The 57,671-nt window shown below is 46.1% G+C and carries 53 protein-coding genes (2 of these 53 running past the window's edge); 34 read left to right on the forward strand and 19 right to left on the reverse strand.

Annotated elements, in window-relative coordinates; translation table 11 throughout:
- The 13 genes from GUA87_RS12735 to nagA all read left to right on the forward strand — a co-directional run.
- Positions 1-355 carry the final stretch of a methyl-accepting chemotaxis protein gene (locus GUA87_RS12735; protein WP_193716913.1) on the forward strand. 2,429 nt of this gene lie to the left of the window's left edge, so 355 of the gene's 2,784 nt are visible here — the last part of the coding sequence; the start codon falls outside the window, past its left edge; the stop codon is at positions 353-355.
- Positions 356-418: 63 nt separating this feature from the next.
- The gene (locus GUA87_RS12740) at positions 419-1,288 is read left to right on the forward strand and encodes a CheR family methyltransferase (protein ID WP_193716914.1); all 870 of its coding nucleotides are present in this window, start codon (positions 419-421) and stop codon (positions 1,286-1,288) included.
- Positions 1,285-1,935, forward strand: a complete 651-nt coding sequence (locus GUA87_RS12745; protein WP_193716915.1) for a chemoreceptor glutamine deamidase CheD — start codon at positions 1,285-1,287, stop codon at positions 1,933-1,935. Before GUA87_RS12740 ends, GUA87_RS12745 begins: the two co-directional genes overlap by 4 nt.
- Before the next feature lie 11 nt (positions 1,936-1,946).
- Positions 1,947-3,011 carry a protein-glutamate methylesterase/protein-glutamine glutaminase gene (locus GUA87_RS12750; RefSeq protein WP_193716916.1) on the forward strand — a complete coding sequence of 355 codons (1,065 nt, stop codon included), beginning with the start codon at positions 1,947-1,949 and terminating at the stop codon, positions 3,009-3,011.
- A complete protein-coding gene (locus tag GUA87_RS12755; protein ID WP_193716917.1) occupies positions 3,008-4,279 on the forward strand; it encodes a methyl-accepting chemotaxis protein in 1,272 nt (423 codons plus the stop codon). Before GUA87_RS12750 ends, GUA87_RS12755 begins: the two co-directional genes overlap by 4 nt.
- A gap of 12 nt (positions 4,280-4,291) precedes the next feature.
- Positions 4,292-4,597 (forward strand): STAS domain-containing protein, encoded by a 306-nt coding sequence (locus GUA87_RS12760; protein ID WP_193716918.1) that lies wholly within the window; start codon positions 4,292-4,294, stop codon positions 4,595-4,597.
- Between the two features lie 17 nt (positions 4,598-4,614).
- Positions 4,615-5,856 (forward strand): PP2C family protein-serine/threonine phosphatase, encoded by a 1,242-nt coding sequence (locus tag GUA87_RS12765; protein WP_193716919.1) that lies wholly within the window; start codon positions 4,615-4,617, stop codon positions 5,854-5,856.
- Positions 5,837-6,745 (forward strand): ATP-binding protein, encoded by a 909-nt coding sequence (locus GUA87_RS12770; RefSeq protein ID WP_193716920.1) that lies wholly within the window; start codon positions 5,837-5,839, stop codon positions 6,743-6,745. The genes GUA87_RS12765 and GUA87_RS12770 overlap by 20 nt, the downstream gene beginning before the upstream one ends.
- 13 nt (positions 6,746-6,758) lie before the next feature.
- The gene (locus GUA87_RS12775) at positions 6,759-10,493 is read left to right on the forward strand and encodes a response regulator (RefSeq protein WP_193716921.1); all 3,735 of its coding nucleotides are present in this window, start codon (positions 6,759-6,761) and stop codon (positions 10,491-10,493) included.
- 71 nt (positions 10,494-10,564) lie between these two features.
- Positions 10,565-11,389 carry an alpha/beta fold hydrolase gene (locus tag GUA87_RS12780; protein ID WP_193716922.1) on the forward strand — a complete coding sequence of 275 codons (825 nt, stop codon included), beginning with the start codon at positions 10,565-10,567 and terminating at the stop codon, positions 11,387-11,389.
- A 10-nt stretch (positions 11,390-11,399) separates the two neighbouring features.
- Entirely contained in the window at positions 11,400-12,974 is a 1,575-nt protein-coding gene (locus GUA87_RS12785) for a sulfatase-like hydrolase/transferase (protein ID WP_193716923.1), read from the forward strand.
- 2 nt (positions 12,975-12,976) lie between these two features.
- Positions 12,977-13,879 carry a BadF/BadG/BcrA/BcrD ATPase family protein gene (locus tag GUA87_RS12790; protein ID WP_193716924.1) on the forward strand — a complete coding sequence of 301 codons (903 nt, stop codon included), beginning with the start codon at positions 12,977-12,979 and terminating at the stop codon, positions 13,877-13,879.
- A gap of 1 nt (position 13,880) precedes the next feature.
- Positions 13,881-15,011 (forward strand): N-acetylglucosamine-6-phosphate deacetylase, encoded by a 1,131-nt coding sequence (gene nagA / locus GUA87_RS12795; RefSeq protein ID WP_193716925.1) that lies wholly within the window; start codon positions 13,881-13,883, stop codon positions 15,009-15,011.
- A 1-nt stretch (position 15,012) separates the two neighbouring features.
- On the opposite strand, the gene GUA87_RS12800 is transcribed toward nagA, so the two are convergent.
- The 3 genes from GUA87_RS12800 to GUA87_RS12810 all read right to left on the reverse strand — a co-directional run bounded on the left by GUA87_RS12800 (position 15,013) and on the right by GUA87_RS12810 (position 18,612).
- Positions 15,013-15,558, reverse strand: coding sequence for a VOC family protein (locus GUA87_RS12800; RefSeq protein WP_193716926.1), 546 nt, complete (start codon positions 15,556-15,558; stop codon positions 15,013-15,015).
- A gap of 170 nt (positions 15,559-15,728) precedes the next feature.
- Entirely contained in the window at positions 15,729-16,505 is a 777-nt protein-coding gene (locus tag GUA87_RS18245; protein WP_193716927.1) for a LuxR C-terminal-related transcriptional regulator, read from the reverse strand.
- A 148-nt stretch (positions 16,506-16,653) separates the two neighbouring features.
- Positions 16,654-18,612 (reverse strand): BTAD domain-containing putative transcriptional regulator, encoded by a 1,959-nt coding sequence (locus tag GUA87_RS12810; protein ID WP_193716928.1) that lies wholly within the window; start codon positions 18,610-18,612, stop codon positions 16,654-16,656.
- 429 nt (positions 18,613-19,041) lie between these two features.
- Between GUA87_RS12810 and GUA87_RS12815 the strand changes: the two genes are divergently transcribed.
- Positions 19,042-19,368: a hypothetical protein gene (locus GUA87_RS12815; protein ID WP_193716929.1), complete on the forward strand. Its 327-nt coding sequence runs from the start codon at positions 19,042-19,044 to the stop codon at positions 19,366-19,368.
- Here GUA87_RS12815 and GUA87_RS12820 read toward each other — a convergent pair.
- Positions 19,365-20,021 carry a response regulator transcription factor gene (locus GUA87_RS12820; RefSeq protein ID WP_193716930.1) on the reverse strand — a complete coding sequence of 219 codons (657 nt, stop codon included), beginning with the start codon at positions 20,019-20,021 and terminating at the stop codon, positions 19,365-19,367. The genes GUA87_RS12815 and GUA87_RS12820 overlap by 4 nt on opposite strands.
- A 322-nt stretch (positions 20,022-20,343) precedes the next feature.
- On the opposite strand from GUA87_RS12820, the gene GUA87_RS12825 reads away from it, so the two are divergent.
- The 5 genes from GUA87_RS12825 to GUA87_RS12845 all read left to right on the forward strand — a co-directional run bounded on the left by GUA87_RS12825 (position 20,344) and on the right by GUA87_RS12845 (position 26,087).
- On the forward strand, positions 20,344-21,747 hold the full coding sequence (locus GUA87_RS12825) for an MFS transporter (RefSeq protein ID WP_227711858.1): 1,404 nt from the start codon (positions 20,344-20,346) through the stop codon (positions 21,745-21,747).
- A 68-nt stretch (positions 21,748-21,815) separates the two neighbouring features.
- On the forward strand, positions 21,816-22,247 hold the full coding sequence (locus tag GUA87_RS12830) for a MarR family winged helix-turn-helix transcriptional regulator (RefSeq protein ID WP_193716931.1): 432 nt from the start codon (positions 21,816-21,818) through the stop codon (positions 22,245-22,247).
- 131 nt (positions 22,248-22,378) lie between these two features.
- The gene (locus GUA87_RS12835; protein ID WP_193716932.1) at positions 22,379-22,861 is read left to right on the forward strand and encodes a (2Fe-2S)-binding protein; all 483 of its coding nucleotides are present in this window, start codon (positions 22,379-22,381) and stop codon (positions 22,859-22,861) included.
- Positions 22,858-25,233 (forward strand): xanthine dehydrogenase family protein molybdopterin-binding subunit, encoded by a 2,376-nt coding sequence (locus GUA87_RS12840; RefSeq protein ID WP_193716933.1) that lies wholly within the window; start codon positions 22,858-22,860, stop codon positions 25,231-25,233. Before GUA87_RS12835 ends, GUA87_RS12840 begins: the two co-directional genes overlap by 4 nt.
- Complete coding sequence (locus GUA87_RS12845) at positions 25,230-26,087, forward strand: FAD binding domain-containing protein (RefSeq protein ID WP_193716934.1); 858 nt, start codon at positions 25,230-25,232, stop codon at positions 26,085-26,087. The genes GUA87_RS12840 and GUA87_RS12845 overlap by 4 nt, the downstream gene beginning before the upstream one ends.
- A gap of 110 nt (positions 26,088-26,197) precedes the next feature.
- On the opposite strand, the gene GUA87_RS12850 is transcribed toward GUA87_RS12845, so the two are convergent.
- From GUA87_RS12850 to GUA87_RS12870, 5 genes are all read right to left on the reverse strand, one after another.
- Entirely contained in the window at positions 26,198-27,295 is a 1,098-nt protein-coding gene (locus GUA87_RS12850) for an NAD(P)/FAD-dependent oxidoreductase (RefSeq protein ID WP_193716935.1), read from the reverse strand.
- A 20-nt stretch (positions 27,296-27,315) separates the two neighbouring features.
- Complete coding sequence (locus GUA87_RS12855) at positions 27,316-28,578, reverse strand: TRAP transporter large permease (protein ID WP_193716936.1); 1,263 nt, start codon at positions 28,576-28,578, stop codon at positions 27,316-27,318.
- A gap of 2 nt (positions 28,579-28,580) precedes the next feature.
- Complete coding sequence (locus GUA87_RS12860; protein WP_227711859.1) at positions 28,581-29,138, reverse strand: TRAP transporter small permease; 558 nt, start codon at positions 29,136-29,138, stop codon at positions 28,581-28,583.
- A gap of 94 nt (positions 29,139-29,232) precedes the next feature.
- Complete coding sequence (locus GUA87_RS12865) at positions 29,233-30,207, reverse strand: TRAP transporter substrate-binding protein (protein ID WP_193716937.1); 975 nt, start codon at positions 30,205-30,207, stop codon at positions 29,233-29,235.
- 37 nt (positions 30,208-30,244) lie between these two features.
- On the reverse strand, positions 30,245-30,808 hold the full coding sequence (locus GUA87_RS12870; RefSeq protein WP_193716938.1) for a 3-hydroxyanthranilate 3,4-dioxygenase: 564 nt from the start codon (positions 30,806-30,808) through the stop codon (positions 30,245-30,247).
- Between the two features lie 106 nt (positions 30,809-30,914).
- Between GUA87_RS12870 and GUA87_RS12875 the strand changes: the two genes are divergently transcribed.
- A complete protein-coding gene (locus tag GUA87_RS12875; RefSeq protein ID WP_193716939.1) occupies positions 30,915-31,883 on the forward strand; it encodes a LysR family transcriptional regulator in 969 nt (322 codons plus the stop codon).
- 1 nt (position 31,884) lies between these two features.
- Here the strand turns inward: GUA87_RS12875 and GUA87_RS12880 are convergent, their stop codons facing one another.
- On the reverse strand, positions 31,885-32,682 hold the full coding sequence (locus tag GUA87_RS12880; RefSeq protein WP_193716940.1) for an aspartate dehydrogenase: 798 nt from the start codon (positions 32,680-32,682) through the stop codon (positions 31,885-31,887).
- 196 nt (positions 32,683-32,878) lie between these two features.
- Here GUA87_RS12880 and GUA87_RS12885 point away from each other — a divergent pair, with 196 nt between their 5' ends.
- The 3 genes from GUA87_RS12885 (at position 32,879) to GUA87_RS12895 (ending at position 37,744) form a co-directional block, all read left to right on the forward strand.
- A complete protein-coding gene (locus tag GUA87_RS12885; RefSeq protein WP_193716941.1) occupies positions 32,879-35,086 on the forward strand; it encodes a xanthine dehydrogenase family protein molybdopterin-binding subunit in 2,208 nt (735 codons plus the stop codon).
- Positions 35,087-35,090: 4 nt separating this feature from the next.
- The gene (locus GUA87_RS12890; RefSeq protein WP_193716942.1) at positions 35,091-36,044 is read left to right on the forward strand and encodes a dihydrodipicolinate synthase family protein; all 954 of its coding nucleotides are present in this window, start codon (positions 35,091-35,093) and stop codon (positions 36,042-36,044) included.
- Between the two features lie 164 nt (positions 36,045-36,208).
- Positions 36,209-37,744 (forward strand): PAS domain-containing sensor histidine kinase, encoded by a 1,536-nt coding sequence (locus GUA87_RS12895; RefSeq protein WP_193716943.1) that lies wholly within the window; start codon positions 36,209-36,211, stop codon positions 37,742-37,744.
- On the opposite strand, the gene GUA87_RS12900 is transcribed toward GUA87_RS12895, so the two are convergent.
- Positions 37,733-38,683 carry a glycosyltransferase family 9 protein gene (locus GUA87_RS12900; protein WP_193716944.1) on the reverse strand — a complete coding sequence of 317 codons (951 nt, stop codon included), beginning with the start codon at positions 38,681-38,683 and terminating at the stop codon, positions 37,733-37,735. The two genes, GUA87_RS12895 and GUA87_RS12900, sit on opposite strands and share 12 nt — an antisense overlap.
- Positions 38,684-38,869: 186 nt before the next feature.
- On the opposite strand from GUA87_RS12900, the gene GUA87_RS12905 reads away from it, so the two are divergent.
- From GUA87_RS12905 to arsJ, 3 genes are read left to right on the forward strand one after another with little or no spacing between them, the layout of a single operon-like run.
- Positions 38,870-39,211 (forward strand): ArsR/SmtB family transcription factor, encoded by a 342-nt coding sequence (locus GUA87_RS12905; protein ID WP_193716945.1) that lies wholly within the window; start codon positions 38,870-38,872, stop codon positions 39,209-39,211.
- Between the two features lies 1 nt (position 39,212).
- Positions 39,213-40,223: an ArsJ-associated glyceraldehyde-3-phosphate dehydrogenase gene (locus GUA87_RS12910; protein ID WP_193716946.1), complete on the forward strand. Its 1,011-nt coding sequence runs from the start codon at positions 39,213-39,215 to the stop codon at positions 40,221-40,223.
- Positions 40,224-40,233: 10 nt separating this feature from the next.
- Positions 40,234-41,475 (forward strand): organoarsenical effux MFS transporter ArsJ, encoded by a 1,242-nt coding sequence (gene arsJ / locus GUA87_RS12915; protein ID WP_193716947.1) that lies wholly within the window; start codon positions 40,234-40,236, stop codon positions 41,473-41,475.
- Positions 41,476-41,505: 30 nt separating this feature from the next.
- On the opposite strand, the gene GUA87_RS12920 is transcribed toward arsJ, so the two are convergent.
- A complete protein-coding gene (locus tag GUA87_RS12920) occupies positions 41,506-42,081 on the reverse strand; it encodes a TetR/AcrR family transcriptional regulator (RefSeq protein ID WP_193716948.1) in 576 nt (191 codons plus the stop codon).
- 104 nt (positions 42,082-42,185) lie between these two features.
- On the opposite strand from GUA87_RS12920, the gene GUA87_RS12925 reads away from it, so the two are divergent.
- Positions 42,186-42,779 (forward strand): NAD(P)H-dependent oxidoreductase, encoded by a 594-nt coding sequence (locus tag GUA87_RS12925; protein WP_193716949.1) that lies wholly within the window; start codon positions 42,186-42,188, stop codon positions 42,777-42,779.
- Between the two features lie 127 nt (positions 42,780-42,906).
- Positions 42,907-43,641, forward strand: a complete 735-nt coding sequence (locus tag GUA87_RS12930) for a substrate-binding periplasmic protein (protein WP_193716950.1) — start codon at positions 42,907-42,909, stop codon at positions 43,639-43,641.
- A gap of 48 nt (positions 43,642-43,689) precedes the next feature.
- Here GUA87_RS12930 and GUA87_RS12935 read toward each other — a convergent pair whose 3' ends face one another.
- From GUA87_RS12935 to GUA87_RS12945, 3 genes are all read right to left on the reverse strand, one after another.
- On the reverse strand, positions 43,690-45,027 hold the full coding sequence (locus GUA87_RS12935) for a TRAP transporter large permease (RefSeq protein ID WP_193716951.1): 1,338 nt from the start codon (positions 45,025-45,027) through the stop codon (positions 43,690-43,692).
- A gap of 14 nt (positions 45,028-45,041) precedes the next feature.
- Positions 45,042-45,551, reverse strand: coding sequence for a TRAP transporter small permease (locus GUA87_RS12940; protein ID WP_193716952.1), 510 nt, complete (start codon positions 45,549-45,551; stop codon positions 45,042-45,044).
- A gap of 63 nt (positions 45,552-45,614) precedes the next feature.
- A complete protein-coding gene (locus tag GUA87_RS12945) occupies positions 45,615-46,691 on the reverse strand; it encodes a C4-dicarboxylate TRAP transporter substrate-binding protein (protein ID WP_193716953.1) in 1,077 nt (358 codons plus the stop codon).
- 474 nt (positions 46,692-47,165) lie between these two features.
- Here GUA87_RS12945 and GUA87_RS12950 point away from each other — a divergent pair, with 474 nt between their 5' ends.
- Both GUA87_RS12950 and GUA87_RS12955 read left to right on the forward strand, forming a co-directional pair.
- A complete protein-coding gene (locus GUA87_RS12950; RefSeq protein ID WP_321575914.1) occupies positions 47,166-48,020 on the forward strand; it encodes a TauD/TfdA dioxygenase family protein in 855 nt (284 codons plus the stop codon).
- A 79-nt stretch (positions 48,021-48,099) separates the two neighbouring features.
- Positions 48,100-48,858 carry a DUF4197 domain-containing protein gene (locus GUA87_RS12955; RefSeq protein WP_193716954.1) on the forward strand — a complete coding sequence of 253 codons (759 nt, stop codon included), beginning with the start codon at positions 48,100-48,102 and terminating at the stop codon, positions 48,856-48,858.
- A gap of 34 nt (positions 48,859-48,892) precedes the next feature.
- Here the strand turns inward: GUA87_RS12955 and GUA87_RS12960 are convergent, their stop codons facing one another.
- Positions 48,893-51,064, reverse strand: a complete 2,172-nt coding sequence (locus tag GUA87_RS12960; protein WP_193716955.1) for an OsmC domain/YcaO domain-containing protein — start codon at positions 51,062-51,064, stop codon at positions 48,893-48,895.
- Between the two features lie 171 nt (positions 51,065-51,235).
- On the opposite strand from GUA87_RS12960, the gene GUA87_RS12965 reads away from it, so the two are divergent.
- From GUA87_RS12965 to GUA87_RS12975, 3 genes are all read left to right on the forward strand, one after another.
- Positions 51,236-52,363 carry a cupin domain-containing protein gene (locus GUA87_RS12965; RefSeq protein ID WP_193716956.1) on the forward strand — a complete coding sequence of 376 codons (1,128 nt, stop codon included), beginning with the start codon at positions 51,236-51,238 and terminating at the stop codon, positions 52,361-52,363.
- Positions 52,364-52,459: 96 nt separating this feature from the next.
- Complete coding sequence (locus GUA87_RS12970; protein ID WP_193716957.1) at positions 52,460-53,560, forward strand: metal-dependent hydrolase; 1,101 nt, start codon at positions 52,460-52,462, stop codon at positions 53,558-53,560.
- Entirely contained in the window at positions 53,557-54,018 is a 462-nt protein-coding gene (locus GUA87_RS12975; protein WP_193717061.1) for a YaiI/YqxD family protein, read from the forward strand. The genes GUA87_RS12970 and GUA87_RS12975 overlap by 4 nt, the downstream gene beginning before the upstream one ends.
- Positions 54,019-54,029: 11 nt before the next feature.
- Here GUA87_RS12975 and GUA87_RS12980 read toward each other — a convergent pair whose 3' ends face one another.
- Genes GUA87_RS12980 through GUA87_RS12990 form a run of 3 tightly spaced genes read right to left on the reverse strand, consistent with a single transcriptional unit; the run spans position 54,030 to position 57,116 of the window.
- Positions 54,030-55,310, reverse strand: a complete 1,281-nt coding sequence (locus GUA87_RS12980) for an alanine racemase (protein WP_193716958.1) — start codon at positions 55,308-55,310, stop codon at positions 54,030-54,032.
- Positions 55,303-56,733: a D-arabinono-1,4-lactone oxidase gene (locus tag GUA87_RS12985; RefSeq protein ID WP_193716959.1), complete on the reverse strand. Its 1,431-nt coding sequence runs from the start codon at positions 56,731-56,733 to the stop codon at positions 55,303-55,305. Before GUA87_RS12985 ends, GUA87_RS12980 begins: the two co-directional genes overlap by 8 nt.
- A complete protein-coding gene (locus GUA87_RS12990; protein ID WP_193716960.1) occupies positions 56,733-57,116 on the reverse strand; it encodes a c-type cytochrome in 384 nt (127 codons plus the stop codon). The genes GUA87_RS12985 and GUA87_RS12990 overlap by 1 nt, the downstream gene beginning before the upstream one ends.
- 110 nt (positions 57,117-57,226) lie before the next feature.
- Between GUA87_RS12990 and GUA87_RS12995 the strand changes: the two genes are divergently transcribed.
- Positions 57,227-57,671, forward strand: partial view of a TetR/AcrR family transcriptional regulator gene (locus GUA87_RS12995; protein ID WP_193716961.1) — the 5' portion only. Its footprint extends 167 nt past the window's final position; 445 of the gene's 612 nt are visible here — the first part of the coding sequence; its start codon is at positions 57,227-57,229; its stop codon lies beyond the right edge, outside the window.

Genomic DNA, 57,671 nt, shown 5'->3' on the forward strand with positions numbered 1-57,671 from the left:
ACGCTTGAGTGATATCGTTTCCGAAATCGCGGCGGCCAGTGATGAGCAATCAACCAGCATCTCCGAGATTAACCGCTCTGTTTCACAGATGGATGAAATGACACAGCAAAACTCTGCCCTTGTGGAAGAAAATGCAGCCGCATCCAGAACACTACAAGAGCAATCGGAAAGTGTTCGCGAACGCATCTCATTCTTCAAAGTGGATAGCAACGCTGCATCAAGTGTAGTTCGTCCGGCGTTGCAAAATGGTTCTGCTAATACCGCAACATCCGAAGCGCCTGCTTCTCAGCCGAGCATGCCTATGGTTGCAGTCTCCAGCGCCTCGTCTGCCGCAGAAGACTGGAGCGAGTTCTAAGTAGTCCTTCTATTTAACTCCTGCCAGGGCTCAACCCTGGCAGGCGTAAACTGAGAAAGATATATGACGCAGCAAAGCACAATTGCCGAAAGAAAGCGTGAGTTTTCATTCACGCACGAAGAGTTCAAAAAACTCACAAGCCTGGTGTATTCACTTACCGGTATTGTTCTTGGCGATCACAAAAAAGATATGGTTTATGGACGTCTGGCCAGACGGTTACGTGAACTTGGAATGCGTTCTTTCAGTCAGTATTGTGATCTACTGGACTCCAAACGTTCGGATGATGAAACTGGATTTCTGGTAAATGCGATTACGACGAACCTGACAAAATTCTATAGAGAAAGCCACCACTTCGAAAGTTTGGCGGCCCACGCCCAGAAGGTCACTCGGGACAGATCCAGATTATCGGACAAAACCTTTCTGGTCTGGTCCGCCGGATGCTCTTCCGGCGAAGAGCCGTATTCAATTGCAACTTATTTGCTCAGCAAAGTTCCATCTTTATCGAGTTGGAACTTCAAGATACTTGCCACGGACCTTGATACCAACATGCTGAACAAGGGCAAAGCTGGCGTCTACAAAGCTGACGCCATCCAGTCCATTGATGAACCTTTCAAATCAGTTATCTCGGATCATTGCAACATTCGGGGCGACAGTCTCTATATCAAGGAAAAAGTAAAAAATCACATCCACTTCAAGCAGTTAAATCTACTTCATCAATGGCCGATGAAGAAGAAGTATGATGTCATTTTTTGCCGCAATGTCCTGATCTATTTTGATACCCAGACCAAAAACAATCTGGTTTCCAGATACACTGACATGCTGCGGGATGGCGGAATGCTCTGCCTTGGACATTCAGAAAGTTTGCATGAGAAACCAGAAAATCTACACCTGCATGGCCGCACCACATATTTCAAGGGTGAGGTCAGCTCATGAACCACACTCAAACTCGTCCGCCAGAAAAACGGTTTGACCGTAAACTTGACCCATTCCTGACAACGACACGGCGAAAATACTTTGATCCAAAATGGAACCGAACTGTCGTCAGAGTACATCCGGGTGATCATTATATCTGTAAAGGTGAAGATGAAATGATCGTCACGATACTTGGCTCATGCGTCTCTGCATGTATTCGGGATCCAAAGATTGGCGTTGGAGGGATGAACCATTTTATGCTGCCAGAAAGTGATACTGGTAATTGGGGGACAACAAGCGCCAACATGCGCTACGGCAACTATGCCATGGAAACCCTGATCAACGATATTTTGAAGGCAGGCGGACAGAGAGAGCGACTGGAAGTAAAACTTTTCGGCGGGGGAAATGTGACGCCCGGATCTGTCTTAGTTGGCGATAACAACGGCCGATTTGCGCTTAATTATCTGAAATATGAGGGCCTGACACCTCTTGCCTGTGACCTGGGTGGTCCGCATCCGCGGCGTATTCACTATGATCCAATCACAGGCAAAGTTGATCGTCTTTTGCTACGCAGAAAAGATGATCTGAGTCTTCTGAAAGAAGAAAATGAATATCGCAGAAAGCTTCCGAAACAAGCCTCGGGTTCTGGCGAAATTGACCTTTTTTAATGGGGAAACTGATGACTGGAAAAATTAAAGTCCTAATAGTTGACGATTCCGCGTTAATTCGCCAGATGCTGACTAAAATGCTGACATCTGATCCCTCGATCGACGTGGTGGGAACAGCCCCAGATCCACTTACCGCGCGTACAATGATCAAGCAGTTGAACCCCGATGTTCTGACATTGGATATCGAAATGCCTCGTATGGATGGGCTAGAGTTCCTTGAGAAAATAATTGCGCTTCGGCCCATGCCTGTGGTCATGATCTCTTCCCTCACCCAAGAAGGTGCGGAAATTGCCTTGAAAGCGCTCGAAATTGGTGCAGTGGACTACATTGGCAAACCAACAAGCGATTTGCAGGCAGGTCTCACAGAGAAAGCATCTGAGATCATCAGTAAAGTCAAAACGGCTTCACGAGCGAAGGTTCATGCCAAAAGACCAAGCTCACCAAAACCGATTGAAAGTAAGACTTTTCAGCATTTCACAACAACCGAACAAATCGTTTGTATCGGCGCTTCTACCGGTGGCGTGGAAGCAATTCGCGAAGTTATTACTGCCCTACCCGCCAATTTCCCGGCTGTGATGATCACACAACATATGCCAGGCACTTTTACAACCTCATTTGCAAATCGCCTGGATGGGATGAGCAGAATCTCTGTGTGCGAAGCCAAACAGTCCCAAAGGGTATTGCCGGGTCATGTCTATATTGCCCCCGGAGAGCAACATCTTGAACTTGCTCGTTCTGGGGCAAACTACATCTGCAAATTGACAAATGATGCCCCTGTCAGCGGCCATCGCCCTTCTGTTGATGTATTAATGACGTCTGCAGCAAAAGTAGCAGGAAGCAACGTCATCGGGGTGATCTTGACCGGCATGGGGCGTGATGGAGCCGAAGGAATGCTGCACCTAAGAAAAGCTGGCGCATTTACCATTGGGCAAGATGAAGCGAGTTCAGTCGTTTACGGTATGCCTAGAGTGGCCTTCGAAACAGGCGGAATTGAATTGCAAGTTCCCCTTTCTCAAGTTGCCAGCACTCTCATGAAACAACTCGAAAAACGAGACGTAAGGGCCATCAGAATATGACGCTAATTGACGATACACCGACAAATATTCCTTTGGATCCCGTTGAAGTCATCGAGGATACAGCGACAGCGCAGATATCTGAAATAGAGATCTCCGCTGAAGTGGAAGAGAATTTTGAGCCGGAAGTTTTGGAGGAAATTCAACTCACTCCAGAAGAGTATGCAGATGCTAGTGAGCTTCTCGCTCGTTGGCTTAGCATGTCAGATACACAGAAAAAAGCCCTTCAGATTGTGGCAAGCGAAATGAATCTTGTGTCCGATTTGATGGAGACCAACATCACAGAAATCTCCACAAAATTCCAAGGCCTGGCATCAAACACGCAAAAGCAAGGAGAATACTTAGCCGGATTGTTGGAATCAGCGCAAAATATTGAATATGAAGGCAAAAACTTTGATCTAACTGGCATTATTCAAACCGTGGATGATCACCTGACTTCAATGATTTCAAAAATTGTAGATACTTCCAAGCACGGTGTTCAGGTTGTTTATGCCTTGGACGACGTTACCGATGATGTTCAAAAAGTGGAGAAACTTATCGGTGATATTGAAGGCATCAATAAACAAACCAGTCTGCTCGCTCTTAACGCACGTATTGAAGCAGCCCGAGCCGGAGAAGCCGGCAAGGGCTTTGCTGTCGTTGCCCATGAGGTTCAGGATCTTGCCAAGGCCGTCAATGCGCTGGCGGATACGATGAGAAGTGAAATCTCCAATGTGGCGGAAGGCGTTCGTGTCGGACATAAACAAATTCGTGAAGTCGCCAATATTGATCTTTCAGAAAACATCCTGGTAAAAGATACAATCCGAGATTTGATGGACTGTATTGTGAGGCAGAACTCACAGTTTACTGAAGCTCTACAAGCATCAGAGAATGTTTCCACAGACATTACAAAAGACATCTACGGTGTCATAACCAAGTTGCAGTTTCAGGACCGTGCCAAACAGCGCATTGAGAACCTCAACGGTACGCTTGCTGTTATGGAACAAAGCCTCAGCGCTTTCGAAGATCAAACGAAACTTCAGTATGATGGTGATCTTATGGAAATCCCGTCACAGGAAGATTGGTTCAAATCCATTATTGAAGACCTTACGCTTGGTGAGATGCGGGATCGTTTTATGAACGCTGTATTCGGTGAGCAGGAAGTTTCCTCGAAAAGCACTGATATTGCACCCACGACACGGACATCCAATGACACTGATAAAAATGACAATATTTTCTTCGACGAACTGTCTGAAGAATTTGATGACGATGACGACATCGAGTTGTTTTAGGAGATTAAGTTAATGAAAAGTACAACGAGCACAACCAATGGTGGACTGACCATCGCTTTATCCGAGCGTCTCACTTTTGAAGATCACGACGCTTTTAGAGAAATCCTGAATAGCATAAAATCCACCGACCAAAACCAATGCGCACTGGATCTATCTCAGCTTAAAGCCGTCGATTCAGCCGGTCTCGGGATGCTTATGATCGCTTTTGAAACAGCCGAGAAGAATAACATAAAGTTCGCTCTCGTTTCTCCAAATGGTCAAGTGAAGCGACTTCTGGAAATTTCTGAATTCGATAAAGTTATGACTATTAGAAACTGATTAGCCGCGACAGGATCATGAAAGCAGTACAAGATATATCAGGCCAAATACAACGCCACGATCTGGTTAATCAAGACGTTGATTTGTCTAATGCCAAAATAATGGTGGTGGATGATTCCCCTCTTATTCGGGAATTGATTGGCGCCTGTCTTATGACAGATAACTATAAAAACATCACCTTTGCGGAAGACGGTCGCAAAGCACTGGATGCCATTAATGAAGAGAAACCAGATCTTATCATTCTGGATCTTGAAATGCCTGTTATGGATGGTTTTGAGCTCTGCAAAATCTTAAGGGAGCGACCAGATACTGCGGCCATCCCCATCCTGATTCAAAGTGGTCGAGATACCGCTGCAGATATTACCCGCGCCTTTGATTATGGCGCGAGTGATATGGTTGTTAAGCCAATTAAGAAGTTTGAAATTCTCGCAAGGACCAAAGTGCACCTGCAGAAAAATTTCCTGATGGGAAAACTTCTTTCCTATCATGATCGGGTGGCTCAGGAACTAGAGCAGGCAAAGCAGTTGCAATTGGATATCTGCCCTTCCTCAGAGGAATTAAGGGGTATTGAAAAGCAATTCGGTGTCAAAGTCGGCTGGCACTACGAGCCTTCCTCTGAGCTTGGTGGTGATATCGGAGGTATTTTCCCAATTAGTGACAGTAAAGTAGCTTTTTTCATGGCCGATTTTTCAGGTCATGGCGTAGCTGCTGCGCTCAATACGTTCCGGATGCAAACCTGGCTTTCAGGCGAAACTGAACTCTTCACAGAGCCAGATAAGCTACTGAATAAGCTAAATAATTTCTTACACAAGAACCTCCCTCGTGGCTCCTACGCCACTATGTTGTTCTGCTGCCTTGATCAAAACGATCAGTCAATCACATATGCCTCGGCCGGATGCCAACCCCCTCTCCTAATGGAAGCTGGTCCTGAGAAAACGTTTGAACTTTGCAATTCAAGAGGAATGCCCCTTGGGTTAAGGGAAAACTGGACCTATTCCAAAAGTAACATTCCTTTCGAACAGGGCGCAAAGTTTCTCGTGTACAGTGACGCGCTTGTGGAAGTGCATGTAAATGAAGATCAACAGCTTGGGGAAGAAGGGCTGCGTAAAGAAGCAACAGAGTTATGGAAAACCAACCCAACTCCAGCAAAAGGCCTAAATAAATTAGTTCAAAATTTTAAAGGACGCTTATCGGGGGAAGCACCGGATGACCTAACCATAATCTATTTGGAAAACCTCCATGAATTCGCCAGCAATTGAAATTAAAAATATCATATTGCTAAGTAACAGCAGCGATAGGATACAAAGCGTCATTGATATGGGGATGCCCGTATCGCCTTCCGTTATGCCATGGGAACGCGTAGATGGGGATTTTCCCTCCCCTGCTGAAAACCATAGTCTGGCTATCGTTGATTGCACGTCCATCCACGCAGAAAGTGGCCAGGAACTATGTTCAAAAATTGAAGATCTGCAGAACAAGGTGACATCTGTTGTTCTGTTCCATAGTGCCGAAACAAGGAACCGATCAGATTTAAAAATTCTGGAGAGCCTGGAGCAAGATGCGAATGTCGTTTTTGATGTTGATGAGTTGGCGTGTCTGCTAACGACATTTGACTTGAAAGGGTTCGGCACTTGGTCCCATTTCCCTTACGTGGAAGAACAGGCACTTTCTGAAAAAACATGCGTCAATTTCATGTTTAAATCACTGGAAGAGGCGCAGGCGCTATGCCAGTTAATATCGAGCCAGTGTCCAGAACCTCAACTCACATCAATTGGCCTGCTCGAGCTAATGATCAATGCCGTTGAACATGGCAACCTTGAAATATCATATGAAGAGAAAAGTGCCCTTCTTAAAGAAGGAAACTGGCAAAAAGAAGTTCAACGCAGATTGAAAATGCCTCAATACCAGGATCGCATAGCCCTTCTTAGCTTCGTTAGAAAACCTCACAGAATAGAAATTACGATCACAGATGAGGGTAGCGGCTTTAACTCTGCAAAATATTTAAATCCGGAACAAAATACAGGATCCAAAACCGGCGGTGATCAATATCACGGGCGAGGCATCGCAGTGGCAAGTCAGTTGGACTTTGAAAAAATTGAGTATTTTGGCGTTGGCAACAAAGTGAAAGTCAGCATTCTAACAAGTTGAAATTTATAAAGAAATGCCAGAAATTAAAGAGCAGTACAACAAATTCTCGTCCTTGCTGGAATGGCCCGGCAAGATACTGGTGTTACTGCCTTATGGGCTCACCTTAACTATTTTGGCAGCTCTGTATCTCTCTTCTGAAACCTCGTCCCAAGACAAAGCTGCTTTTGATAATAGCTTATACCTTTCTGCGGCGATCTTTATTTGCACAACTGTTTTTTGCGGCTCTCTTGTTGGATTAAACCGCTACTCAAAATACAGCATCTTCTATACGGTCGGATTGTTTTTGACAGGCATAGTGATATTGCAACTGCAATACTTGCTGTTTGCCTACAGTTTTACACAAAATGGCATCACAATCGAAAAAGCCGGGTTACAGTTATTTGTGACGCCTCTTTATCTATCATCTTCCGTTATTACCGCAGTTTTTCTGGAAAACCATTTCGGAAAACACAAAAGTCAGGATTTTTGCAAAGCAGCGCAAATCGCTTTTGGCATTTCAATTTGCTTCTTCGTTTTCCTTCAACATTATATATCGCGGGTCAACATACCGGAAACACTTATTGCAATTGGCTTTACCCTTGCTCTTACGTCCATTCTTGTCTCTTTTGCAGCTTACCTGATCCTTACCCATTTCAAAGATTTTTCCACTCGGGAAATTAGATACTGGTCGGGTTACGCCCTTTTCAGCGGTCTTGTATTGTTGGCAACACCTACATTCTTAACAAGTAATCTCACTTTTTTTTCAGCTGTAGAAATTGAGTTCGTGCGATTGACCTCCTTCACTGTTCTTATGGGCAGTATGTCGCTTCACGCTACACGTGTTATTGCAAGAGACAGCCGCCAAAAGAATTATCTTCAGAATTACAATAAGGCCTGTGATATTACATATTTAGGGTCAATGCAGATATATGAGGCCACATCTTTTAAAATGGCTGCAACCCAATGCCTGGAACTCATAGCAGAGAAAGAGATGCAAAATCTCGCTCATCTCATATTATTAGATGATGAGGATATTTCGCATTATTGGTATTCAAAAGAAGAAACCAGTTTCCATACATTAAAACTGATATCCCAGCAGCATGGGATTAGTTTCGGTGAAGGTTTTCTGGGGAAAATTTTGGCTAACAAAAGCTATTCAAGTGTTAGAAATCTGGAAAATGTAAAATCAAGAGAGTTCAATCGAAGAAGCATAGCGCTCACAGAAGGCTTAGTTAGCGTTTTTGCTTTTCCTGTTGTTTCCGATAACGAAGTTGTCGCAATTCTAGAGTTTTTCTCTAACCGACCCTGTAAAATCGAAGAACAGTCAAAATCCTCCATTCATCTTTTATGCAGGCAATTGGCTCGCGTACACAAAAGAAATCGACTGGACATGGCTCTCGACTATCAACGCGAATTATATCAAGAGCTTTCCGGCTTGTTTCCAAATCCTTTCGCAATATTTGATGTCGAAAAGAAGCTGGTTTTCCACAATCAGTCATTTTCCTCTGCCATGGAGCGACTTGGCGTAAAGAGCACAGAAAATCTGGAGTTATCAGAACTTCTTACGCATATTTCCTATAAAGCCATTTGTTATGAAGATCAGATTTCCGCTCCGCACTGGGTTGATGACTTGATCGCTTTTTTTATCGCCCCGATTGGCATAAAGAAAATTAAACTGATAAACGGCGATAGAATGGAGTTGACGTGTAGTCGACTAAGAGATGGAAGCTATGTGAGCCTCTGGCGTGATGTGTCGGAAACACACCAACAAAAACAAGAGCTTGCAAATTTGGAAGACATTCTAAGTTCATCTTTGCAGCTATCCTCCGAAGCCATATTGGTTTTCGACGACAATATGACACTCAGCCATTACAACACTCGCGCAGTGAATTTACTAGGATTAGAAGATGAAGCCTTATCTCTCGGACTGACATTTTCAGAATTTCTCAAATCGTTTCAGAACAAGCCGTTACGCTCCCCTGAGTTTGTGCATAAACTCTCGGACATGCATCTCGCCCTACAGAAGAATCCCAACAGTACTTTCTCGGCAAAAATCGAATACGGCGGACAGGCTTTTGACTTGATTGCAGAGAATGTCGGCGTGAAAGGTTTTATTATTCATCTGCACCAGATCAACCAGTCCCTTCTTTCGAATACTGAGACCAGCCTGATCTTTAACCAAGAAACCGCTGCGAAAGATCGAACAAAGCAACCAAGTTCGAATTTCTTAACTGTCGTTAGCCATGAGCTAATAACCCCCCTCACAGGCATCTATGCCGCAAATGATTTATTAAAGACAACGGAATTGTCCGAAGAACAGGCAAAACACTTAAAGATTATAAAAAAGGCAAGTGATGAGCTCTCCAAATTGATGGGTGATCTGCAGGATCTGGCGCGCATAGAAAGCTCCAATATTGGTCTTCAGGTCGAGACAGTTAAGTTGAAAGATATTCTTGATAAGATAGAACAGAAATGGGCTTTCGCAGCTCACTCCAAAGGGTTGGATTTCGCATTCAACCTTCACAAGGATGTTCCTGAAACCCTAAGTTTCGATGCACGACGTTTTGCGCAGATTGTGAACACCCTTCTCGACAATGCTGTAAAATACACAAATGTAGGCAGTATCAGCGTCCACATTCAAAATAAAACTGATCAGAACGGACAAAAACTTTACCTCGAAATAACAGATACCGGTTCAGGAATTACCGAGGATAAACAAAAAGATCTGTTTACTAAATTTGGTGATCTAAGTTCATTTGAGGATGCTTCAACCGGGTTGGAAGGGTTGGAGTTGAACCTTTGCTACAATCTTGTTGAGCTGATGGGAGGTACCATTGGTGTCAACTCTCATCCCGGCAAAGGCTCTACTTTCTGGTTCGATGTGAAATACCAACTCCCCGATCCAGACCAGCCCTTAGCGGAAAAAGAGACAGCTACCTCCATCGACGACATTTGGGAAGAAAATGCCCCTCACCTTTCAATTCTTGTTGCAGAAGATCATCCTGTAAATCAACTTGTTATCACCGAACTCTTACAAAAATGGGGGCACAAAGTCGATCTGGTTGATAACGGAGAACTTGCTGTTGCCGCTGTCGCCACATGTAAATATGACTTGGTTATTATGGATATTCAAATGCCTGAGATGGACGGCATCGCAGCAACTCGGGAAATCAGGAAATTCCCAGGCCGGATAAACGAAATCCCCATTATTGCCCTCACCGCGAATATCGAGGTTGGAGAAAGACGCAGATGTCTGGATGCAGGCATGAACGATTACCTCACGAAACCCATAAAAAAGTGGGAGCTTAAAGATACTCTGCTGACATATTCCAACCTGAAAAAACGCGGGGAAGATATTTGGAAACTGAAATTGGCGCTTAAAGGCAATCAGACATCATCTGACGGTGAAGAGGGCGCCCTTACTATTGATGACAGTATATACAGGGATTTCATCAACACATTTGGACATGATGTTGTTAAGTCTCTGATGGACAAAATGCTGGAACAATATGAAATTAATCATGCAAATATCCTCAATTTTGTAGCCGACGCAGATTGGCAGGGCGTTGGACGGGAAGCCCATATGATCAAAAGCAGTTTTGGTCAGTTTGGTTTGATGAAAGCGGCCGCCTTCGCCACACAAATTGACGTGGACACAAAAGCTGGAGAAAAACAAAAAGTGTTGGAGAATGCACTTCCATTGCTGGAATTATGTGATGAAGCCATCCTTATCCTGAAAGAAAGAATGTCAGAATACACTATTGAATGACACCCTTTCCTTCCGCCACCGTTCAGGGTACTAATAACTGACTACAACACTATAAAAAAAGGGACATTATCTTGCCCGCCAACGAGCAACAGGGGTTCGCGGATTTAGGCTCTCATCGCCTTTTCTTCAAGATCAAAGGGCATGGCCCTCGCCTAATGATTATCACCGGGACCAACTCTGATACTCGCCAGACACCATCAATTTATGATGCACCTGGCGCCAGTGAATTTGAACTTCTTAATTTTGATCACCGTGGAATGGGTCAATCCAGTTCTCCGGATACACCCCCAACAATGGAAAATTATGCAGATGATATCGCAAAACTTCTTGATCATCTCGGGTGGGAGGAGACAGCCGTTGTAGCGGTTAGTTTTGGTGGAATGGTGGCCCAACATTTTGCATTAAGGCATCCTGATCGTGTCTCTCGCCTTACCTTATGCTGTACAAGTTCTGGCGGTGAAGGCGGCTCGTCCTATCCTCTGCATGAGCTCACCGATATGACCGCGGAAGAGTATGCGCGCTTCATAATGACCAAAATGAACCTTCAGCACACTCCTGAATGGCAAAAGAGCAACCCGGAGAAAGCTGAGAAGGCTTTTCAATATTATTATCAAGGCGCACGACCAAACTACGAAGATCCGGTAAAGCACAAGGCTATGATCAATCAGTTTGCAGCACGCTCAAAGCACGATGTTCACCAACAACTTCATCATTTAACCATGCCAACCCTCATTGCCTGTGGGAAGGATGATGGTGTTGCCCCGGTTGATAACTCCGAATTTCTGCACAACGCCATCCCGAACTCCGAGCTTAAGATATTTGACGGCGGACATCTGTTTATGAAAGAAAACCCCAGGGCATGGCCATATATGTTCTCTTTCCTGAAAGGTAATTGAAGGGAGCAAAATGGCAGACGTCAAAAACATCCTCTTTATCATGTGTGATCAGCTTAGGGCCGATTACCTTGCCTGCAATGGTCATCCATCGATCAAAACCCCTAACATCGACAAATTGGCTGCTAAAGGTGTGAATTTCAAAAACACCTATGTTCAGGCACCTGTATGCGGCTCCTCACGTATGTCGTTCTATACCGGACGTTATATGTTTTCACATGGCGCGACTTATAATGGTGTACCACTTAATATCGGGCAGCCGACTTTAGGCGACCATATGCGAGAACTCGGTGTTTCAACTGGATTGATCGGCAAAACCCATATGTCGGCTGATCGTGGCAACATGGAAAGGTTAGGCATCGACCCTCTTTCCAAAAGTGGCGTGCTGGCCAGCCAGTGCGGGTTCGAACCGTGGGAGAGAGATGATGGTCTCCACCCCGATGAACTCACGTCGCCCAATTTGGCTTATAACGAATATCTACGTGCCCAAGGATATGAGGGTGACAACCCCTGGCACACCGCGGCAAATTCAGGCGTTGACGAAAACGGCGAACTACAAAGCGGATGGTTCTTAAGAAACGCGCATTTAGCGGCGGCAGTCGATAAAGAACATTCCGAAACCGCCTATATGACAAACCGTGCAATGGAGAAAATTGATGAACTTGGTGAAACACCATGGTGCCTTCACCTAAGCTACATTAAACCGCATTGGCCTTACATTGCCCCTGCCCCATATCACGATATGTATTCCGCCGATGATGTTATAGCTGCGAACAGGTCCGCTGAAGAAAAGCAAGATCCACATCCTGTCGTATCGGCCTTCATGAACCACGAAGAAAGCATCAATTTCTCAGACGAAGAAAAGCGGCGACATGTCATTCCAGCCTATATGGGCCTTATCACAGAAATTGATGACCATATCGGTAGACTTATAGCGTTTCTGGAAGAACGAGACCTGCTTTCCTCAACCATGATCGTATTTACAAGTGATCATGGTGATTATCTCGGGGATCATTGGCTCGGCGAAAAAGAGCTGTTTCACGAGGAAAGCGTGCGCATTCCTCTAATTGTATACGATCCTTCCAGTGAAGCGGATAACCAGCGGGGCAAGAACTGTGATGATCTGATTGAGGCCATCGACCTTGTTCCAACCTTCATAGACGCGTTGGGCGGGAAAGAGAAGTATCACCTGCTGGAAGGGCGCTCGCTCTTGCCTCATCTAAGATCTGAAACCGTTGAGGAATGGCGAGACGTGGCAGTTAGTGAGGTAGATTATGCCTGGCGCGGCGCCCGCCTTGAATTGGGATTGACGCCAGATAAAACGCGCGCCTATATGCTCCGGACTAAGGAATGGAAGTATATCTCTTACGACGGGTTTGCGCCTCAACTCTACAATCTTGAAAAAGACCCGCAGGAACTCCATGATCTTGTTCCGGGAAGAAAGCATGATTTTGAAGTACTGGAGTTTGAAAACCTGCTTCACAAATGGATAAGGTCCAGAAAAACAAGATTTACGACAGATCATGCGACCATCGAGGCAAAAACCGATAATGCCAAGCAGCGTGGCATTTATTTTGGAGTATGGTAGCCATGCAATGGCAAGCGGAGCCAACCTTCTTTGTGACAGCGGACTGTGGCGGCAGTAAGTGCCGGGTGCGTATCTATGGTTATCAGGGGAATATCATAAGTGAAGGGATTGCTGGCCCCTCCAACATTTCCCTTGGGGCTGATGCAGTTATTGAAGAGATCGTAAAAGCCACGCGATTAGCGATTTCACAATCAGGCATTCCCATTCAGTTGAACCAAACGGTTTTAGGTGCTGGAATTGCCGGATTGGTGGACGATGCTGCAATCAATGCCCTTCAACAGGTTCGTCATCCGTTTAAAGAAATCAAAGCCACGAATGATGCGCATATCGCATATTTAGGGGCAATCGGCGCAGGCCGGGACGGTGCAATCATCATTTTCGGCACAGGATCCTGTGTTTACGGAACTGTACAGGGCCAAGCCTTTTCAATGGGAGGATGGGGCCTTCACATATCCGATCAGGCAAGTGGTGCCCGCCTTGGAAAACTGGCCGTCCGCTACACCCTTCAGTCGGCTGAAGGAATAGCCCCATCCAGTGAACTGACCGAACTCATATCTGCAAGAATTGGTAATACTGCGAAGGAAATCTATAACTGGAGCAGAACCGCCACGCCTTCCGACTACGCAGATCTGGCTCCATACATACTTAGATGTTCTGAAAATAAAGACGAGACGGCGACGGCGATCGTAAACCTCATTGTCAGAGAAGCAGAACAGTTGATTGCGGCAAGTCGGTTCAAAGGTATCTCGCAAATCGCACTGATAGGAGGGTTGGCGCCGGAAATTCGAAAACGGCTTTCGCCAGAATTTACGACGAATATCGTTGCGGCAAAGGGTGACCCACTTGAAGGGGCACAAGTGATGCTGTTAAACGATCTCGCCACCGTCACAGTTGGAAAGCCGTAACATGAAAGCTGTCACAGCCTCTCAAATTCTCATAGGAGAAAAATGGCACTCTGATCTCAGCCTGCTCGTGACTGATGGCAAAATCCTATCTATCAGCAAAACAGATGAGTTACCCGCGAACATTGAGCTGCAACAACTTGAAGAAGGATATCTGGCACCTGGTTTTTTTGACATTCAAGTCAATGGCGGCGGTGATATTCTGCTCAATGACCTTCCCTCCCCAGAAAACCTGTTAATCGTAGAAAAAGCGCATCGTCAATTTGGCAGCACTTCCATTTTGCCTACGCTCATCACAGATCTGCCTGACAAAATGAAACTAATGGCGGCAAGTATTGAAGAAGTTCGCCAAAAAGGTCACGTTGGTATCCGCGGCGTCCATTTTGAAGGACCCTTTATTAATGCAAAACGCAAAGGTGTTCATCACGCCCCTTTTATCAGAAAAGCTGAAGAGACTTTTCTAGACCTTCTAGATGAATATCAACTTGGAGCATGCCTGGTTACCTTGGCCCCAGAAGAAGTTCCAATTGATTTTATTAACGAGCTGATCAAAAGAAATGTTATTGTCGCCATTGGGCATACAGAAGCAGATTACGAAACTTGTCTGACCGCTATTGACAACGGTGTCACTGGATTTACTCATTTATTTAATGCCATGCCCGCTTTCCTCTCTCGTGAACCCGGCCCTGTCGGAGCAGCCTTTCAATCACAGAAAACCTTTTCCGGTGTGATCGCTGACGGCCACCACATCCATCCAGCAACGTTAAAAAGCGCGATCACATTACTCACACCAAACAGAGCGATGCTGGTCACCGACGCTATGCCACCTGTTGGCGGAAAAAGTAACAACTTCAGGCTAGAGGATATGGATATCTCAGTAAAAAACGGGAAATGCGTTACAAAGGATGGAACACTCGCCGGCGCTGCTATTTCAATGGAAGATACTGTGAATTATGTGACGGATGAATTAGGTTTTTCACTTTCGTCCGCCCTTTTGATGGCCTCACGAACTCCTGCTACCTTTATGAACCTCTCAGACCAAATCGGTAGTTTCAAAGCAGGTGCCGACGCTGATTGTGTTTTGCTAAACAGCGCCGGTAAAATTCAGAAAGTATATCGAGGGACTGATTTCTAAATCAGCGCATATCCGGCTCAACTGAACCATCATGCATCCAGCGGGCGTGCTGTGGTGCGCGTTTCGTCTTGGACCACTCTTCCAACATCTCCCACTTCACGTCATCCAGTTTTGAATGCATATCTGGCGTATCCGTATTGGCAGCTAATTCAATGCGATGTCCATTGGGATCAAAGAAGTAAATAGATTGGAACAGTGTATGATTGGTAAGTCCCACAACATCAATTCCATCGGCTTCCAGTTTAGCTTTTGTCTCTTCCAGATCTTTTACGCTGCCCACCTGCAGTGCCAGATGCTGAACCCATTCGGGTGTATTCGGGTCTTTCCCCATATCTGGGGAATTGGGAAGTTCAAAAAACGCCAAGATGTTTCCATCCCCTGCATCCAGAAAAACATGCATGTAAGGATCAGGTGCTTTTGTCGAAGGGACTTCGTTTTCAGCAATCGCCAGAACAAAATCCATATTGAGATATTTTACATACCATTCCACCGTTTCCTTGGCGTCCCGGCATCTATAAGCAACATGATGTATTTTCTGGATTTTCATCTCGCGAGCTCCCACGTAATAATTCCTCATCTAAAATAAGTTACATTTGAAACTATTTCAATAAAAATTCCAAGATACTAAAGAGGGAGCAATTTTCTTACCCAAAAAAAGAAGGCCTGCAAATGCAGGCCTTCTCAAAGGAAATATACCAGCTAAGTATGAATTCCTATTTATGAAATATACCTCAAAACAAGTGACACCAGTTCAGACTGTCGTGTCACCCCCAACTTACTTTGAGCAGATTTCAATTGGTTGCGTATTGTAACAACACTGACACCACGCTGTTCTGCGATATCGGTTGTACTATGCCCCCTGGCGAGTTGACCAACCACAGTGGATTCCGCTCCACTTAGCCCGAAATGAGCCATCAGCTTTTCAGACTGATCCGGATGGTAACCGTCAGGATCTCTTATCATCAGTGTCACATGACGATCTGCATTGAACTCGTCGCCGCAGTAGGTCATTGCATCCAACTGATCACAGCCGACCATCGCAACCATTGGCCAGCCGTCTGCTTTTGGAATTAGAAAAGAACTTTCTTGTTCGCCAAACAGAGAGTCGGAGTTCCGCTTTCCGTCTCCCAAATATTGAAGAAGAAAATTCTGCGCGACATGGTCAACGCAAAATATTTTACCCTTTCTGTCCAAGGATATAACATCCCCCTGCTCTAGCAATTCTTCAGCTTGACGATTTGCAAAAACAATGCGCCGATTGCTGTCCAGAATAAGAATTGCAGGAGTAAGTGTGTATAGTATACGGAGCGCTGCAGTGAAGAAGCTGTCTGATCTATCGGAAGGTTTCAGATTAAAATCAGTGGATGGTATAGGTGAGGACGCAACTGATACCCCTATCTCGTCACGACCTTGCTGGTCCGAGAACTCTTCTCTTACAGAATTCGATCCATCATTTGAACCGAACCACCCATTACCAAATACTGCTTCATCCACAGCGAAGTACCTCTACCCCAAAGAGACATACGATCCGGTATTATTTGTGCCACAATGACCGCAATGAACCGTGAATGAGATATAACTATTTGATTTTTATGAAAATTTTATGACGAATTGAGAGTAACAAATTCTCATACTTGATTCGTTAGTTGTCACTGACACCCGCCAACTTAAGCCCTTCGACGTATCTGTCCGTAAGTTCTTTATCAAGCGGTGGATATGTTGCCAGATGCCAATCCACAGAAAAATCTGGCTGGATTTTTGAAAACTCCTGAAGCAATGGCTCTGCCTCATCCATTCGCCCGAGATGCCCCAGACTTGAGATCAAAGGACGGTAGTTGGCATGGAAGTTAGGGTTATTGCGAAGAACCTGCCGTCCGATGCGTACAGCATCTTCATATCGACCAGACAGCATACTTGCGATACACCGGGCGGTATCAAAATAGTATGGATGCGGATCAAAAGGCATGATCTGCCGACATCTTGCCAGCATTGAAAGAGCTTTTTCAGCCTCGCCAATATAACAATGGGTAATAGCACTAAACCCCCAGGCGTGGGCGCAATTAGGATTAGCGGACTGCGATTTGTCAAAATACTCAAGTGCTGTTCCAAAATCATGATGGACAAACGCTTCCAGATGCCCTGCTATGGCTAGCCCGATGTCGCTGTCTGGTCGGATTTCCTGAGACAGTCGGATCAACTCGCCGATTTCTTCCCGTGCCGCATCAACATCAGATGTATATCCCTGCCCGATGTCGATCGACCTCAAAAATGCAAGCCAAGCATAGGCTTCCGCAAAATTGGGATCAATAGAAAGAGCGCGCATAATATAACCTTCCGCACGCCTGACGGCATCTTCAGAAAACTTGAACATAATAGAAACGGCGCGGAGCAAGCATTGCTGAGCTGTTAAAAGGCTCTCTTCCGTGCTCTTCGCTTTGTCGGTTTCTTTTAGTTCAACCAACCGATAAATCTCGATGGCCATAAAAACAGCCTGTTCATCAAGACCGGAGAGAATATCCGCAAGTTTTGGAGAAATTCGTTTCATCCACAAAATTTCCCCATTTCTATCGTCAAGAAGCTGGAGGAGAATGGATAGAGCATCCCCAGACCCCAGAACTGTTCCTCGAACGCGGTAAACGTAAGCGGCCGGAGAAATAATATCTGCGCCTAATCCTACAAAACTATCATCTTTAATTGCGAAATGGTCATTCCGCGAAAGCTGCTCGCAAATATCGGAGCGAAATGATCTGGCAATAAACTCCGTCACACTGTCATTGGAGGGTACCGTAAAATCTTCAACCAAAAGGGTTGGGCGCGTATCCAGTGTGCTGATGTCATGGGAGGTGTCGAAAACCTGATTTGCAACAAGTACGGGCTTTTCGCCAGCTTTAACAGTCTGTAGTAACTGTGAGGTCTCAATGGATGGCTCAACGCCGAGCTCACGGAAAAGCGTATTGCGGCAAATTTCAAATTGCCGAAGCGCAGATCCTCTATCGCCTGCTTCTGCGTAGGCACGGATCAATTCCTGATGAGCTTTTTCATTCGTAGGATCGAAACCAAATATCGCTGATGTGATTTTTTGGATCTCGGAGAGGTTACTTCGTTTCTCCACAGCATGTTCGAGATATGTACCAAGACATTGACGCAGTTCTTCTTCTCTGCGACTACGTTCCGACAGAAGCCAGTCATCGAACAGCCCATCATGGATATCACAATCGGCAAGTAGCTGACTCGGTTTCGCTTCAACAAGCTGGACGGCCAGATCTGCGGAGAACTGTTTCGCACATTGGCTGGCGACACGAGCATCTACCCACAAATCATTGAAATCCAGAGCGATATTGGCACCATCCGTAGAGATGAGCTGAAACCCAATTCTCTCTTGAATTTCTCTTATTTCTTTAATGGCATGGCGTAAATTACCAAGTGGTTCTTTAGAGGTGTCCCACAACAGGGTGGCAATCTGGTCTCTTCGCACGACACCATTGGCAGACAACGCAACATACGCCACCAACGCCTGTGTCTTCTTCCTCATTTGGGGGACAATAGTTCCATCTGGTAATTCCCACCGGAATTGTCCAAACAGAAATAGCCTGAAACTCATTTTAAAACCCAAAAAACGTGCCACACATTACATATATTATCTGATTGTCATTAAGTTTTTCTGAACAATCAGTCCTTTAACTATATCCACCTTTTATCACTATGTGAAATTTAATTTAGGCATACATAATTCAATCAGAAATACCCATTTAAAAAACCTATATATCTTTCAAAACTCCTCCGCCTTCGCATGGTCTATATTGACCATGACAACGACACAACTATTACAATAATATGAGATGGACTTTTGTATCCATTAAACGACTTCTAAACAACAAATTTGTTTCCTATGACAAAATCGCTAGCGCATGAAATTCAGTTTGATAGCCGGGGAGAAAACATTCGCCTGGATTTGTTGTTTGAATCGCAGACACCCTGTACCTACGAAATAACATCACATGATAGCCGCGGAATGTATCAAGGGACAATAATGAAAGGAAATAACCTGAACGGTCCTTCAGATCATTTCCTGATACCAACAAATATAACCGAATTAGATCAGCGGCTTATAGGATGGAATATAATTTTTGGCGCCTCTATAGATGGCACTGAAAATAAATACTCGGCCACAATGCGTTTTTCACAGGGAAACGGCAATATGCTAGCCGATAAGATACACGCCTCAGGGCTTCATAATTCAGAAAAAGTAATTATTGGGTTTGCCAGATTTATAGCACAAGCCGAATATACAAAGGGACGCCTTGGGGCAGAATCTTCTACTGCAAAGCAGCTTTCAACACCCCACATTCACTCTTAATAATACTGAGATAAAATATTCAGGTTATTTGCAATCGTAACGGCTTGCGTACGGTTGTTGGCTTGCAAATCTTTCATCAGATTTGAAACATGCACTTTAACAGTTCCTGGAGAGATTCCCAACTCTGCTGCGATAACCTTGTTTGATTTCCCCTCTGCAACTGCAGTCAAAACTTCAATTTGACGAGGCGTCAGTCTTTTTTCGGCGTTTTTATTCGGACTATTGCCAAGGAATGCCTGATTATTCGTATGTCCACTCGTTGCAGCATGCAATTCCGGAGGAAAATAGAGGCCTCCAGCAAGAACCAATTGCAAAGCGGCAATCATAACATCTTTGTTTGTAGAACGGTCGAGAAAACCACTAATGTTATATTTCGTAAGCTCGTCGGCACCACTCCAATGGAGAGCATCACCAATGATTACGACCGGTATAGAGAGAGCAAAATATTTTAATTTCTCCAGAGAATGTATATCCGCTGTCACGCCACTGCTTTGTGAGAAAATCACCAGATTTAATCCGTGATTTTCCATACAGTTTATGGCTTCTGAAACGGTATTAGCTTCACAAACAACGCTGTCTTTAAAAGCTTCTTCAATTACAAACTTGAAACCACTTCTACAAATCTCAAACCTGTCAATAATCATTACTCGCATGACGATTTTCCATTACTGCGTTTAAAGCGACAATCTGCCCATTCACTTCTACAACACGTTATTCAATTAACTGAATTATAACAATAAGTTGCCAAATGTTTCATAAAAAACATTCTTCACACCCGAATGGTATACCCCCAAAGTAATACCAAATCAGAAACTCTATAAGTCATTGGGCATGCTTTTGAATGATTTAGATCAAAATTCAATACGCCTTCATTGAATTAAGTCTTAATCCGCAGACTGTTTCCACGAATCATAAGTGTACTTTAGAACCCCGAATTTCAAGTTTTAAATAACTTTGTTAAAGAAGTGCGGCCATATGGCGCAGTTAAATTCTGTTAAGGCTATGCCCTCCTCAAAACGAATTATTCCAATTTACTTATTGCCCCATTGCAGGATCATCGCCACTATTACCTCCCAAGAACATCCCACCTGGCTCGACCAATATTTGTATGCTCCCTCAGGGAAAGGCCACATTCATATGGACACTCCAAAAGAAGATTATCTGGATAGCCGCTATTCTTGGCTGAGACTTGGGGTATCAATGATAGTCGCCACCATCGGTAGTGTCGGCATGTGGTCCATCATCGTTGTTCTGCCGGGCCTGGAAAAAGAGTTCCAAGCTGATCGATCTGAGGTTTCCCTCCCCTTTACCACCATTATGATCGGTTTTGGTCTTGGTAACTTATTGATTGGAAAAGCCGTTGATAGATTCGGTTTATCTATGCCGATGGCGATTTCGTCTTTACTGTTGGTTGGCGGGTTCTATTTCTCCACATTGGTTACGTCTGTTTGGCAATTTGCTTTACTACAAGGGGTGATGGTCGGTTTAGGCACTGCAATTTGTTTTGGCCCATTAATGAGCGATATTTCCCATTGGTTCTATCGAAGGTTGGGGATTGCAATTGCAGCCGCTGCGAGCGGCAATTACTTTGCCGGAACCCTATGGCCCTTATACTTGAAGAATATCGTTGAAGTGGAAGGATGGCGGACGGCCTATATCTCAGTTGCAATCATTATTCTTGTCACCATGCTCCCTCTTTCCTTCTTTTTCAGGAAAAGAATACCCCCTCATCAAATGGAGCAAAACAGCGGCTCTTCTATACCAGAAGAGATTACCAGAAAGAAAATAAACCTAAAGCCCAACACATTAGTTTTCTTACTCACCATTGCTGGGGTATCATGTTGCGTGGCGATGTCCATGCCTCAAGTTCACATCGTGGCCTATTGTAGCGATTTGGGTTACGGCATAGCACGAGGTGCCGAGATGCTGTCACTTATGCTTGCCGGAGGTATCGTAAGCCGCCTGATATCAGGTGTCGTGGCGGACTATATCGGCGGTATTTATACACTCCTTATTGGATCGGTCTTACAATGTATTGCCCTGTTTCTGTATATTCCTTTTAACGGCCTCACTTCCCTATACGTTGTCTCTCTAATTTTCGGCTTGTCTCAAGGCGGTATTGTCCCAAGCTATGCAATAATTGTACGGGAGTATTTGCCTGCTAAGGGTTCTGGACAACGGGTTGGATTAGTTGTTCTCTCGACCGTTCTAGGAATGGCATTAGGCGGGTGGCTTTCCGGACTTATTTATGATCTCACCTTATCTTACCGCGCCGCCTTTATTAACGGGATCGCATGGAACTTTCTGAACATGTTCATCATTATCCTCATCCTGTTCAAAACCAGACAATCAGGTGGCGCTGTCGCCGCCGCAGCTTAGGCCTAGTCTTGTGTTGACTGTTGATCAGTGTTATATGATGCACATACACATCACAAAAGGGTTAAAAAATGACGATTGACACCCGACAAATCGGTCTAAATTGCATGGCCTTAAAAGCACGCATGGCGGCCCGTACTGTTACACGTGCGTATGATGCTGCGCTCAAACCCTTAAATTTGCGAATAACACAATTCACGTTACTGGCCTGTATCGCGTCAGATAATGTTAAATCCATTAGTGCTCTTGCTGACTATCTTGCTGTGGAAAGAACCACCCTCACAAGAAATCTTCAACTACTTGAGAAAAATGGATTTATTGAATTTTCCACCGAATCTTCTGGACGTGCAAAACCAATCCTCCTCACCCAAAAAGGGGAAGAGTTACTGCAAAAAGCAATTCCTATATGGGAAGGTGTTCAAGACACTTTACAGGAAAAACTAGGAAACAATGAGTGGCATATGGTTGCCTCCAGCCTAGGTTTGCTGACCAAATCCGTTTAACAACCAACGCAATTGTGACGATCCAGATGTAACTGTCATCACGTATTTCCATTTATTTTATATAGTGTATTTACACTTTATTAAAATCATGACAGACATAAAAGAAACACAGCGTCACTCGAGAGGTGATTATGAAAAAACATACAGTGAAAATTACAGTGAATGGCAAAGAGCATCAGTCGGAGATCGATGCACGTACGTTACTGACTCATTTTCTAAGAGATCATTTAAATATCACATCCACCAATATTGGGTGCGACACCAGCCAATGTGGCGCCTGTACAGTTCTTGTGAACGGTGAAAGTGTCAAATCCTGCACTCAACTGGCAGTGCAAATGGATGGGGCTGAAATCACAACCGCGGCAAATGACCAAATCTCAGATATTGAGGTCATCAAAAGGAATTTCCATGAAAGCCACGGGCTTCAATGTGGCTACTGCACACCTGGCATGGTCATGAGCAGTCACGAACTTCTTAAACAGAATTCTAATCCTTCGGATGACGAAATTCGCGATGCCTTGCACGGCAACATCTGTCGCTGCACCGGCTATCACAATATCATTGAAGCCGTGAAAAAATCTGCAGCGGAAATCCGTGAAGGAGCTGCCTCATGAACCAGCAATCTCCGATCTCAAAAACCCAAAACCTCTCTCAAGGGTATATTGGAAAATCCGTTCCTAGGCGCGAAGACGCTAGGTTGCTTGATGGTGCCGGGCAGTTCATTGACAATATGAAACTGCCAAATATGACATATTCCGCAGTCTTACGCTCTCCTTATGCGCATGCTCGCCTACTATCTATCAATACAGAGGAAGCCCTATCTCTAAAAGGTATTGTCGGCATCCTCACAGGTGAAGACCTGAAAGGGAAAGTAGGATTGATCCGACCTAACTGGATTGCAGGACAAGACATTCAAATTCCTGATCACCCGGTTCTGGCTTTCGACAAAGTCAATTACACAGGGGACGCGGTTGCCTTCATTGTTGGTGAAAGTAGAGAGGCCGTGCAAGACGCCCTCGAGATGATTGAGGTCGAGTATGAAGTCCTTGACCCCATCATTGACGAAGAAGAAGCGTTTCAAGAGGGCGCGGTTCAGATCCACGAAGGCATAAAGAACAATCGCGCAGGCAAGCCTTTGATGGCCTGGGGGGATTACAGAAAAGCCGCAGAAGAAGCGGATCAAATAGTTTCCTTAAAATTGATCAACAACCGGCTTATCCCGAGTGCTATGGAACCGAGGGTTTTACTCGCGAGCTTCGACAAATACTCAGAGAAGCTGGAGATGTATATCCCTAGTCAGGTCCCACACCTTCATCGTAGATGGATTTCAGACACTCTTGGATGGCCCGAGCACAAAATTCACTTAAAAGTTCCGGATATTGGCGGTGGATTTGGCGCGAAGATGCATCTCTATGTGGAAGAAATTCTCGTCGCCTACGCCGCAAAACATTTTGGATGCCCCATCAAGTGGACAGAAACCAGATCTGAAAGCCATCTGTCCACACATCACGGGCGAGCCCATACCCAATATATCGACCTTGCCATCAAGAATGATGGAACGGTCCTGGGCCTGAAGTTAAAGCTATTTGCCAACATGGGTGCCTACCTTTCCAACATGGCAACCGGTGTTCCGTCTGTAAACTGCACCTATTTTGCAAATGGTAATTACAATATTCCGAACTACTTCGCGCAAACCAACCTGATATTCACCAACACCGTACCGGTAGACGCGTATCGTGGTGCAGGCCGCCCCGAAGCGACTTACCTAATCGAAAGGTCGATGGATAAGGTGGCGGAAGTATTGGGGATGGATCCCTTAGAAGTTCGCCGGAAAAACGTCATTCAGAAATTCCCTCACAATTTCTATGACAGCGGCAGCTTCCTTAAATGTATGGAAGAAGCCAAGTCTTCATTCAAATACGAAGAGAAAAGAGAACTTCAGGCTCAGGCCAGAGAAGAAGGGCGTTACCTCGGGATAGGCATCATCAATTATACTGAATCTTGCGGCATGGCGCCATCAACTGTCTTGGGCAATTTGGGGTTTGACCGAGGAGGATATGAAAGCGCCGAAATTAAGGTTCATCCGGATGGAAAGGTAACTCTGTTTACAGGTTCCACTCCTCAAGGGCATGGACACCACACTTCATTTGCACAAATTGTAGCAAGCGAACTGCAAATTCCAATGGAGGATGTGGAGGTTATTACAGGAGACACGGAAGCCGTTCCGGTGGGTGTTGGTACATATAATTCACGTTCCATGGCCGTAGGCGGAAGTGCCGCAAAAATCTGTGCTGGCAAAGTGATCGAAAAGGCCAAAAAATATGCCGCCTTGAAACTTCGCTGCAAGGAAGAGTCCGTCCTTTATCAAGAGGGTCATTTCTTTACGGAAGAGAATGAAAAGCGCATACCATTTGCCAAAATCGCCAGAATGGCAGCCGTTCCACACCATAAACCCGAAGACGTGACACCGGGCTTGGATCAACTCTACACTCATGATCCCATTTCCATGTCATCACCAAATGGCAGCCACGCCGCATTCGTCGAAGTGGATATCGAAACAGGAAAGATCGAGATCCTCGAATATCTTGCCGTGGATGATGCGGGCAACCTGATCAATCCAATGCTCGCCGAAGGTCAAATTCATGGTGGCATCGCGCAAGGTATTGGGCAGGCTTTGTATGAAAATACAGTCTATTCTGAAGACGGACAACTCCTCAGCGGCTCCCTTCTGGATTACGCTGTCCCGAAAGCAGATCAACTTCCCTCTTTTAAGACGGACTTTCTGTATACACCAACGCAAACAAATCCATTAGGGGCGAAAGGTATTGGTGAAGCTGGTACCATCGCGGCGCCCCCTGCCCTCGTCAGTGCCGTTTGTGATGCCTTAAAACCCTTTGGCATTGATCATATCGACATGCCGCTTACACCACCGAAGATCTGGAAAGCTATCCAATCTGCATCACAAGATAAAGGAGGGGCCTCATGATCCCGGCTGAAGTCGATTATGTACAGGTAAACTGCTTGCAAGAAGCTCTTGCGCTCAAATCCAAGCATTTGGATGAAGCTCAAATCCTGGCGGGTGGGCATAGTTTGATCCCGCTCCTGAAGCTCAGGATGGCGGCCCCTACTCTTCTTGTGGACGTACAACGAGTGGAGGAGCTGAACGGTATCTATTTTGAAAAAGATGTCATTCGAATTGGTGCCTTAACGCGGCATTCCAATTTGCTCAAACATGATGATCTTCACAAAGAATGGCCAATATTCCGGCAAACGGCACAAGTGATTGCTGACCCACAAGTTAGAAATCGCGGCACCATTGGCGGCTCCCTCTGCACGGCAGATCCTTCTGCGGATTGGCCGGCTGTTGTGCAGGCACTGGATGCCGAACTGCATCTTTGCTCAGTAGAAGGTGAGAGAATTGTCAAAGCCAGCGATTTCTTTATTGGCATGATGGAAACTGATTTGAAGGACGGCGAGATCTTAACCGAGATCACCATTCCCAGAAACAAGAGAAATCTGATCATGTCGTATCAAAAATACCGACATCCAGCTTCTGGATATGCTGTTGCGTCTGCAGCAGTTGTTTTAAGTGTTTCTGGTGAGGTCATCGAAGACTGCTCAATCGCCTTGAGTGGTGTGGCTGACCGTGCATTTATCGCTGAAAAAACCTGTGATCTTTTACGCGGCAATACACCAACAACGGAGATTCTCCAGAACGCGCTCGATCATTTGGTTGAAGGCCAGGACATACTTACTGACCATTTTGCCGATGATGAGTATCGCACACAGCTTGCAAAGATAATGGCAAAGCGCGCTTTGGAAGATTGCCTTAAGGCTTAACAGAATTGGTTGGGAACTTAGTGGGTGATCCAGAGAACCGGATCGCCTTGAGAACGCGCCAATTCCCATCCCAACCAATGCCCCGCTGGCCATGCCAGTGGGGCTTTTTCTTAAAAACGGTTCGGATCCAGCGCCGCTAATACTGCTTCACTGACTTGCACTTCACGTCCAAGGCACAAGCCTGCGGATAACTGCGATAACGCTGGTGCCGTTTGAATACCGTACCCCCCTTGCCCGGCAAGCCAGAAGAAACCATCTAAATCGTTCGCAAATCCTGCAACAGGCGTTCTATCCGGAGCAAAACTTCTGAGCCCCGCCCAGCTATGCTCCACTCGTTGCACAGGAATATTTACAGCCTCTTCAAATCGATGAAGCCCTTCAGCCAACACCATGTCATCAGGCCAGGCATCATGGGGTTCGACAGGATCCTCATCCGCCGGTGACACCATCAACAAACCCGCTTCCGGCTTGGCGTAGAAAGTTTCCGATGCACTCACAAATAATGGCCATTTATCGAAACCTTCATAATCAGGCTTTGGCAGCAAAGCAGCAGATCGGCGCATTGGTGTTATCCCTTTGGGTTTCGCCCCAAAGATACTTGCAACCTTATCAGCCCATGCCCCTGCCGCGTTGATGACAACTTGACCTTGAATTTCTCCCGCTGCCGTCTGAAGCTGCCAGCAATCGCCAACGCGTTTAGCAGCTTTGACTTCTGCATCCGTAACCACAGTACCGCCGTTATGACGGAACAGTTTCAAGTATCCCTGCAGCATACGATCCACATCAATATCCTGCGCGGTCGCTTCATATACAGCCTTGACGATTGTATCAGTTTTGAGGGCAGGAACCAATTCACCAGCCTCTTTGGCAGAGATCACATCCATACCGGTGGACCCTTCAAGATACTGATTTAATGTGTCCAATTCGAAATCCCGAGCAAACATCAGCTCGCCCCGCGGCGTCAGCAAGCTGCTATCACTCACATTTTCAGGCTCCAAAAAGAAAGGTTCCGAAACTGCGTTCAACGCGCGCAAGGTCTCGTTCCCATAATTTTTGATATAGATGGCCGCAGATCGACCTGTTGAGTGATACCCAATGGATTTCTCTGTCTCCAGAATAATCACACTCGCGTCTTTGGAAAGTTCAGCCCCCAGACTGACACCCGCCATTCCGCCACCAATAATGACAAAATCTGCTATTTGAACCATTTTACTATATCTTGGATAAATTACTTGATGAGCCAGGTAACCAATAAAGGTTGCCAGCTGATAAGAACCAATGCGACCAGAGTTGTCAAAAGGAAAGGTACCAGCGCCTTAAATAAAGCGCCTGGCTTCACCCCGGTCATGGCTGTGGTAACAAACAATCCTGCACCTACCGGAGGCGTCAACAATCCCAGAACCAGATTGATACAGATCACCACACCAAAATGATAAGGGTCGATGCCATAGTTCGTCTGCGCAATCGGAAGAAGGATCGGCACCACCAGAATGAGGGCCGCAATCCCATCCAGGATCATGCCAATAAACAGAAGCGCGGCATTCACAATCAAAAGGAAGACAAGCGGATCTTTGGTTATCTCTACCAACTGTGACGCCAGATTTTGCGGGACCTGCTCGTAAATTATGATCCAGCCAAAAAGATTGGCGGTTGCCACAATAAACACAACGATAGAAGTGTTAAGCGCAGTGCGGATCAAGACTTTGGACATCTGCGAAAGTTTCAACTCTTTATAGAAAAACTTACCCAGAATAAATGCGACCACTGACGCCACAGCCGCAGATTCAGTTGGTGTTGTAAAACCCGCAAGAATACCGCCTACGATCACAATCGGGATCAACATTGTCGGAAGCCCCATAAGAAGGGATGTTTTCACTTCTTCACGGGTTTTCTTCTCCCCTACGGGATACTCATACTTTTTTCCAAGAAGGGCAATCGCCACTAGGAAACCGAACGCCATCAACAATCCTGGAATGATGCCAGCGATAAACATGTCGCCAATGGCGATCTGCGCCAGAACGCCATAGATCACAAACAGCATGGAAGGTGGGATGATCGGCGATAAAAGACCACCGGCCGCTGTCGTCGCAGCTGCAAAGGCGCGATCGTAACCCTTCTGCTCCATCTCCGGCACCATAGCACGGGACATAATGGCGATCTGGGCGGCGGCAGACCCGATGATCGACGCCATCATCATATTGACGATCAGATTGATATAGGCAAGGCCGCCCCTTACCCGTCCAATAAATACACTGGCAAAATCGATAAGGCGGCGTGTTAGCCCCCCTTCATTCATCAACTCCCCCGCCAACATGAAAAGCGGAACAGCCAAAAGACCGTAGCTTTCAACACCGGAAAAAAGCTGTTGCGCATAGGATTGCAGCAAAACAGATTGGCCGGAATAAAGAATGTAGAACAACGCTGACACCGCAAGAACCAGCGCGATCGGCAATCCCATCATTAGGAAGAGGAGAAATACAATTGCAACCATCGTTAAATAATCTCCGGCGCAGTTGTTGGCTTGTGGAATAAGCGCTCAAGAAAATTGACCAGCGCATGTAGAGCCATGGTCAGAGAAATCACCGGAACAATCAACCAGATCCAGAACTTTGGAATGCCCAACGTATTTGTTGGCTCCTCGTATATAAAATTGAAGCTGTCTGCGGAAAATTCTGCAAGGTCAAAGCCTACGGATACAAGCGTGACTGGATCATACCAAAGGTAACACATCCACAAAAGCACCAGCGCAAAAGCAAAGACGACAAAATCCACAACCAATGCCATACGGTTTTTCATTTTTTGGCTGAGCATTTCTTCCAAAATGGTGACCGCAATACCTTTACGCAGGCGCACGATCATTGAGGCACCGATTAACACCATCCAAATCATGGAATAAATAGCAAGTTCATCCACCCAATAGAGCGCAAAATCAACTGAACGTGTCACAACATTTAGGAGGATAAGTCCCGTTACCGCGGCTGCAAGGAAGATCAAAACCATCTTCTCAAACTTTAGAATACCGCCAGATATTTTCTGAAGAAATGCTAACATGGGACCATACTAAACCTGCGTTACCGGGCAAAATCAAGCCGCCACAAATTCAAAGGATTTGCGGCGGCCAATTAAACTGAACAACTATCAGTGACTATTTTGCAGCTTCTGCACGCAGCTTTGCAAGAGAAGGTGCACGCTTACTCCAGATAGAGTTCCATTTGTCGGTTGTTGTACCGAAGAAATCAGGTGTGACCATGACAATCTTTGCATCCGTTTTCTTCACTTCCGCCAGGAACTTAGCTTCACCCGCCACATATGAGTCGATTGTGGAATCAACATGTTTGGCCATCAACTCACCGATCATCTTGCGATCGGCTTTATCCAGATCTTTCCAGACCTTGGCAGAGACCAGACCAACCATTGGGAACATCATATGGTTGGAGAGAACAACGGTTTTCGCATGTTCAGTGTATTTCAGCTTCCAGATCAATTCCAGATCCATATCAATGGCATCAACCTGTCCGTTTGCAAGCGCATCATAAACCGCTGGCAAAGGCATTGGGGTTGGTGCTGTGCTGAGGAGGTTGTAGAAATCCTTAATTGGCTCAAATGGTGTGATGCGGATTTTCTTGCCCTGCAAGGATGCTGCATTTTCTACAGGATCACGAGATACAATCTGACGCAGACCGGCGGAGCCATACCCAACACCAACAACACCTGCTTTGCGTGGCAGATCTTTCAACATTTCTTTAGCCGCATCACTTCTCAGGATTTTGGCAGCATGCGCAATGTCTTTTGCAAGATATGGTGCGTAAAATGCACCCATATTTGGCACACGGTTGGAAACTTCGGCAACCGTCATAAAGGCCATATCCAGCGCACCTGTTTGCATTTGCTGCAGCATCTGCGCTTCATTGCCCAACTGGCGGGATGGGAAAACGCTTGCACTGTGCTTACCGCCTGATTTTTCTTTCAGTTCTTCAGCAAATGCTGAGGCGGCTTTTGACCAAGTGTGTTTTGGTGGTGTAATCAGTCCGATTTTAAATTCTTTCGCAAAGGCGGCGCCTGCGGAAAGCGTCATGGCAGCAGCAACGCCAGCAACCATCAATTTCTTAAACGTGTCCATTTCTATACCCATTCCCTGTTAATGCGGTTTTTAACTTTTATAAAGTAACCCATCCTTCCGGTGGCTTACCCTTGCCCGGGTGGATCTCCCCACAATCCGGACATGTTCTGGCTTCCATATTCTGATGGAAGTCATCGTAAATTTTTGGCAACTCCGTCACAATTGCGCTTGAATCCATGAGCGAAATTTCTGCCCTGTGCAAGCGTTTATTGCATCCAAAACAGAACCATTCAAACCCTTCTTTCATATGCGTCATGCGCGGTGCTTCTACAACGATCCCGATTGAGCCTTCCTGAGGGCGTTGCGGAGCATGTATTGTATGTGCTGGCATCATAAATACCTCCCCTTCCCGGATCGGGACATCATAGATTTCGCCATCCTCATAGATTTTGAGCATCATGTCACCCTTGACCTGATAGAACCATTCCTCCACCGGGTCATCGTGGAAATCCACGCGGGTATTAGGCCCACCCACAACCATCACAATCATACCTGAATCATGATGCAGCAATTTATTGCCGACAGGTGGTTTGAGCTGGTCCCTGTTTTCTTCCACCCATTTTGGAAAATTAAACGGGGCAAATCGCGGATGTAATGGCATGAGCTTTCCCATTTTCTCTTTATTGAAGTTTGAGGTTAAGGTCATCCTGATAGTTGTTCAACAGAATTAACTGGAATTAGATATTCGAAAATGAAATAACAAAAAGATGGAAGATAGAAACAGGCATATCAAAATTGCGGAGCGGGTTTCGACCCGGTTAAAGCTGAAACAGCTTCGGCTCCTCGTCTCGGTGGCGGAGCATTCCAGCATTCTTCATGCCGCCAAAGAGCTAAACATTTCACAGCCCGCAGCCACAAAGCTGATAAAAGATCTGGAAACGGATTTTGGCGTTATCCTGTTTGATCGGACGAACCGTGGGGTTATCCCAACAACATATGGGGATGCTCTCGTCCGCCATGGAAAATTGATCCTGACCCAGATTTCAAACGCCGCACAGGAGCTAGATAACCTTAATGAAGGTTTGGGGGGACGCGTGGTAGTTGGCACCCTGCTCGCGGCTTCTGCCAAGCTGTTACCCCAAACGATCGCACGTGTTCATAAAGCCCGACCAAATGTCAGCATCGTTATCAAGGAAGGGACGAATGATATCCTGATGCCTGCTCTACAATCCGGTGACGTAGATCTGGTTCTGGGGCGCTTGGCGGAGTATCGACATCGAAGCCAAATTATTCAGGAACGCCTTTTCGAAGAAGAAATTTGTATCATCGGGCGCGCAGAACATCCCCTTGCCGCTCTCGGACGATCTGCCACATTTGAAGAATTAAAATCATATAGCTGGACCCTTCCTCCTCATGACACCACTCTAAGACGCCAGATGGAGAAAGAGTTTTTGGACAATGGTCACAGCTTGCCGGAAAATGCAGTGGAATCTGTCTCTTTCCTAACCAACAGAGAACTTATCCGTGTCACCGATATGCTTTGCCCCATCCCTTATCATGTGATCAAAGATGAACTGGAAAACGGATCCTTGGTGGAGATAAATACCCCCATCAAAAAGACACTAAGCGGCGTCGGCGTGTCCTATCGCAAAGAAGGTGGTTTATCGCCAGCGGCAGAGGTATTCCTGGCAGAGCTTAAAATTACAGCGGAAGAGATCAAGAAGGATCAACGCTAAACTATGACGTGCGAATAAAACGCAGCTCTCGCTCAATGGCTTCTGCGACACTCATGGCTGTTAGCGCGGAAGATTTGGGATTTTCTGGAAGAGACTGCCCTTCAATGCGGAATGTGAATTCACCAAACGCACCCTTCGCTCGCACCTCATGAATGTTACGTATTGCTTCAGGGTCTGCATAAAGTTCAACTTTTGTATCCCGCATGCCGATACCACTCATGGCTATGGTTGCGGCAACATTTGCATTTTTAGGGTACAATCTGGCGGCATCTTGCGCATTCCCTTTAAAATGCAATGCGGGCTCCGTTAGGTTCTCCAAATCAAGGGTTTTTTCCGCATGAGATCCCTTCCATCCAGCAGGTTTTTTGCGGCCGATATATGTGACCTCTTCCAACCCTCCGACACGGGCAGCATTCAGCGCATCCATTGCCCCGACTGCGCCGGTTACAAACCGCAACCTAGCGCCACTGACCTGACATGCACGTTCAAGATCTTCTGCAACCTTATCGTCTGCCATTACACCTGCTGATACAGAAATAAGATTTACGCCTGACTTAAGAATTTCAAGCGCATGGGATTTCATTGCTTCATGCCCCCCACATTCAACGACAATGTCAACTTCATTGGCCAAGCCTTCGAATGACGTCACAGCACGGCAATTCCCCCCAATTTTGTCAGCGGCGACAACCTCCCTTCCCGCGCGGCAGATAACATGAGAAATTTCCACCCCCGATAGAGAGGATATTTTTTTAGCTGCATAAGCTGCGATAGCCCCATACCCGATAATCGCAATTTTCATGATCTTGGCCCAATAGATGTGATGTCGTTGGCTATAAACTAATCCAAAAAGAGAGCCGACTTGTTATTCTTTTTTACTATAACAGGATCAAAAATTTCTATTTGTATAAATAACAAAAAAAGGGAACAGTGGCGTCCAACACAATTAAATCGCCAGTCTTTTCAATCATTTCCCACGCAAAATTGGAGCGCGTCAATTGAAATTCCTTAATTGGTTTCAAAAGAAAAAAACGGCTAGCACCGTTGCGACTCCAGTCTCTTACAACATTACAGGTCCCAAAAGGATCGGAGATGCTGTTCTAAGAGATGAAGATCTGAAACTGATTACTGGTCGTGGTCAGTATGTGGATGACATTGATATCGGTCCGCATTTAATCCTGACATTTGTCCGAAGTTCCATCGCTAATGGCCTTATCAAAGAACTCGATGTATCAGAAGCGAGAGTCACTGAAGGGGTGTTTCATATCTTTACCGCCGACGACACCGCATCGCTCGGCAAGCTAGCGGTAAATCCAGTGCTCGAAACCATGCAGGATTGTCCCTACCCAATTCTGGCAAAGGATATGGTCCATACTGTAGGTGAGCCAGTTGCAGCTATTCTATCCACTTCTTCGGCGGCGGGCTTGGATGCTTCTGAACTTGTTCATCTAGAGATCACCCCTCTTGAAGGTACCAAATCACAATTAGCTATGGCCTCATTGGAAGAGAGCGTCATAAGCCAGACATGGAATGTGGGAAATTACTCAGATGAGAGGCTTGAAGAGGCAAACTACACCGTTTCAACCAAAGTTGAACACCCAAGGCTCGCCCCCTCACCTATGGAAAACCGGGCCATTGCTGTTAAATTTCATGAAGAAAATGAAAGTGTTACGGTCTACCTTTCAACACAAACCCCGCACCGGGCAAAATCAGAGCTCGCGCGTATCATAAATATCCCAGCTGACAAGATATCAGTCATCACCCATGATGTTGGCGGGGCGTTTGGCATGAAAGCCTCTCTCTACCCGGAAGAGGTTATGGCTGTATGGGCAGCTTTTCAGACAAAACAATCTGTGAAGTGGATTTCCACACGTAATGAAGATTTACTGTCCGCCACACATGGACGAGGCCTGCAAACAGAGGGGACTCTGACTTTCGATGCCACCGGTAAATTCATTGCACTAAAAGCAAAAGTCACCGCACCTTTGGGCCATTGGCTTCCAAACAGCGCGGCTATTCCCGCGTGGAATGCGGCGAGGATGCTGCCTGGACCCTATGATATTCCAGATTTGCATATCGAAACCCGAGGGGTATCCCTGAACACCGCACCCGTTGGCATCTATCGTGGTGCCGGGCGCCCAGAAGCCATTACCCTAATGGAAAAGTTGGTAGACCTCGCCGCCCGTAAAATAGACATGGATCCTGTCGAGATACGACGCTTGAATTTAATTTCCGAAGCGGCGCTTCCCAAAAAAAGTGAAACCGGGGCTAACCTGGATTCAGGAAATTATGTCGCCCTTCTGGACAATCTCATCGAAAAGACAGATTACGTAAACCTGAAATCCCGTATTGAAAATGAAACCGATCCAAATTCGCTAAAGGGAATTGGTGTTTCATTTTACGTAGAGCCTTGCGGCAAAGGATGGGAAAGTGCAAGGGTCACCTTACACCCGAATGGCAGCATCAGCGCAAAATCCGGCAGTAGTAGTCAAGGGCACGGTAGGAGTACCGCCTTTCGTCAGATTTTGTCCGACTTATTCGAAGCCGACATTTCGAAAATCTCGCTTGAGTTTGGCAACACAGAGACTTGCCCTGAAGGTATCGGAGCCCTAGCCAGTCGAAGCACATCTATAGGCGGCAGTGCCCTTCTGAAAGCCGGTCAGGAAGTACTCAAAAAAGCCAAAGAAAAGCCAAACCACACTGAAGATATCACTGTCGATCTCGTATATGAGAATGACGGAGAAGCCTGGGGGTACGGCGCTTATCTGACTGAGGTATCAATTGACCGACTGACAGGGCAATTGTCCGTGGATCAAATCACTTGCATTGATGATGCTGGAAAGATCATTAATCCAATGATGGTTGAGGGTCAGATTATGGGTGGCATTGCCCAAGGAGTTGGCGAGGCCTTGATGGAACAGGTTCTCTATTCTGATGACGGACAACTCATAACAGGCTCACTCATGGATTATGCACTGCCACGTGCAAGCGATATGCCTGCACTTTCCATTTCGAAAACGGAAACCCCATCCCCCAATAACCTTCTGGGAGCTAAGGGAGTTGGCGAAGCAGGAACCATTGCTGCACCTGTTTCTATCTTAAATGCGACCTATCACGCACTTCGTGACTTTGATGTGCAGAACCTTCAAATGCCGCTTACCAGTGAAAAAATCTGGCGCGCGATGCAGAGAAAAACAAAGGACTGACGGAATGAAATACAGCAAACTTGACGCCAAAGATTACGCGCGCGAACACATGAAAGGGATCTGGGCCGCCGCCCTTAACCCCTTTAATGAAGACTTTTCATTGAACGAGCAAGGCTTGAGACAGAACATCAGGCATTGGATTGATGACCTTGAAATTGAAGGATTATTTATCGCAGGTAAACAAGGTGAGTTTTTCTCAATGAGCCTTGAGGAGCGAAAAAAGAACTTTGAAATCGCCGTTGATGAAGTTGGTGACACAGGTCAAACCATTATGTCCTGCTCTGATCAGAACTTTGATACAGTGATCGAGCTTGCAAAATATGCCGAAGCCATTGGCGCTGATTATATTGTTGTCCACGCACCTATCCTGCATTTCGTAACCGACCAAGATGAAACCGTTTATCAGTATTACAAAGCCGTTTCCGAAGCGGTGAATATTGGCATCGCCATGTGGAGTCACCCAGATAGTGGCTATTTGATGAGCCCTGAACTTTGTGCCCGTATTGCAGAACTGCCCAACATCGTTGCCATCAAGTACAGTGTTGATCGTGACATGTATAAGAAACTGACGAAACTTGCCGGAGACAAAATACTGGTGAGTACCGCGTCTGAGGGTGAATGGTTCGACAATATCGTCGAACTGGGATGGCAGCTATATCTTTGCTCCTCCCCTCCTTATCTCATCCAAACAAAAAACGACAAGCGTATGCTCGAATATACAAAGCTGGCGATGGCAGGAAAAGTGGAAGAAGCAAGAATAATTCGCGATAGTTTGGATCCTGTTAGAAAAGCGCTCATGGGAACACGTCCGGGCGGCAAACCACAAGCTCACCAGAAATATTGGCAGGAACTACTTGGGCAGGTTGGTGGCCCCGTTCGTGCGCCGCTTCTTCAACTTACTGAAGAAGAAAAAGAAATTACGAAAGCCGCCTTTGAAAACTGTGGGTTAAAGCTTTAACAACTCACCGCCTCAAACGACGCCGGAGAGCTCCCTATTTGTGGACTCTTCGGCCTCATTAATATTTCTCATATAAATGTGATTTTTGATTTGGCTCATTAAGCAATATTCAAGATTCAGTAATATAGTAATATGTAGTGTTTTAGTAACTGGAAGTACCCGCTTTGTCCGATACCCCGAAACTGGCCCATTTTAAGGGACCTGAGGCATTGGCAGCTTTTAATCACTTACACACAGTGATTTGGGCGTTCAATATAGATGACCACAAGTTTTGGTGGGCAAATGACGCAGCGCTAAAATTCTGGGAAAAACGGTCTCTTGAAGAATTTCTTTCTGTAGATCTCAGTTCTGACTCCCCAATCGTTCGCCGTCGGCTTCTAGATGTTTTTGAAAGCGCTTCCAGCGGACGTACCATTGAAGAAAACTGGACTTTGTATCCAGGAGGCATCCCCAAAATGGTGGTGGTGACATTTACCGCCATTTGGATTGAAGATCATAAAAAAGCGGTCCTTATTGAAGCCTCTCCTCAATTAAAGGAAGAGCTGGATCCTCGCGCAAAACGTATGCTTGAAGCGGCGCGACACACACCGCTGCTTATCAGCAGCTTTGACATGCACGGTAAATTGCTGGCCCAAAACCCTGCTGCGGCCTCTCTCTATGGCGCAACGACAGATGATGAAGTCTCTTTGGAAAGTCGATATGGGCAAACAAATATCGTGCCACATATGCTTCAGCAGACTTCAGAGAAGCAATCTTTTCATGCTGATGTTAAAATTGATACCAGTAAAGGCGAAAGATGGCACACGATCACCGCTGAGCCTGGTCGAGATCCTGTAACCGGACATCAAGTGTTTGTGGTCACAGAAGAAGACGTAACAGACAAGATATTGGCTCAGCAAGAACTCAAGCAGCTGAACTTGACGCTGGAGCAACGTGTAGCCGAAAGAACAGAAAAACTCTCCCAAGCCATCCAGGAAGCCGTTAATGCCAACAAGGCAAAAACAGATTTTTTGGCCATGATGAGCCATGAATTGCGGACACCACTCAACGCAATCATCGGTTTTTCAGAAATGATGTCATATCAAGTTTATGGCCCAATTACGGAAAAACAGGAAATAACATTGCGGGATATCAACAAGAGTGGGCGGCACTTGTTGGAGCAAATCAATGATTTGTTGGATGCTTCTACAATTGACAGAGGGGAGCTCAATCTATTCGAAAGCGACTTCCTTCTGAAACCAGCTTTGGAATACTGCGTCAAAGCATTTGAACTTGAAGCAGATAAGAAACAACAAACGCTTGAACTGCAAGTCCCAGAATTTCCGATCACTCTCAACGCAGATGAACATAGAATTACACAAATTCTAATGAACCTGATCAGCAATGCGATCAAGTACACCCCGGAAGAGGGAAATATTACTGTAAGTTCTGGGCTTAATGATAAGGGTGAGCTCTACTTATCTGTCACCGATAACGGTATTGGTATTTCAGCGGATCGGCTTCAGTTTGTCACCCAAGCCTTTGTTCAAATTGATATTTCATCCTCTTTCACTTCAGGAAAAGGTGTCGGGCTTGGACTTTACATCACCTCCCAGCTCCTCGCTGCACATGGTGGACGCTTGGAAATTGAAAGCAAGGAAGGTGTTGGTACGACAATGTGTGCTATTCTTCCTAAAGAACGCACCAAACTAGGTTGTTAGCTTCTTGTAGAACTCTGTGACTTCCCCAAGAACATAATCGAGAGGTAATGTCTCGGAAACTTCCCGAGTACCATCATCATTAACGGTTTCTGTTCGGGTGACGGGCTCCCCTTTGGGCTCTCCGATTAAACAAAGCGATTTTTCTCCATAAGGCTTGTAAACCGCCGGTTTTCCTATTCCAAACAAACCAACAGTCGGAATATCGACAGCGACTGCTGTGTGCATAAGACCGGAATCGTTACCTACAAACAAATCAGCCTGATAAAGTAATTGCGCGGCTTCATATGGATCTGTTTTTCCAACAAAATCTACCACCTGATCGCTTGGCAAGCCATCCACGACAGGGCGCGCCTGAGCGTCTTCACCCGGTGCACCTAAAACCAGAACTCTTGCATTTGGCAAGATCCCATCGGCTGAAGTCAGCTTCCGCGCAAGTTCGAGGTAGTTTTCATAATGCCATTGTTTTTGATAGAAGTTTGCCGTTGGGGCAATCGCCAATAATGGTCTGTCTTTTGATATTTTTAAGTGATCAGGAATCTGCTCAAAAACAACAGGAATACTCGGCATAATAACCTGTTGCTCTCCAATCATTTTGGAGTTTGATACCAACTTGTGTTCGGTATCGCTTCCACCTTTCCAAAGGTACCGGCGAGCCGTTGGCAGAAAGCCAAGGGGGCTGCCTCTAAAGTCAACAATCCTATTCCAGAAAAAGCCGTCAATTTCTTTAAAAGCATCCCACCAGTGCAGACTTTTTTTCCGCTTAGAGATCGCTACTACCTTTTCTACCCCCTCAACAGCCTCAAAAATTGGAGCGGGGATTTTCCCGCAAACCACAGTAATTTTGTTATCTGGTTCAGTCTTTATAAGATGTTGTAGAATTCCGGTCGTGAGAACAGCATCGCCTAATCGATTTGATGTCACAAAAAGTGTTTTTTTCATGTACTGCTCATTGTCCCGACGATGCCAAAGAAGCGATAAGAAGCTCTTTTGATAGAAAGCTCATTGGTCCTACCACACTGTTTTGCATCTATCAAATTCATATGGGTAACCATGTCTCCCCTATCAAAGCCCTTGTCACAAATTATTCACATGACATTTCGCCATTTCACGAAATATAAAATCGTTATGAATACTGAATCTGCTGTATATATATTATCTGCATTGGCCCATGAAACACGCTTGAGTGTTGTACGCCAACTCATCAAAGGCGGAGAAATGAGCGCCGGTGATCTCGCCACGACATTAAGGGCATCACCATCGACCCTGTCCGCGCATCTAAAAGACCTTAAATCTGCCGGTATTATTTCCAGCACCAGAAAAGGCCGTTTTATTCATTATCAGGCGAACATTCAGATTGTGGGTGATCTTATCAGTTTTCTATTTTTGGAATGCTGTAACGGACAACCTGAAGCCTGTTCCCCTCAACTGAGGTTTTTAGAAGTGATTAGCGACACAAAGGATATTTAGGATGACTATTCGCATTGGAATTAATGGATTTGGTCGCATGGGGCGGCTTGCCATGCGTGTCGCTTGGGATTGGCCGGAACTTGAAATTGTCCATATTAACGAGGTTAAGGGCGGTGCCGAGTGCGCGGCACATCTTCTTGAATTTGATACTATTCATGGAAGATGGCCTCATCCGGTCACGTCCAATGGTACTGATACTATCCGCATTTGTGATAAATCCGTTAGCTTCAGCGAGGCCAGTAAACCAAGTGACGTAAACTGGGGTGATATGGGAGTCGATATTGTCCTTGAGTGTACAGGAAAGTTTAAAACACCTGAAACACTGCAACCCTATTATGAAAAAGGCGTCAAAAAGGTTATTGTTGCGGCCCCGGTAAAAGATGAAGCCTTAAACATAGTCTATGGCGTCAATCATCATCTTTATGATCCAGCAAAGCACAACCTTGTAACGGCCGCGTCCTGCACAACGAACTGCCTGGCCCCTGTCGTGAAAGTAATACACGAGAATTTGGGTATTGAGCGCGGCAGTATCACAACCATCCATGACGTTACCAATACGCAGACAATTGTAGACGGTCCACACCAAGACTTGCGTCGGGCGCGCTCTTGCTTGAACTCTTTAATCCCGACAACAACGGGATCCGCCAAAGCCATTACGATGATCTATCCGGAACTCACAGGCAAGCTTAATGGCCATGCCGTACGTGTCCCGCTTCTAAACGGATCCCTCACCGATTGCGTATTTGAAGTGAGCCGGAAAACAACAGCAGTAGAGATTAACTCCCTTTTCCAAAACGCCGCAGAAAACGGTTTAAGCGGCATCTTGGGTTTTGAGGCAAAGCCCCTTGTTTCGGCTGATTTCGTCAATGATGCACGCTCTTCCATTATTGACGGGCCATCAACCATGGTTGTGGATGACACCCACGTCAAAATCTATGCATGGTATGATAACGAGTGGGGTTACGTGAACCGCATGATCGATATTACCAAGCATATCGCCTCTTTTATGTGAGAATTAGACCATGGCGGATGTTAAAAATTATGCGGCGGTAACGGCTGCCTATTGGGCTTTTACGCTCACGGATGGCGCTTTGCGCATGCTCGTCTTGCTCCATTTCCATCACATCGGATATTCGCCATTAGATCTTGCGTTTCTTTTTTTACTTTATGAGGCGATGGGCATCCTGACCAATTTCTTCGGAGGTTGGATTGGTGCCCGATATGGCCTGAAGAGAACTCTGTTTGCCGGGCTTGGCATTCAGATCATTGCACTTTGCATGTTATCTGCCCTTTCTACCGAATGGACGATCGCCTTCTCTGTTATCTATGTGATGGCGGCACAAGCATTGTCAGGGGTCGCAAAAGATCTCACGAAAATGAGTTCAAAAAGTGCAATCAAACTCGTTGTGAAAGACGAAAACCAAGGACTTTTGTTCAAATGGGTTGCCCTGCTAACAGGCTCCAAGAATGCACTTAAAGGCCTAGGGTTCTTGCTGGGAGGCATCCTTCTAGGAGGATTGGGTTTTGAAAACTCCCTTTGGGCAATGGCAGGTATGCTTGCCGTTGTTCTGATAATTTCCGTTGCCGGCATCAAAGGAGAACTTGGAAAAGCCAAAGAAAAAATCAAAGGAAAAGATCTCTTCTCCAAAACGAAGGAAATCAACTACTTATCTGCGGCAAGGATATTCCTTTTCGCATCCCGTGACGTCTGGTTTGTCGTGGGGGTGCCTGTATTTCTGTACAGTTCATTCGGTTGGAATTTCGATCAAGTAGGCGGCTTCATGGCGGCATGGGTGATCGGGTATGGCATCGTTCAGGCCTATGTTCCGAAGTTGCTTCGCAACACAAAAAGCGCAGGTGACGCTGCACGCGCAGCCAAAATATGGGGTGCTATTTTAGCTTCCCTACCCTTGCTTATTGCCGCTGGGATGAGCGACAAAGTCCAAAGCGCCATTGGCCTTAGCTTCAATACAAACGAAGTTGCCTATATTCTGGTAGGTGGCCTTCTCTTATTCGGCGCAGTATTTGCGGTGAACTCATCGGTTCACTCCTACCTGATCGTCGCCTATTCCGATCATGACAAAGTCACCCTAAATGTTGGTTTTTATTATATGGCCAACGCCATTGGACGGCTCGGCGGGACACTCCTATCAGGTTTGGTTTTTCAGTATGCTGGGCTTACAGCTTGTTTACTGGTTTCTGCTGGGCTTCTAGTTACTTCATTTGTCCTTGTAGCTCCTCTTTCCAGGCCATCACTGAAATAGCCCCTCCTTTTAACTGGATATATAAAATGCTTAACCAGGTGTGAGCCAAGCCTTGAGATAAGGTAATAGCCTGTCTTTAATGGGCAGATCATTGTGCAAAGCGCAGAAATGACTTCCCATTGCCTGCACCATAAAAGCTGTTACCCCTTCCGCTTGAAGTTGACTGGATATATCGGTCCGGAACGGATGATCATTCAGCCATTTTTGAAAAATCTGTTCATGCCTGAAGAAAGTGGTGGCAATGACACCTATTTCCTCGACCGCAGCTGCACCACAATAACGAAGAATAACGTCGAAAACGTATCTTTCACTCGTCATAAACTGACAAAGTGGATCCAAAGCATTGACCATCTCTTCGACTGTTTTTGGGCCGGAACGCGCTTCAAGTTCATCAAGATGTTCGTTGATTTTTGCCCCAATCATCAGATCCATCAAGGCGTCTTTATCTTTGAAATGTGCAAAGAAAGTCCCTTTGGCAGTCTTTGCCCTTGTCACGACGTCTTCCACCCGCAAAGCTGCATAGCCATTTTCAGCGATGATTTCCTCTGCGGCGGCAATAAGTTTGGCTCTTGTCTGTTGAGCCCTTTTCTGAACGGTTTTTTCCATCCTCTCTTATTACAGATTTTTTGACCGTGGTCAAAAATAGTTATTGACCATGGTCATTTTCATTCTTATTTATTGACCACGGTCAATTTTAATTAGGAAAGCTTATGAAACAGAAACGCATTTTCATTTTGAACGGACATCCCGCGGAGGCATCGTTAAATCGCACCCTTGCTGAAACCTATGCAACAACAGCTCAGAGCGCTGGACATGAGGTTCGTCTAATTCATTTATGTGATGTCTCATTTGATCCTGACTTTGGATATGGCGGGTTTGAGAACACAAAACCACTTGAAGCTGACTTAACAAGGATCATGGACAATATCGATTGGTGTGACCACTTCGTTATTACAACACCCATGTGGTGGGGTAGTCTTCCAGCCAAATTGAAAGGTTTCTTTGATCGCGCCTTTTTGCCAGGAACAGCCTTCAATTCACGCAAAAGAAATTGGCTTGGAATGCCAGAACCCATGCTAACTGGCAAAACAGGGCATGTACTGATGACGTCAGACACACCTGGCTGGGCGATGAGCTGGTTTTACAAGAACGCAATGATCCGGCAGATTAAGGATCAAATTCTTGGTTTTGTAGGCATAAAACCTGTCAAATTCACACATTTCACAGGAGCGAGCGAGCCAAAAGAAGGGCTGGTAAATAACTGGATCGCGGAAGTCAGCCGCCTTGGAACCAACGCAGCATAAGGATCCCTCATCCTCTGTCTCCCACAATGTGGGCAATGATTTTCCTCATACTTTTCTTTTAGGTCTTTCTTTCAGAACTAATTCTTATATTTTAATGATTAGGTGAAAGTAGTAATGAGTACCAATTATGAGAAAAATCCTTGCCCCCGTATTAGCTGCAATTCTTGCAACATTATTTAGCGTGAAGCATCCTACTGCTTCCGAGGTAGCTATTGTTTATACTTCCTATTTTTCTCACGTTGTCACGGAAGATCCTGAAAAACGTGGTATCGCCTATGATATCGTGAATGAGGTTTTTAAAACTGCAGGGCTAAAATACGAACTGAATATTCTGCCCTGGGCGCGCGCGCAACATATGGCGAAGCAAACACCAGAAGCTTTGATTTTTCCGCTTTCTTGGACAAAAACACGCGCCGAACATTATGTGTGGCAGGTAAATATTTTCAACAACCAAACACATTTCATTTCTTTCAACAACGAAAACCTGAGTGTTAAAGAGGCGAAAAATAAACTAATCGGCGTCCAGCTAAAATCTAGCTGGGACAACTGGCTGACTGAGCAGGGCTTTGAGAAAGTTTACAGGGTTCCGGGAGATGGTAGCGAGCTTTTAAAACAGCTCAATCAAAACAGAATTGATGCCTGGTATACGGACACCATTATTGCAGGCAGCGTATTGGGCGGCTTGGACAATCCCAAGATCACCTATAGTGATCCTGTGCAGATTTTTAAAACTTTTTTGGCGACCAATTCAAAAGCCCCCTACCCGCATCTTGATAAACTGGCCAAAGCACTTGAGAAGATCAAAGCATCCGGAAGGCTTGATGAGATATTCAAAAAATATGATATCCCGCCAAACTACTAAATTGACAAAAGAAAAGCCCGGTGTTGAACCGGGCTTTTTGTGTTTCATCTAAAGCAGGTTAGGTAACCACAGACTAATCTGTGGGAAAGCAATTAGAATAAACAAGGTGATAACATCCATCGCAAGAAACCAGATAATTCCTTTAAAGATGGTTTCCAGCTTCACCTGATTTCCAACAACCCCCTTCAAGACATAAACATTCAATCCGACGGGCGGGGTAATCAACCCAATTTCGAGGAATTTGACCATAATCACGCCAAACCAGATCAGATCGAAACCAAGACCCTCAACCACTGGTGTCACCACAGGAAGCGTGAGCAACATAATCCCCAACGGATCCATAAATGTCCCCAGGATGATGTAGACCAATGACAAGGCTAGCAGAATACCAAGTGGCGGAAGATCAAGGCCTACAGCCCAGTCAGCCAACACCCCGGCAACACCCGTAATCGCAATAAATCCGACGAAGATTTTAGCTCCCAGAACAACAGCAAAAATACTACTGATCTGCGTAACGGTCTCTACGATCGCATTTCTGGAAGTCTCTCGGTTCAGGCGCTTTGACAGAAACCCTAGTACCCACGCACCGAGCGCCCCTACGGCGGCGGCTTCGGTTGGTGTTACGAAACCCGTGTAAATGCCCCCCATAATGATGACAAAGAGGACAATAATAGACCAGGTCCCTTTTAAGGATTTGAACTTTTGCTCCCATGTGACCGCTTCAGGTGCCGGTGCAAGTTCAGGGTTGATCTTCGCCCGAACCCAAATCATACCCATGTAGATCAGGGCAGACAAAACACCTGGAATAAAGCCAGCCATCAGTAGCTTGCCTACGGATTGTTCCGTAAAGATGCCGTAGAGGATCATCAAGATACTTGGCGGGATCAGAGATCCCAATGTACCACTTGCTGCGACCACACCGGTCGCAAGTCCTTTGTCATACTTGTATCGCAGCATTTCCGGTACGGCAAGCTTACCCATCGCCGCTGCGGTTGCAAGGCTGGAGCCACTGACCGCTGCGAACATGGCGCAGCCGGCTACGGATGCCATCGCCAGACCACCTTTCAGTCCGCCAAGCCACATCCGGGACGTGTGATAAATATCCTTAGTAAAGCCTGCGTGAAACGCAACATATCCCATCATCAAAAACAGTGGAATTGCAACAAGTGAAAATGACGCGATAAAGGAGAAGGGTTCAAAACTGACAAAAGACCAGGCCGCATCAAGACCACGTTCAAAATCAAATTCACTACCGCTTGGCCAACCAATGGCAATGATCAATCCGACAAACCCTACAGTGCCAAGTGCAAACGCCATGGGGACCTGCAGGAAAATCAAGACAAGCAGGACAACAAGTCCCACAATGCCCAATGTTAATGGTTCCATTTTCTATAAATCCCCTAGTGTTCCAACGGCATATAAGTCGTCTCTTCAGACGGGCCATTCACAAACGCAAGAAACAGATCCAGCACAAGCCGTACAAGCAGCAAACCGGATCCAATGAAAACAGAACCACGTGAAGGCCATTCTTTAATTTCAAGCGGACCTTCAAAAATAGCACCATCCACATAGGCTGTGTGCGCATCCCCAAAAGATGCCAACGTGACAATCCCCATAAAGAAGATGCCAACAAACAGTCCCAGTATTTTGCAGATATGCTTACCTTTAGGCCCCATATTGTCCGTTAGAATGGAGACACTTAAATGCTCCCCCCTCTTCTGAACATAGGCAAAGGGTAGAAAAACCATCACCACAAGCAGCGCCTGCATGATGATAATATCATCCGGGATCGCCACACCGATAAAATATCGGCCGCACACGGAGACAGTAATAAACAACATGATGAAGATCAGGAATGCCATAGACATATAGGCAAATATGTCACTGATCCAATTGACAAATCTATTCATAGGATACCCCCTAAAAAAAGTGCGGCTAAGCCGAGCCGCACCTTTTCCAATTACTTGTTCTTATTAGTTACGGGTCCAGGGGTACCCTTTATCAGCGAGTTCTTTTTCGTACTTTGCTCTGATTTCTTCAAACTTGGCATAGAAAGCATCTGCATCCACACCTTTTTCGCCTGCTTTTTCTTTCCAGCTTGTCACGAAACCAGCACCCGCTGCTTGCCATTTTTCAACATCTTTAACGGTGTGGATCTGAACTTTCTTGCCGTCAATGCCAGCTGTCATTTTTGCTTTCGCATCAGCAACAGCACCGTTATAGCTTTTGGCGAAGTGGTCCATCATTTCCACACTCACTTGATCAAGGATCTCGCGATTGTTATCAGACAATTTCTTGTATGTTTTCAAGTTGATACCAAGACCGAAGCCCAGAACCTGCCCCATGGAAATTTCTGTGATATGACCAGCAACTTCATAATGTTTATATGCTTTTACAGCCTGAATATAGTTCTGTGTCGCATCGATGGTACCGCGGTCCAGCGCCTGATAAAGCTCACCAAAACCGACTTTCACAGTGGAGGCACCCAAATTCTTCAGAAGGGCGGTCCAGCCACCACTTGTTCTGAATTTCTTACCCTTCACATCCTCAACGGTTGTGATCGGCTCTTTCGAGAGAATATCAACCGCACCGGTTGAGAAGTTTGCCACAATACGGACATTCTTTTTCTGTGTTTCTTGGCGAAGTTCAGGCGCAGCTTGCCTCATTTCATGCCAAGTCCGCATCCCAACCCAAACATCGGACACACCAAACGGTGCATTCGCGAGGTTCCAAAGTGGAAGTTCCGCTGGTGTATAAATACCAAGGATTGTTCCAGAGTCCGCAAGCCCTGCGCCCACCGCTTTCATCGTTTCCTTGGCTTTCACCAAAGATTGACTCCAATAAATCTTAACAGTGACCTCGTTATTTGTACGCTTTGCAAGTTCATCTGCCCACCACTGTAGTGCTTCAGCGCGTGGGCCACGTGGTGGACCAAGATCTGAATAACGAAGTTCCAGCGCTTCTGCTGTTGTTGCCGCAACGCCTAACGCCATGCCTCCCAGCACAAAAGTGGAGATTACTTTCCTACCGATACCCTTTATTTTCTGCATCACGTTCCTCCCAGATTTGAAGCAGTTTTTTTCTTATTGGACCCGCTGCTTCTTATTATTTGGACAGCGTTACCTTGCGCTTTATTACTTTTTAAATATGTCGCGCATTCAATTCTTTCGTGCTTTTTGGATTAAAGTCAACAGGGAGAAATCCGCCTCACTTTATTTTTTCCTCATATTGGAACCGATCTATTCCAAATTTCGCTGGCCTACAAACCACTTGAAATTGAAATCATCCCAGCACGAAATCCGCAGTTTTCAGTGAGTATCGATAGCTGAGTGTCTGTGCCATCTTTAACAAATTCGAATATGCGCATAAGATGGTCCATTTGGATCACAAGTTATCGAGGAACAACCAAATCTATATTTTGTTTTTCTTTTATATTGCTTTCTCTCATTTTATGGAAAGATAATGGAGAAAAAGAGAATCAATAGACCTCTAAAAACAAACAAAAATCTCAAGGGAGTTCTGTCGTGCTTTCAAATTCAGTGTCTTTTCGCCGGACAAATGGCGGTGTTGGTGCTTTCGTGGAAAACGTGGACTTATCAGAACCACTGAGCCCGGAACTTGTAAACACCTTAAAGTCTGGATTGGGAGAGCACGGCGTCCTTTTCTTCCGCGATCAGGATATTGATGCTGATGCCCACCAGGCTTTTGCAGAATGTCTTGGCAACATTGACATCAATCGCTTTTTTAAACCTGTAGATGGATACCCAAAAATTGCTGAAGTGAGGAAGGAGCCGGATCAGAAATATGCGATTGGCGAAGATTGGCATACGGATCATTCCTATGACCAGATCCCTGCCCTTGGCTCAATTCTGCTTGCCCGCGAACTGCCGTCCCGTGGAGGTGATACCATGTTCTCAAACATGTACGCGGCCTATGAAGCATTGTCAGATGGATTAAAGGAAGTGCTGGATGGCCTTCAAGCAAACCACTCTTCCCGTCATCGTTTTGGATATCAGTCCACGGCAAACAAAAACTCCAAGGATACTGGTGGACGTCTCGGCAATCCAGATCTGGCGACACAGGATGCCGTTCATCCTGTCGTTATCACCCACCCTATCAGCGGCAAAAAAGCCCTCTATGTAAATCGTGCATTTACTTTGGGATTTGTTGGCTGGACAGAAGCAGAAAGCAAAGCGCTTTTGGACCTCCTCTATAATCATGCAAGCCAGCCAGAATTCACCTATCGTTTTGAATGGGAACCCGGTTCAGTCGCCATGTGGGATAACCGTGCCACCTGGCACAAAGCCCTCAACGATTACCACGGCGAACGCCGCCTAATGCACCGCATCACATTGGAAGGCGAAGCCTTGTACGCATAGAGAAACAAATATAGTCGATTTTTTGCCACAGTCATGTGGCACCCTATAATTCAGTTAGCTATTTCAATAGGGACCTACCATGAAACGCCTCCTCATTAGCGCACTTGCGATCTCAGTTTTTACCGCTGCAGGCTCAGCCTCCGCCAGTTCGGATTTATTTAAAAGCCTGAAAGATGCGGCGACTAAGGCCGTTGAGCAGACAACGAACTCCGAAAGCAGCTCTTCCAGTCAGCTTGGAATTTCTGAAATTACGGAAGGCCTAAAAGAGGCCTTGAAAGTGGGAACAGAGCGGGTCGTTGGGCAAATCGGGGCCGATGGCGGTTATGAAAATGATCCCGACATTCACATCCCCCTGCCCGAGGCAATGCAGAAAGCGCAATCCTACCTTCGTCAGTTTGGCCTTTCAGGCATGGCAGATGAGGTGGAAAGCAAACTGAATGAAGGGGCAGAAGCGGCAGCCCCTAAAGCCAAAGAACTGATCTGGAAAGCCATTACCGAAATGACTTTGGAAGATGCACAGAAAATCTATGATGGTCCTGATGATGCGGCCACACAATATTTCCGTAAAGTCTCCACAGATGATTTGATGGAAACTGTCCGCCCGGTGATTGATCAATCTTTAGAAGATGTTGGTGCCATTGCCGCCTATGACAATCTGATCGGTGAATATAAAAAATATCCGTTCGTTCCAAATATTCAGGCTGATCTTACTGAACACGCAACAGAATTGGCACTTGAAGGCCTTTTCCATTACCTCGCCAAGGAAGAAGCAGAAATTCGTAATAATCCGGTTGCCCGGACAACTGATATTCTGAAATCCGTCTTTGGCGGTGCCTAACAAAAAGCCCCCTTTCATTCAGGGGGCTCTCCAATTATCTGTTTTTAGCACGTGCGCTATGAAGTTTCTGGTAGCTTTCAATCATCCTGAGATGCTTATCGAGCCCCTCTAGCTTCATGCTGGTTTTGGTAAGGCCAGAGAATTTCACTTCTCCGGTTACTGAACCGACAACCTGTTCCATCACCTTCGGGCCATACATACGGGTTAAGCTCGGCAGGTAATCATCCAATTCCAGGTCATCTTCAATGGCAATGTCCACAACGGCGCTCATGGCACGATAGAACAAAATACGCTCCACCGTGTTGTCATTGAAATTGAGGAAATCAACAATGATCTCCTTAGCTTCTTCAAACTGACCAAGGGCAAGGTGAAGCATGATTTTAAGCTCCCCCACATCCAGTTTGCCCCAAACCGTGTTTTCATCAAAAACAATGCCGATCAAATCTGAAATAAGGGTGTAATTATCCTCTTCACTCTCCTCAAGGCGTTCCAGAAGATCGTTAAGGGCGTCGTCATCCAGTGAATGGATATTGAGGATATCTTCCCGGAATTTAAGGGACTTATTGGTGTTATCCCAAATCAGATCTTCTGCGCCATATACTTCGGAATATCCGGGCACCAAAATCCGACAGGCTGACGCCCCGAAATCTTCATAGGTTGCAACATAGACTTCGTGCCCCAACTCTTCCAGAATACCCATCAGGGTCGCATTCTCTTCCTCGTTGGTGCCGCTGAAATCCCATTCACAGAATTCGTAATCATGTTTTTCACTAAAGAAACGCCATGACACCAGCCCGGTTGAGTCAATGAAGTGTTCCACAAAATTATTGGGCTCGCTCACTGCATGGCTGTTAAATGTGGGTGGCGGCACATCGTTTAGCCCCTCAAAACTCCGCCCTTGCATAAGCTCCGTCAGGGATCGCTCCAGCGCCACTTCAAAACTTGGATGGGCGCCAAAGGACGCAAAAACACCGCTTGTTTTCGGGTTCATCAGCGTCACACACATGACCGGGTATTTTCCGCCCAATGACGCGTCTTTGACGATAATGGGAAAACCCTTCTCTTCCAGTTCTTCTATACCGGCGAGAATGCTTGGATATTTAGCGAGCACTTCTTTCGGAACATCGGGAAGGGTGATTTCCTGTTCCAGAACTTGGCGCTTAATGGCCCGTTCAAAAATCTCAGACAGGCATTGAACTTTTGCCTCATGCAGGTTGTTACCAGCACTCATACCATTGCTGACGAACAGGTTTTCCAGAAGGTTCGACGGAAAATATACTGTTTCCTGATCAGAACTTCGTGTGAATGGTAGCGCAACGATCCCGCGATCCGCCCGGCCAGAGTTCGTATCAATAAGGTTAGAGGCTTTTAGCTCCCCATCCGGATTGTAAATCTCAAGGCAATGCTCATCCAACAGTCCTTCTGGGATTGCATCGTCAGGCCCGGGTTTGAACCATTTTTCGTTTGGATAATGGACAAATTCTGCATCTGCGATTTCTTCGCCAAAGAAATAATCATTGTAGAAGAAGTTACAGCTCATCCGCTCGATATACTCACCGAGGGCGGAACAAAGTGCGCTTTCCTGCGTTGCGCCCTTTCCATTTGTAAAGCACATCGGAGAGGCCGCTTCGCGGATATTGAGTGACCACACATTGGGGACAATGTTGCGCCATGACGCGACTTCAATTTTCACCCCAACATCCGCCAGCATCTTCGTCATGTTGGAGATGGTCTGCTCAAGCGGCAGATCTTTGCCAAGGATCATTGTGTTGCCTTCTGCCTCATAGCTTTCAAGCAATGATCCGGCATCCAGATCTTCAACAGCGTCAATTTTGAAATCAGGTCCCTGCTGGATAACTTTCTTAACCGTACAACGATCGGCGGACCTTAAGATGCCGATGCGATCTTTTTCAGAAATGGAGGATGGAAGTTCCACCTGAATTTGGAACATCTGGGCATACCGATTTTCTGGATCGATAATATTATTCTGGGAAACACGGATATCATCTGTTGGGATATCCCGCGCCAGACAATAGACCTTAATAAAATAAGCGGCGCAAAGCGCAGAAGACGCCAGAAAATAATCAAATGGACTTGGTGCTGTGCCATCACCTTTATAACGAATGGGCTGATCCGCGATGATTGAGAAATCATCAAATTTAGCTTCCAGCCGAAGGTTATCCAAAAAGTCTACGGTAATTTCCATCTGATCTGTCTTTCCAGAAAAAGGACACGAATGCCTGTCATCTTTTAGATAGGGCCATTTGTCAAACGATACCTACTTTTCCCGGGAAAAATTGACAGCGCCCCCCTCTTTCTTTACTCCAACAGCTATAGGTTTTACCCGTTTCCTCATACCAGTGAATAGGCTTCTTCCATGTCTCTTATTCTTGAACAATTGCCATCAGCAGAAGAATTTTTCAAAAGCTATTGGAATAAGAAAGCGTTTGTGGTTCGGGGTATGATCCCGAAAGACATTACAGAAGCATTGATTGATGAAGATCATCTGGCTGGCCTCGCCATGGAGGAGGATGTCAAATCCCGCCTTGTTCGCAAAGGTAGAAATATTGAGGACTGGCGTTGTGATTACGGCCCCTTTGAAGAGGAAGTCTTTTCTGAACTGGGTGAGGAAGATTGGAGCCTTCTGGTCCAAAATATTGATCAATATCACCCTGAAACCGCAGATCTGCTGACACTGTTTAACTTCTGTCCACGCTGGCTTCTGGATGACATTATGGTTAGCTTTTCCCCTAAAGGCGGCACCGTGGGCGCGCATACGGACAGTTACCATGTCTTTCTGATCCAGGGGAAAGGCGCACGCCGCTGGAAAGTGGCCCACGAGCCCATCAAGAATGAAGATTGCATAGAAGGCATTCCCCTTGAAATCCTGAAAGAAGGATTTGACGGTGAAGAGGTAACTGTTACCGAAGGTGATGTGATTTATATCCCGCCAAAATTTGGGCATGAAGGGGTTAGCCTTGAGCCTTCCCTTACCTACTCAGTTGGTTTTCTGGGCCCATCCCTTTCTGAAATGCTCAATGAATTTGGGCATTATCTGGAAGAACATCATGAAAATCCACCCCGTTACTTGGGTCAAAATCTGACGGAAGACGCAGCCCCCTTTCAAATTAGCACCCAACAGATTTCAGATTTCAAATCCTTTATGACGGATATCTTTGAAGAGGATTACTTCACCAAATGGCTTACCCAGTATTTCAGTCGCCCGATACATACAGATGAAGAAGAGACCTTGCCTGAGATAGAAGTGCCGGATCAAGACGACCTACTCGTGAAGCCACCAGAAGTTAAAATCCTGCTGGCTCCGTTAAAGAGCGCAAATAAATACAGTGTTTCCGTTGGTGATTGCTCCTTCGAGCTGGATCAAGAAGATCTTCCGCTCGTCAGCGCAATGGCCTCTGAGGAACCTTTTAAAGCCGAGATATTTAAAGACCATCCCGCACTCTTAAACACTTTATTGCAGCAGCATAAATTAGACATCATCTAAAGAGATACGCGATCACCATCACATCCGATTGCTTTTCTTGTTTCTTTTTTACGTATACCCATATGAAATACTCAAAATTCTGAGGAATGGGCGAGAATGGATTCAATAACACAGTTTGTCTTAGGCGCCGGGATTGGCGTTGCCTGTCTGGGTAAGAAACACGGTTTGCGAAAAGCGGCGCTCACAGGTGGTGTGTTAGGAACAATACCAGACCTCGATGTATTTTGGGATTACGGCGGACCACTGGAGAATTTTGTTTTCCATCGTTCCGCAACCCATTCTCTTATCGTGCAAACAATCGCGACTCCCCTACTCGCGGAAGGCCTTTGGCGCTTTTTCAAAAAACCGGAGGGCGGCAGGCTTGCCTTTTATCTGGCTGTTTTCCTCGCTTTTACGACCCATGCCTTGCTGGATGCGACAACCATATACGGCACCCAACTTCTTTGGCCATTTACGGATTATCCCTTTGGTGTAGGGTCCATGTTCATCATCGACCCACTCTACACCTTGCCCTTGCTGTTTATAACTCTTTGGGCGCTGATACGTCCTAAATGGACACCAGCTTACGGGAAAATCCTTAGCAGTGCCTTCATCCTTTCCACTGCGTATCTTGGGTGGTCTTTCGTTGCGCAAAGCGTTATGAAAGATAGAGCAGCCGAGCAGTTCGCTGCGCGCGGTATCGAGACAGATCAGATACTTGTCATCCCTTTACCCTTTACCACTTTCGCGTGGAAAGCGATCGCAATTCAGCCGGACACCTATACAAACCTGTACTTACCACTCGTCAATTCCAGCGATGAGCCGATCTTCTATTCCCATAAAAGATGGCCGAACCAACTGACCTGTGCGCAGCTTGATAATTATCCTGCCCACAATATTCTGAACGCCTTCACAAAAGGTTTCTATAGCTTGAGCGTAACAGGTGAAGACGAACTGGTTCAGGCAGACCTTCGCATGGGCATGACCCCAAATTATGTCTTCCAGTTTGAAATCCAGAATAAATCGAACACCCTACAAGAGCTGAAATCTCTCGCGAAACGCATCGGTTCTGAACGCTCGCAGGAGGGCGATTTGGAATGGCTTACCGGTATGGTAAAAGGTGACATTACAATTCGCCCTGCAGAACGCACTCAAGTACTAGAAAAGGATCAGCTTCTTTTGGCTCAATCACCGCATAAGTGTGAGAACACAGGATAAAAAATAAAATGATCAGAGTGTTTATTGATGCCGATGCGTGTCCGGTTAAAGATGAAACCTATCGAGTTGCGGGCCGACATCAAATCCTGAGTTATGTGGTCAGCAACGATTGGATGCGACTGCCGCAAAGCCCGCTTATTGAGCAAATCGTTGTTGATGCAGGGTTCGACGCTGCTGACAACTGGATCGCCGAGAATTGCACAGAGAAAGATGTGGTAATAACGGCTGATATTCCCCTTGCCGATCGATGTTTAAAAGTTGGAAGTGTTGTCCTTGGCCCAAACGGTAAGGAATTTACTTCCAATTCCATCGGCATGAAGATGGCAATGCGCGACCTCAACACGCACCTACGTGATACGGGTGAAATTACTGGCTACAATGCGCCCTTCTCAAAGAAAGACCGAAGCAACTTCCTAAACGCCCTCGAAAACTCAATTCAGAAGTTGAAGCGGCGCTGAATACCGGTCTTTTACCCTGATGCAGGATAAACCGGCCAGAATTCAGTAATATCTTCTCCGTCATAAATAGCAATATCCCCAAATTGAAGGAATACGGCTTCACTTTGCATGGGCCGGAAGAACACAAAATCATCAACGGTTATGTTTAAGTTCTCACCACCATTGAACATTTCCTGATTTGAAGAATTTCCCCAGATAGAGTTCGTCTCCAACCCGGGAGGATCTACCGGAACAGCTTTCCAATAGCCTCCATATATATAGATCGCCTTTTTGGAATTTGGGTTCATAGTCTGCTGAATACTATCAACAAAACCAAGCCCGGTAAGTGGTAGCTCGGTCTGATCATAAGTTTTCAGCACCGGTGTTGCGATAAAGGATGCTGCGGAAAACGGATCTAACGAGCTTAAGTCAAACTTGGAGGGCTTCACTAAAGCTGATCCAACAGACACTTCATTCGCAATCTCTGTGTTTGCGTAATTCCTAAATGTCGGACTGCCAGCGGCATTAAGGACGGACTGGTTAAGCGCTTCTTCTCCTATAACAGATTTAACCGCTTCTTTTGCAGCTTTGTATTTCTCCCAACTGTCTTGCAGGGCACGTTCGCGAAGCCCTAGAAGTTCAGGGTGGCCTGAGACGTGGGCTTCATATCCCATCAATCCGCTGAAACTCAAATTGGGATCAGCCTCAATTGTTTTTACAGCTGCAACGATGTCATTCTGTTCTCGGAAACCACCGCGATGAAGCCCAACATCTATTTCCAGTGAGATACGCATTGAAGCGCCGGTTTCGGACGCCAGTGCAGCATACTGTGCCAGTCGCTCAGGCGTATCAATCAACCACTGGACTCTCTCTCTTGCTTCTGGAATTCGTACTTCTTCCAAGAACTGTCGTGCGGCGGCAACGGGAAGCGGCTTTCCTAAAAGCTGATCGGCAGCCGGTTCCGACGCTGATTGCGCGATCAGCATGGGCAAATTGAACGTCATTAATCGGTTCGTTCCTGTGCGCTCCGCGATATGACGTATCAGGTTTTCCGATGGCAGCGATTTGGTAACAATGCGGTACTCCATACCATTGGCCAAACTGCTGTTTAATACGTCGATATTGGCGTCCAAGCGCTTTTTATCAATGATCAGTGTGGGGGTTGCAATGCCCGCACGTTTTAGTGCTGCTTGAAGTTCCACAAAATAGTTATTACGTGGTCCGCTATTATCATCTGGTCGCCCTAGATAAGCACCAGCGCCCGCCAGCGCCGCTCCGCCAATGAGTATGTTTCTTCGTGACAGTTTAGGCATTGAATTTTTCCCCGAATATTTTTGCCAGATGTGAATTTAGGAACTTACCCTCCGGATCAAGCGAGCGCCGAATTTCATTAAAATCCCTCAGGCGCGGATAAAGGTCTGTTAATTCCTCATACCCCAAAGAATGAAGTTTCCCCCAATGAGGCCTCCCTCCGTATTTCCGGAAAACTGGCTCAAGTTCCGTGAAGAAAAAGCTGTAATCCTCACTATGAGCTGCATGTACTGCCAGTGAAATGCGGTCCCCATCATTAAAAGGGCTCAACCACGCATCATCGTGAGCGGTTTTCCGAACCTCCATGGGGAAATAATTGGATGGGTTTTTCCCAAGTATCTGTGAAATCTCACGAAAAGCGGCGAAACCGTTTTCTACGGGAATATGATATTCCATCTCATTGAATTTCAACGTTCGTGTGGTCGCCAACATCTTCCAATAGATCTCATTTACATCTTCCACCTGCCCCCGCGGGAAAGCTGCCTCTAAAACCGTTTGCCTTAACCAAGGCCACCAGCCCAGATGGTCCCTGAACAGTTTCAGGGCATCGAGCATTTCGTTGCTATCTTCCTCAGGCGGCAGGCCCTCAACGTCTCCGTCATATTCATCATGGGATAAATCCGCAGCGAGAGACGCATTAGGGACATAAAAGAATTCATAGTTGCGGTGCTTTGCAAAACCTTCCTCAGCCCGCTCGACAATCTTCTGTGTTTCCTCCACCCAGAGCCGGCGACGCAGAGAATAATTTTCTCGTAACTGAAGTTTGTAATGGGTAATCACCCCAAGCGCGCCAAGTGATACCTTCGCCGCAGCAAACAGTTCCGGGTCTTTATCTCGGGTGATATCCAGCACCTGACCTGTAGGCGTGACCAGCGTCATACCATAGGCGTGATCATGCAGTGCTTTCAGTTTTGCCCCTGTCCCATGGGTTCCGGTGGCAAAAGATCCCGCAAGGGTTTGCACATCAATGTCTGGCAAATTATGAAAACCGAGGCCGACCTCATCGAGCAAGCGCGCAGCATGCCGAAGCCGGGTTCCCGCTCCCATTATTGCTGTTTCAGACGCCTGATCATGTTCTTCAATGCCAGCAAATTTGCTGATATCGACAATTGTGCCATTGCTGGGAACGAGGCCTGTGAACGAATGGCCACTCCCAACCGGGCGCACTCTTCCCTCTGACGTTTTCAACACATCAGCCAACTCATCAATTGAACCGGGAGCGGCAATCTGCCCTGGTGTTGCAACTTCAATTCCCGACCAATTAGACCATTGCCTTTGCCCTTCTGACACGGTGGTGGGAGATTTCGCAAAATCCTCCCGTGTTCGATCAGTTAAACTCCATGATGCATACTGAACGCCGGGAACGGCCGCGGCAATCCCAGCCCCAGCCGCCACCTGAATGGCACGTCGTCTACTAACCCCCATTACGAAGCCTCCTTTGCCATAAATTCAATCAAGCGCTTGAAGTCATCATCACCGCAATCATTGCAAAGCCCCATGGCGGGCATGGTTTCAAGGCCATTTTTTACAGAATTGATCAGACCGTCCATCCCACGTGCGTTCATACGCGTCTGCCAAGCTTCAGAATGCCCTGTCAAAGGAGCCTTACTTTCCTTATCGGTGTGGCAGGCACGGCAGGATCTATCGTAGATTTCAGCTTGGGTGGGGTCAGATGGAGTAGCATTTTCAGCATATCGAAGTTGAAGATCTGAAAGCGCGGAAACGGTCGCCCCTCCACTTCCGAAGAAAAAATACGCCCCAACGGCTATCAGACTAATCGCCCCAAATCCCAGAATTATTTTTTTCACTTAGAGTCCCCTCACTCCAGCAAGTTCATTATTATAGTAAAAGCTATATTACTTTTCTTCCCTCTGTCAAATGAGTTATAAAAGGAAGAATATTGGTTGAAGGGGTACTCATGAAAATCCAAAGGCTAGAGCCGCGCACGCGCCCAAAACAACAAAGGGCCGAAGAAACCGTTCATTTGATCCTGGAGACGGCGGCAGCGATGCTTGAAGAAGACGGGTTTGAAGAGCTGACAACCAACAAAATATGTAAAGCAGCGGGGATTACCACACCTGCGCTCTATCACTATTTCCCCAACAAGTATGCAATTCTCAACGAATTGGCGCAGCGGTTAATGGAAGTTCAAAACGCAGGGCTTTACAAATGGGTCAGCGATCTTGGCACATGTCAACCAACCGTTGAAGACTTTGAAGTCAGCCTCTCAGAGCAACTTCGAATTACGCGCGATTTTACAGGTGGTGTTGCCATTCAGCGAACGTTGTACGCAACCCCACAACTGATCGACATCCGCCTCTCCTCACATTGGAGCGCTGTCTCCAACCTCAGGTCAGCTCAAA

It is taken from the genome of Sneathiella sp. P13V-1 (assembly GCF_015143595.1).
In the GTDB taxonomy this organism is placed as follows: Bacteria; Pseudomonadota; Alphaproteobacteria; order Sneathiellales; family Sneathiellaceae; genus Sneathiella.

Excerpts from the sequence above, each read along its gene's own strand:
- GUA87_RS12740 (WP_193716914.1), top strand. The coding sequence starts at position 419 with ATGACGCAGCAAAGCACAATTGCCGAAAGAAAGCGTGAGTTTTCATTC.
- GUA87_RS12745 (WP_193716915.1), top strand. The coding sequence starts at position 1,285 with ATGAACCACACTCAAACTCGTCCGCCAGAAAAACGGTTTGACCGTAAA.
- GUA87_RS12750 (WP_193716916.1), top strand. The coding sequence starts at position 1,947 with ATGACTGGAAAAATTAAAGTCCTAATAGTTGACGATTCCGCGTTAATT.
- GUA87_RS12755 (WP_193716917.1), top strand. The coding sequence starts at position 3,008 with ATGACGCTAATTGACGATACACCGACAAATATTCCTTTGGATCCCGTT.
- GUA87_RS12760 (WP_193716918.1), top strand. The coding sequence starts at position 4,292 with ATGAAAAGTACAACGAGCACAACCAATGGTGGACTGACCATCGCTTTA.
- GUA87_RS12765 (WP_193716919.1), top strand. The coding sequence starts at position 4,615 with ATGAAAGCAGTACAAGATATATCAGGCCAAATACAACGCCACGATCTG.
- GUA87_RS12770 (WP_193716920.1), top strand. The coding sequence starts at position 5,837 with ATGAATTCGCCAGCAATTGAAATTAAAAATATCATATTGCTAAGTAAC.
- GUA87_RS12775 (WP_193716921.1), top strand. The coding sequence starts at position 6,759 with ATGCCAGAAATTAAAGAGCAGTACAACAAATTCTCGTCCTTGCTGGAA.
- GUA87_RS12785 (WP_193716923.1), top strand. The coding sequence starts at position 11,400 with ATGGCAGACGTCAAAAACATCCTCTTTATCATGTGTGATCAGCTTAGG.
- GUA87_RS12790 (WP_193716924.1), top strand. The coding sequence starts at position 12,977 with ATGCAATGGCAAGCGGAGCCAACCTTCTTTGTGACAGCGGACTGTGGC.
- nagA (WP_193716925.1), top strand. The coding sequence starts at position 13,881 with ATGAAAGCTGTCACAGCCTCTCAAATTCTCATAGGAGAAAAATGGCAC.
- GUA87_RS12800 (WP_193716926.1), bottom strand. The coding sequence starts at position 15,558 with ATGAAAATCCAGAAAATACATCATGTTGCTTATAGATGCCGGGACGCC.
- GUA87_RS12810 (WP_193716928.1), bottom strand. The coding sequence starts at position 18,612 with ATGAGTTTCAGGCTATTTCTGTTTGGACAATTCCGGTGGGAATTACCA.
- GUA87_RS12815 (WP_193716929.1), top strand. The coding sequence starts at position 19,042 with ATGAAAGGAAATAACCTGAACGGTCCTTCAGATCATTTCCTGATACCA.
- GUA87_RS12820 (WP_193716930.1), bottom strand. The coding sequence starts at position 20,021 with ATGCGAGTAATGATTATTGACAGGTTTGAGATTTGTAGAAGTGGTTTC.
- GUA87_RS12825 (WP_227711858.1), top strand. The coding sequence starts at position 20,344 with ATGGCGCAGTTAAATTCTGTTAAGGCTATGCCCTCCTCAAAACGAATT.
- GUA87_RS12830 (WP_193716931.1), top strand. The coding sequence starts at position 21,816 with ATGACGATTGACACCCGACAAATCGGTCTAAATTGCATGGCCTTAAAA.
- GUA87_RS12835 (WP_193716932.1), top strand. The coding sequence starts at position 22,379 with ATGAAAAAACATACAGTGAAAATTACAGTGAATGGCAAAGAGCATCAG.
- GUA87_RS12840 (WP_193716933.1), top strand. The coding sequence starts at position 22,858 with ATGAACCAGCAATCTCCGATCTCAAAAACCCAAAACCTCTCTCAAGGG.
- GUA87_RS12845 (WP_193716934.1), top strand. The coding sequence starts at position 25,230 with ATGATCCCGGCTGAAGTCGATTATGTACAGGTAAACTGCTTGCAAGAA.
- GUA87_RS12850 (WP_193716935.1), bottom strand. The coding sequence starts at position 27,295 with ATGGTTCAAATAGCAGATTTTGTCATTATTGGTGGCGGAATGGCGGGT.
- GUA87_RS12855 (WP_193716936.1), bottom strand. The coding sequence starts at position 28,578 with ATGGTTGCAATTGTATTTCTCCTCTTCCTAATGATGGGATTGCCGATC.
- GUA87_RS12860 (WP_227711859.1), bottom strand. The coding sequence starts at position 29,138 with ATGTTAGCATTTCTTCAGAAAATATCTGGCGGTATTCTAAAGTTTGAG.
- GUA87_RS12865 (WP_193716937.1), bottom strand. The coding sequence starts at position 30,207 with ATGGACACGTTTAAGAAATTGATGGTTGCTGGCGTTGCTGCTGCCATG.
- GUA87_RS12870 (WP_193716938.1), bottom strand. The coding sequence starts at position 30,808 with ATGCCATTACATCCGCGATTTGCCCCGTTTAATTTTCCAAAATGGGTG.
- GUA87_RS12875 (WP_193716939.1), top strand. The coding sequence starts at position 30,915 with ATGGAAGATAGAAACAGGCATATCAAAATTGCGGAGCGGGTTTCGACC.
- GUA87_RS12880 (WP_193716940.1), bottom strand. The coding sequence starts at position 32,682 with ATGAAAATTGCGATTATCGGGTATGGGGCTATCGCAGCTTATGCAGCT.
- GUA87_RS12890 (WP_193716942.1), top strand. The coding sequence starts at position 35,091 with ATGAAATACAGCAAACTTGACGCCAAAGATTACGCGCGCGAACACATG.
- GUA87_RS12900 (WP_193716944.1), bottom strand. The coding sequence starts at position 38,683 with ATGAAAAAAACACTTTTTGTGACATCAAATCGATTAGGCGATGCTGTT.
- GUA87_RS12905 (WP_193716945.1), top strand. The coding sequence starts at position 38,870 with ATGAATACTGAATCTGCTGTATATATATTATCTGCATTGGCCCATGAA.
- GUA87_RS12910 (WP_193716946.1), top strand. The coding sequence starts at position 39,213 with ATGACTATTCGCATTGGAATTAATGGATTTGGTCGCATGGGGCGGCTT.
- arsJ (WP_193716947.1), top strand. The coding sequence starts at position 40,234 with ATGGCGGATGTTAAAAATTATGCGGCGGTAACGGCTGCCTATTGGGCT.
- GUA87_RS12920 (WP_193716948.1), bottom strand. The coding sequence starts at position 42,081 with ATGGAAAAAACCGTTCAGAAAAGGGCTCAACAGACAAGAGCCAAACTT.
- GUA87_RS12925 (WP_193716949.1), top strand. The coding sequence starts at position 42,186 with ATGAAACAGAAACGCATTTTCATTTTGAACGGACATCCCGCGGAGGCA.
- GUA87_RS12930 (WP_193716950.1), top strand. The coding sequence starts at position 42,907 with ATGAGAAAAATCCTTGCCCCCGTATTAGCTGCAATTCTTGCAACATTA.
- GUA87_RS12935 (WP_193716951.1), bottom strand. The coding sequence starts at position 45,027 with ATGGAACCATTAACATTGGGCATTGTGGGACTTGTTGTCCTGCTTGTC.
- GUA87_RS12940 (WP_193716952.1), bottom strand. The coding sequence starts at position 45,551 with ATGAATAGATTTGTCAATTGGATCAGTGACATATTTGCCTATATGTCT.
- GUA87_RS12945 (WP_193716953.1), bottom strand. The coding sequence starts at position 46,691 with ATGCAGAAAATAAAGGGTATCGGTAGGAAAGTAATCTCCACTTTTGTG.
- GUA87_RS12955 (WP_193716954.1), top strand. The coding sequence starts at position 48,100 with ATGAAACGCCTCCTCATTAGCGCACTTGCGATCTCAGTTTTTACCGCT.
- GUA87_RS12960 (WP_193716955.1), bottom strand. The coding sequence starts at position 51,064 with ATGGAAATTACCGTAGACTTTTTGGATAACCTTCGGCTGGAAGCTAAA.
- GUA87_RS12965 (WP_193716956.1), top strand. The coding sequence starts at position 51,236 with ATGTCTCTTATTCTTGAACAATTGCCATCAGCAGAAGAATTTTTCAAA.
- GUA87_RS12970 (WP_193716957.1), top strand. The coding sequence starts at position 52,460 with ATGGATTCAATAACACAGTTTGTCTTAGGCGCCGGGATTGGCGTTGCC.
- GUA87_RS12980 (WP_193716958.1), bottom strand. The coding sequence starts at position 55,310 with ATGCCTAAACTGTCACGAAGAAACATACTCATTGGCGGAGCGGCGCTG.
- GUA87_RS12985 (WP_193716959.1), bottom strand. The coding sequence starts at position 56,733 with ATGGGGGTTAGTAGACGACGTGCCATTCAGGTGGCGGCTGGGGCTGGG.